The organism is Ruegeria aquimaris, from assembly GCF_025751555.1.
Classification (GTDB): Bacteria; Pseudomonadota; Alphaproteobacteria; order Rhodobacterales; family Rhodobacteraceae; genus Ruegeria_B; species Ruegeria_B aquimaris.
Genome location: NZ_JAOWLB010000005.1, coordinates 1 through 57434, shown reverse-complemented (window position 1 = coordinate 57434; position 57434 = coordinate 1). Strand labels below are relative to the sequence as shown.

At 62.9% G+C, this 57434-nt stretch carries 52 protein-coding genes (1 of these 52 running past the window's edge); 30 read left to right on the top strand and 22 right to left on the bottom strand.

Annotation, left to right across the window (positions count from 1 at the left end; all coding sequences use genetic code 11):
• From OE747_RS09170 to OE747_RS09155, 4 genes are all read right to left on the bottom strand, one after another.
• Positions 1-126, bottom strand: the start of a protein-coding gene (locus OE747_RS09170) for a hypothetical protein (RefSeq protein ID WP_263828308.1). It extends 330 nt beyond the left edge of the window; the window shows 126 of its 456 coding nt (coding positions 1-126); the start codon lies at positions 124-126; its stop codon lies beyond the left edge, outside the window.
• 169 nt (positions 127-295) lie between these two features.
• On the bottom strand, positions 296-2185 hold the full coding sequence (gene prpE / locus OE747_RS09165; RefSeq protein ID WP_263828307.1) for a propionate-CoA ligase PrpE: 1890 nt from the start codon (positions 2183-2185) through the stop codon (positions 296-298).
• Between the two features lie 224 nt (positions 2186-2409).
• On the bottom strand, positions 2410-2799 hold the full coding sequence (locus OE747_RS09160; protein WP_263828306.1) for a GFA family protein: 390 nt from the start codon (positions 2797-2799) through the stop codon (positions 2410-2412).
• 38 nt (positions 2800-2837) lie between these two features.
• Positions 2838-5111, bottom strand: a complete 2274-nt coding sequence (locus OE747_RS09155; RefSeq protein WP_263828305.1) for an NADP-dependent malic enzyme — start codon at positions 5109-5111, stop codon at positions 2838-2840.
• Positions 5112-5258: 147 nt separating this feature from the next.
• On the opposite strand from OE747_RS09155, the gene OE747_RS09150 reads away from it, so the two are divergent.
• The 7 genes from OE747_RS09150 to OE747_RS09120 all read left to right on the top strand — a co-directional run bounded on the left by OE747_RS09150 (position 5259) and on the right by OE747_RS09120 (position 12271).
• Entirely contained in the window at positions 5259-6344 is a 1086-nt protein-coding gene (locus OE747_RS09150; RefSeq protein ID WP_263828304.1) for a cupin domain-containing protein, read from the top strand.
• 140 nt (positions 6345-6484) lie between these two features.
• Positions 6485-6877, top strand: a complete 393-nt coding sequence (locus OE747_RS09145; RefSeq protein ID WP_404818307.1) for a cytidine deaminase — start codon at positions 6485-6487, stop codon at positions 6875-6877.
• A 3-nt stretch (positions 6878-6880) separates the two neighbouring features.
• Positions 6881-8191, top strand: coding sequence for a thymidine phosphorylase (locus tag OE747_RS09140; protein WP_263828302.1), 1311 nt, complete (start codon positions 6881-6883; stop codon positions 8189-8191).
• Positions 8188-9399 (top strand): phosphopentomutase, encoded by a 1212-nt coding sequence (locus OE747_RS09135; protein ID WP_263828301.1) that lies wholly within the window; start codon positions 8188-8190, stop codon positions 9397-9399. Before OE747_RS09140 ends, OE747_RS09135 begins: the two co-directional genes overlap by 4 nt.
• A complete protein-coding gene (locus OE747_RS09130) occupies positions 9396-10397 on the top strand; it encodes an adenosine deaminase (protein ID WP_263828300.1) in 1002 nt (333 codons plus the stop codon). Before OE747_RS09135 ends, OE747_RS09130 begins: the two co-directional genes overlap by 4 nt.
• A complete protein-coding gene (upp, locus tag OE747_RS09125; protein ID WP_263828299.1) occupies positions 10394-11026 on the top strand; it encodes a uracil phosphoribosyltransferase in 633 nt (210 codons plus the stop codon). The genes OE747_RS09130 and upp overlap by 4 nt, the downstream gene beginning before the upstream one ends.
• 78 nt (positions 11027-11104) lie before the next feature.
• Complete coding sequence (locus OE747_RS09120; RefSeq protein WP_263828298.1) at positions 11105-12271, top strand: SPOR domain-containing protein; 1167 nt, start codon at positions 11105-11107, stop codon at positions 12269-12271.
• 42 nt (positions 12272-12313) lie between these two features.
• Here OE747_RS09120 and OE747_RS09115 read toward each other — a convergent pair whose 3' ends face one another.
• Complete coding sequence (locus OE747_RS09115) at positions 12314-13327, bottom strand: hypothetical protein (protein WP_263828297.1); 1014 nt, start codon at positions 13325-13327, stop codon at positions 12314-12316.
• Between the two features lie 153 nt (positions 13328-13480).
• Here OE747_RS09115 and OE747_RS09110 point away from each other — a divergent pair, with 153 nt between their 5' ends.
• The 5 genes from OE747_RS09110 to OE747_RS09090 all read left to right on the top strand — a co-directional run bounded on the left by OE747_RS09110 (position 13481) and on the right by OE747_RS09090 (position 17218).
• Positions 13481-14389 (top strand): DMT family transporter, encoded by a 909-nt coding sequence (locus OE747_RS09110; protein ID WP_263828296.1) that lies wholly within the window; start codon positions 13481-13483, stop codon positions 14387-14389.
• Between the two features lie 31 nt (positions 14390-14420).
• A complete protein-coding gene (locus tag OE747_RS09105) occupies positions 14421-15068 on the top strand; it encodes a sulfotransferase family protein (protein WP_263828295.1) in 648 nt (215 codons plus the stop codon).
• Positions 15069-15303: 235 nt separating this feature from the next.
• Positions 15304-15984 (top strand): Hint domain-containing protein, encoded by a 681-nt coding sequence (locus OE747_RS09100; protein ID WP_263828294.1) that lies wholly within the window; start codon positions 15304-15306, stop codon positions 15982-15984.
• 108 nt (positions 15985-16092) lie between these two features.
• Entirely contained in the window at positions 16093-16752 is a 660-nt protein-coding gene (locus tag OE747_RS09095; RefSeq protein ID WP_263828293.1) for a HigA family addiction module antitoxin, read from the top strand.
• Between the two features lie 97 nt (positions 16753-16849).
• Positions 16850-17218 (top strand): hypothetical protein, encoded by a 369-nt coding sequence (locus OE747_RS09090; RefSeq protein WP_263828292.1) that lies wholly within the window; start codon positions 16850-16852, stop codon positions 17216-17218.
• Between the two features lie 75 nt (positions 17219-17293).
• On the opposite strand, the gene OE747_RS09085 is transcribed toward OE747_RS09090, so the two are convergent.
• The 9 genes from OE747_RS09085 to OE747_RS09045 form a co-directional block, all read right to left on the bottom strand.
• Positions 17294-19495, bottom strand: coding sequence for a 3-hydroxyacyl-CoA dehydrogenase NAD-binding domain-containing protein (locus tag OE747_RS09085; RefSeq protein WP_263828291.1), 2202 nt, complete (start codon positions 19493-19495; stop codon positions 17294-17296).
• Positions 19488-19976 (bottom strand): cupin domain-containing protein, encoded by a 489-nt coding sequence (locus OE747_RS09080; protein WP_263828290.1) that lies wholly within the window; start codon positions 19974-19976, stop codon positions 19488-19490. Before OE747_RS09080 ends, OE747_RS09085 begins: the two co-directional genes overlap by 8 nt.
• Positions 19976-21187, bottom strand: coding sequence for an acetyl-CoA C-acetyltransferase (locus OE747_RS09075; RefSeq protein WP_263828289.1), 1212 nt, complete (start codon positions 21185-21187; stop codon positions 19976-19978). The genes OE747_RS09080 and OE747_RS09075 overlap by 1 nt, the downstream gene beginning before the upstream one ends.
• A 10-nt stretch (positions 21188-21197) precedes the next feature.
• On the bottom strand, positions 21198-21836 hold the full coding sequence (locus tag OE747_RS09070) for a glutathione S-transferase family protein (RefSeq protein WP_263828288.1): 639 nt from the start codon (positions 21834-21836) through the stop codon (positions 21198-21200).
• Between the two features lie 269 nt (positions 21837-22105).
• Positions 22106-22318 carry a hypothetical protein gene (locus OE747_RS09065; RefSeq protein WP_263828287.1) on the bottom strand — a complete coding sequence of 71 codons (213 nt, stop codon included), beginning with the start codon at positions 22316-22318 and terminating at the stop codon, positions 22106-22108.
• Between the two features lie 53 nt (positions 22319-22371).
• Entirely contained in the window at positions 22372-24153 is a 1782-nt protein-coding gene (locus tag OE747_RS09060; RefSeq protein ID WP_263828286.1) for an acyl-CoA dehydrogenase C-terminal domain-containing protein, read from the bottom strand.
• Between the two features lie 54 nt (positions 24154-24207).
• Entirely contained in the window at positions 24208-24609 is a 402-nt protein-coding gene (locus tag OE747_RS09055) for a MerR family transcriptional regulator (RefSeq protein WP_164131985.1), read from the bottom strand.
• A gap of 198 nt (positions 24610-24807) precedes the next feature.
• Positions 24808-25002: a hypothetical protein gene (locus OE747_RS09050; RefSeq protein WP_263828285.1), complete on the bottom strand. Its 195-nt coding sequence runs from the start codon at positions 25000-25002 to the stop codon at positions 24808-24810.
• Between the two features lie 117 nt (positions 25003-25119).
• Entirely contained in the window at positions 25120-25488 is a 369-nt protein-coding gene (locus OE747_RS09045; RefSeq protein ID WP_263828284.1) for a MerR family transcriptional regulator, read from the bottom strand.
• A 117-nt stretch (positions 25489-25605) separates the two neighbouring features.
• On the opposite strand from OE747_RS09045, the gene OE747_RS09040 reads away from it, so the two are divergent.
• Genes OE747_RS09040 through OE747_RS09030 form a run of 3 tightly spaced genes read left to right on the top strand, consistent with a single transcriptional unit; the run spans position 25606 to position 27876 of the window.
• Positions 25606-26025: a PaaI family thioesterase gene (locus tag OE747_RS09040; protein ID WP_164131982.1), complete on the top strand. Its 420-nt coding sequence runs from the start codon at positions 25606-25608 to the stop codon at positions 26023-26025.
• The gene (locus OE747_RS09035; RefSeq protein ID WP_263828283.1) at positions 26025-26543 is read left to right on the top strand and encodes a PaaI family thioesterase; all 519 of its coding nucleotides are present in this window, start codon (positions 26025-26027) and stop codon (positions 26541-26543) included. The genes OE747_RS09040 and OE747_RS09035 overlap by 1 nt, the downstream gene beginning before the upstream one ends.
• Before the next feature lie 7 nt (positions 26544-26550).
• A complete protein-coding gene (locus OE747_RS09030; RefSeq protein WP_263828282.1) occupies positions 26551-27876 on the top strand; it encodes an MATE family efflux transporter in 1326 nt (441 codons plus the stop codon).
• Here OE747_RS09030 and arsC read toward each other — a convergent pair.
• Genes arsC through OE747_RS09010 form a run of 4 tightly spaced genes read right to left on the bottom strand, consistent with a single transcriptional unit; the run spans position 27860 to position 30022 of the window.
• Positions 27860-28204, bottom strand: a complete 345-nt coding sequence (gene arsC, locus OE747_RS09025; protein ID WP_263828281.1) for an arsenate reductase (glutaredoxin) — start codon at positions 28202-28204, stop codon at positions 27860-27862. The genes OE747_RS09030 and arsC overlap by 17 nt on opposite strands.
• Complete coding sequence (locus OE747_RS09020; protein ID WP_263828280.1) at positions 28201-29259, bottom strand: quinone-dependent dihydroorotate dehydrogenase; 1059 nt, start codon at positions 29257-29259, stop codon at positions 28201-28203. Before OE747_RS09020 ends, arsC begins: the two co-directional genes overlap by 4 nt.
• The gene (locus OE747_RS09015; RefSeq protein WP_263828279.1) at positions 29256-29687 is read right to left on the bottom strand and encodes a DUF1330 domain-containing protein; all 432 of its coding nucleotides are present in this window, start codon (positions 29685-29687) and stop codon (positions 29256-29258) included. Before OE747_RS09015 ends, OE747_RS09020 begins: the two co-directional genes overlap by 4 nt.
• Positions 29684-30022, bottom strand: coding sequence for a DUF952 domain-containing protein (locus OE747_RS09010; RefSeq protein WP_263828278.1), 339 nt, complete (start codon positions 30020-30022; stop codon positions 29684-29686). Before OE747_RS09010 ends, OE747_RS09015 begins: the two co-directional genes overlap by 4 nt.
• 116 nt (positions 30023-30138) lie before the next feature.
• Between OE747_RS09010 and OE747_RS09005 the strand changes: the two genes are divergently transcribed.
• Positions 30139-31713, top strand: a complete 1575-nt coding sequence (locus OE747_RS09005; RefSeq protein WP_263828277.1) for a bifunctional metallophosphatase/5'-nucleotidase — start codon at positions 30139-30141, stop codon at positions 31711-31713.
• A 15-nt stretch (positions 31714-31728) separates the two neighbouring features.
• Here the strand turns inward: OE747_RS09005 and OE747_RS09000 are convergent, their stop codons facing one another.
• Positions 31729-33465: a tetratricopeptide repeat-containing sulfotransferase family protein gene (locus OE747_RS09000; protein ID WP_263828276.1), complete on the bottom strand. Its 1737-nt coding sequence runs from the start codon at positions 33463-33465 to the stop codon at positions 31729-31731.
• 143 nt (positions 33466-33608) lie between these two features.
• On the opposite strand from OE747_RS09000, the gene OE747_RS08995 reads away from it, so the two are divergent.
• Complete coding sequence (locus OE747_RS08995; RefSeq protein WP_263828275.1) at positions 33609-34238, top strand: glutathione S-transferase family protein; 630 nt, start codon at positions 33609-33611, stop codon at positions 34236-34238.
• Between the two features lie 40 nt (positions 34239-34278).
• Here the strand turns inward: OE747_RS08995 and OE747_RS08990 are convergent, their stop codons facing one another.
• Positions 34279-36210 (bottom strand): FAD-binding monooxygenase, encoded by a 1932-nt coding sequence (locus OE747_RS08990; RefSeq protein ID WP_263828274.1) that lies wholly within the window; start codon positions 36208-36210, stop codon positions 34279-34281.
• 146 nt (positions 36211-36356) lie between these two features.
• On the opposite strand from OE747_RS08990, the gene OE747_RS08985 reads away from it, so the two are divergent.
• The gene (locus OE747_RS08985; protein ID WP_263828273.1) at positions 36357-36806 is read left to right on the top strand and encodes a MarR family winged helix-turn-helix transcriptional regulator; all 450 of its coding nucleotides are present in this window, start codon (positions 36357-36359) and stop codon (positions 36804-36806) included.
• Between the two features lie 24 nt (positions 36807-36830).
• Here OE747_RS08985 and OE747_RS08980 read toward each other — a convergent pair whose 3' ends face one another.
• The gene (locus tag OE747_RS08980) at positions 36831-38756 is read right to left on the bottom strand and encodes an acyl CoA:acetate/3-ketoacid CoA transferase (RefSeq protein WP_263828272.1); all 1926 of its coding nucleotides are present in this window, start codon (positions 38754-38756) and stop codon (positions 36831-36833) included.
• 95 nt (positions 38757-38851) lie between these two features.
• Positions 38852-39310: an Lrp/AsnC family transcriptional regulator gene (locus OE747_RS08975; protein WP_263828271.1), complete on the bottom strand. Its 459-nt coding sequence runs from the start codon at positions 39308-39310 to the stop codon at positions 38852-38854.
• A 116-nt stretch (positions 39311-39426) separates the two neighbouring features.
• Between OE747_RS08975 and doeA the strand changes: the two genes are divergently transcribed.
• The 12 genes from doeA to OE747_RS08915 form a co-directional block, all read left to right on the top strand.
• Positions 39427-40602 carry an ectoine hydrolase DoeA gene (doeA, locus tag OE747_RS08970; RefSeq protein ID WP_263828270.1) on the top strand — a complete coding sequence of 392 codons (1176 nt, stop codon included), beginning with the start codon at positions 39427-39429 and terminating at the stop codon, positions 40600-40602.
• A 3-nt stretch (positions 40603-40605) separates the two neighbouring features.
• Entirely contained in the window at positions 40606-41595 is a 990-nt protein-coding gene (doeB, locus tag OE747_RS08965) for a N(2)-acetyl-L-2,4-diaminobutanoate deacetylase DoeB (protein WP_263828269.1), read from the top strand.
• A gap of 15 nt (positions 41596-41610) precedes the next feature.
• The gene (locus OE747_RS08960) at positions 41611-42981 is read left to right on the top strand and encodes an aspartate aminotransferase family protein (protein WP_263828268.1); all 1371 of its coding nucleotides are present in this window, start codon (positions 41611-41613) and stop codon (positions 42979-42981) included.
• A 121-nt stretch (positions 42982-43102) separates the two neighbouring features.
• Positions 43103-43540 (top strand): diacylglycerol kinase, encoded by a 438-nt coding sequence (locus tag OE747_RS08955; RefSeq protein WP_318527299.1) that lies wholly within the window; start codon positions 43103-43105, stop codon positions 43538-43540.
• 10 nt (positions 43541-43550) lie between these two features.
• Entirely contained in the window at positions 43551-44243 is a 693-nt protein-coding gene (locus OE747_RS08950) for a phosphatidylserine decarboxylase (protein WP_263828510.1), read from the top strand.
• A 7-nt stretch (positions 44244-44250) separates the two neighbouring features.
• The gene (gene pssA / locus OE747_RS08945; protein ID WP_263828266.1) at positions 44251-44979 is read left to right on the top strand and encodes a CDP-diacylglycerol--serine O-phosphatidyltransferase; all 729 of its coding nucleotides are present in this window, start codon (positions 44251-44253) and stop codon (positions 44977-44979) included.
• 255 nt (positions 44980-45234) lie between these two features.
• Positions 45235-46080, top strand: a complete 846-nt coding sequence (locus OE747_RS08940; RefSeq protein ID WP_263828265.1) for an arsenate reductase/protein-tyrosine-phosphatase family protein — start codon at positions 45235-45237, stop codon at positions 46078-46080.
• On the top strand, positions 46077-47075 hold the full coding sequence (locus OE747_RS08935) for an ArsJ-associated glyceraldehyde-3-phosphate dehydrogenase (protein ID WP_263828264.1): 999 nt from the start codon (positions 46077-46079) through the stop codon (positions 47073-47075). The genes OE747_RS08940 and OE747_RS08935 overlap by 4 nt, the downstream gene beginning before the upstream one ends.
• Complete coding sequence (gene arsJ, locus OE747_RS08930; RefSeq protein WP_263828263.1) at positions 47072-48349, top strand: organoarsenical effux MFS transporter ArsJ; 1278 nt, start codon at positions 47072-47074, stop codon at positions 48347-48349. Before OE747_RS08935 ends, arsJ begins: the two co-directional genes overlap by 4 nt.
• A 92-nt stretch (positions 48350-48441) precedes the next feature.
• A complete protein-coding gene (locus OE747_RS08925; protein ID WP_263828262.1) occupies positions 48442-52053 on the top strand; it encodes a calcium-binding protein in 3612 nt (1203 codons plus the stop codon).
• 521 nt (positions 52054-52574) lie between these two features.
• The gene (locus tag OE747_RS08920) at positions 52575-54224 is read left to right on the top strand and encodes a ShlB/FhaC/HecB family hemolysin secretion/activation protein (RefSeq protein ID WP_263828261.1); all 1650 of its coding nucleotides are present in this window, start codon (positions 52575-52577) and stop codon (positions 54222-54224) included.
• A 13-nt stretch (positions 54225-54237) separates the two neighbouring features.
• Positions 54238-57434 (top strand): two-partner secretion domain-containing protein (locus tag OE747_RS08915; protein ID WP_263828260.1); only part of this gene is annotated, 3197 nt, incomplete at its 3' end.

The following is a 57434-nucleotide window of genomic DNA, read 5'->3' as shown; positions in this document are numbered from 1 at the left end:
CCCGGAATAGTAACACCAGGTATCGATCAATTCGCCAGTGACCTGGATGCGGTGCCCTTCGCTTGCCAAGGCAGGCAAGACGGGTAGGGCGGCGGAACAGGCCAGTGCGGTCAGGAATGCACGCATGGGTAACCTCGTCAGTTGCAGCGATTGCGGTCAGGGTAGAAGCCCACCCAGAGTCTGGCAATCGCCGGGGCGATGACGGGCGATCACAACCTGTTGGGTGGGTGCGATGCGGGCAACAAAAAGGCGCCACCCGCGGGGGCGGCGCCTGTTCTTGCTGTCGCGCTAGGGGCTACTTGGCGTAGCCCAGCGTTTGCAGCGCGACCTTGATCTCGTCCAGGATGGCCGGGTCGTCGATGGTGGCGGGCATCTTGTAGTCCTTGCCATCGGCGATCGAGACCATGGTGCCGCGCAGGATCTTGCCCGAGCGGGTCTTGGGCAGGCGGTCGACCACCACGGCCAGCTTGAAGGCCGCGACGGGGCCGATCTTGTCGCGCACCAGCTTGACCACCTCTTTCACCACATCCGCATGGTCACGGTTGCAACCGTTGTTAAGGCAGAGGAAGCCGAGCGGCATCTGACCCTTGAGATCGTCGCTGACGCCGATCACCGCGCATTCGGCCACATCCTCGTGGCTGGCCAGAACCTCTTCCATGCCGCCGGTGGACAGGCGGTGGCCTGCGACGTTGATCACGTCATCGGTGCGCGCCATGATATAGAGGTATCCGTCCTCGTCGATCATGCCGGCATCGCCGGTTTCGTAATAGCCGGGGAAATGCTCCAGATAGGATTTCCTGAACCGCGCCTCGGCATTCCACAGGCCGGGCAGGGTGCCCGGTGGCAGCGGCAGTTTCACCGCGATGGCGCCCAGTTCGCCGGGTTTCATCTGGTGGCCGCCTTCGTCCAGGATCTGCACGTCATAGCCCGGCATCGCCTTGGCGGGCGAGCCCAGCTTGATCGGCAACTCCTCGATCCCCAGCGGGTTCCCGGCAATGGCCCAGCCGGTTTCGGTCTGCCACCAATGGTCGATCACCGGCACGCCCAGCGCCTTTTGCGCCCAGACGATGGTGTCCGGATCGGCCCGTTCGCCTGCCAGATACAGCGCCTTGAGGCAGCTCAGGTCGTATTTCGCCAGCATCTCGCCCTTGGGATCCTCGCGTTTCACGGCGCGGATCGCGGTGGGGGCGGTGAAGAAGCTTTTGACCTTGTGCTCGGAAATCACCCGCCAGAAGGTGCCCGCATCGGGGGTGCCCACGGGCTTGCCCTCGAACACGATGGTGGTGTTGCCGTGGATCAGCGGGCCATAGCAGATATAGCTGTGGCCGACGACCCAGCCCACATCGGATGCCGCCCAGAACACATCGCCCGGATCGACGTTATAGATGTTCTTCATCGTCCAGTTCAGCGCCACCAGATGGCCCGCGGTCGGACGCAGCACACCCTTGGGCGCGCCGGTGGTGCCGGAGGTATAAAGGATATAGGCCGGATGGTTGCCCTCGACCGGCACGCATTCGGCCGGTTCGACACCATATTGGAACCCGTGCCAGTTGTAGTCGCGCCCCTCGACCAGTTGCGCCACTTCCTGCTCGCGCTGGAAGATTACACAGAATTCGGGCTTGTGTTTCGCCATTTCGATGGCGCCATCGAGGAGGGGCTTGTAATGCACGACTCGGCCCGGCTCCAACCCGCAGGACGCGGCGATGATCGCCTTGGGCTGGGCGTCGTCGATGCGTACGGCCAGTTCGTTGGCGGCAAAGCCGCCGAACACCACCGAATGCACGGCGCCCAGACGGGCGCAGGCCAGCATCGCCTCCAGCGCCTCGGGGATCATCGGCATATAGATGATGACGCGGTCGCCCTTTTCCACACCCTTGGCGCGCAGCGCACCGGCCAGCATGGCCACGCGGTTGCGCAGTTCGACATAGGAAATCTGCCGCTTGGTATGGGTGATCGGGCTGTCATAGATGATCGCGGTCTGCTCGCCCCGGCCCGCCTCGACATGGCGGTCGACCGCGTTCCAGCAGGTGTTGACCTTGGCATCGGTAAACCATTCGTAAAGTGGCGCGTTGCTGTCATCCAGCGCGCGGCTGGGCGCCTCGACCCAGTCGATGCTCTTGGCGGCTTCCATCCAGAAGGCTTCGGGATCGCTCTTCCAGCTCTCGTATACGTCCTGATATGCCATGGCGTCCTCCTCACGTTCGGCTGGATGGTGTGTTAGGCATAGCGGCGTCACCGGGCAAGCCAGACAAAGGACGTCGCGTCACATTATCGCAATAAATTTGCAGACATTCCCAAAGCACCCTTGCAAATTTTTGCAAAGCCGCCTTTTTGGCGGCGTTTTGACGGAAAATACGGCCATTTTGCAAAATTGCAAATTTCTGATCTGCAAAGATTGCGGAATCGGTTTCAGCCTGCGGTGCGGTCGAACCGGGGCAGGTCGTCCTGCAATTCCAGCCAGGGAAGTCGCGCGGAGTGAAACACGTGAAACCGGGGCGGCAGCGACGACGGATCCTCCAGGGTCGCCGTGTAGAGATGAATGTTCACCGGATCATCGGCGTTGCGATAAGCCATCTGGGTACCGCAGGTGCCGCAGAACAACCGCTCGACCCGGTCGGACGAGCGGTAGATGCGCGGGGCGTCGCCGCCCCACTGAACGCTGTCATGGGGCAGGCCGAAGAACGCGGTGACCGGGGCGGCGCAATTGCGGCGGCAGTCGGCACAGTGGCAATAGCAGCTCCATGCGACTTTGCCTTCGCTCTGCCAGTGAACCGCGCCGCAATGGCAATGTCCCTTCATCCCGGTCTCTCCCTGTTAGCGGCAAGGCGCCTTCGGGATCAACCGTAGTGGGCCACCGGGGTTCCGGCAATGGCGGCCATGTTCAACAATCCGCGCGCGGTGATCGAGGGCGTCACGATATGCGCCCGGTTGCCCATGCCCATCAGGATCGGCCCCACCTCGATACCGCCCGCCTTCATCTTGAGCACGTTGCGCACACCGCTTGCGGCATCCGCATGGGCAAAGATTAGCACATTCGCCGCCCCGGACAGCCGCGAGTTCGGAAAGATGCGCTGGCGCAGTTCGGGGTCCAGCGCGCTGTCCAGGTTCATTTCGCCCTCATAGGTGAAGTTTCGCGGTCGGCTATCCAGAATCTCGATCGCCTGGCGCAGCCGCAGGCCCGAGCCCTCGGCCTGGTTGCCAAACTGGGATTGCGAGCAAAAGGCGATCTGCGGTTCGATGCCAAAACGGCGCACATGACGCGCGGCACCCAGGGTGATCTCTGCCAGTTCCTCGGGGCTGGGACGGCTGCGCACATGGGTGTCGGCGATAAATAGCGGTCCGTCTTCCAGGATCATCAGTGACAGCGCGCCATGCGGACGCAGATCCTTGCCGCCCAGCACCTGTTCGACATAGTTCAGATGCCAACGGTATTCGCCGAAAGTGCCGCAGATCAGGCTGTCGGCCTCGCCCCGATGCACCATGATGGCACCGATCGCGGTGGTGTTGGTGCGCATGATCGCTTTTGCGATGTCCGGGGTCACCCCGCGCCGCTCCATCAACCGGTGGTATGAGGTCCAGTAGTCGTAATAGCGCGGGTCGTTTTCCGGGTTCACAATCTGGAAATCCTGACCCGGGCGCACCGACAGACCCATCTTTTCGCAGCGCGCCTCGATCACGTCGGGGCGGCCAATCAGGATCGGCGTCTCGGTGGTTTCTTCCAGAATGGCCTGTGCTGCGCGCAGCACCCGCTCGTCCTCGCCCTCGGCAAAGACCAGCCGCCGCGCCGCCTTGGCCGCCGCCTCGAAGACGGGGCGCATCAGAAGGGCGGATTTGAACACGCTCTGGTTCAGCTTCTGCCGATAGGCCTCCAGATCCGTGATCGGGCGGCGGGCGACGCCGCTCTCCATCGCGGCGCGCGCCACGGCAGAGGAGACGACACCGACAAGGCGCGGGTCAAAGGGTTTGGGGATCAGGTAATCGGCCCCGAATGTCAGCTGCTCGCCCTGATAGGCCGCCGCCGCCTCGGCACTTGTGGTGATGCGGGCCAGTTCGGCGATCCCCTCGACACAGGCGATCTGCATGGCGTCGTTGATCTCGGTCGCACCCACATCCAGCGCCCCGCGAAAGATGAAGGGAAAGCACAGAACGTTGTTGACCTGGTTCGGGAAATCGCTGCGCCCGGTCGCGATGATCGCGTCCGGAGCCACCGCACGGGCCGCGTCGGGCAGGATTTCGGGCGTGGGGTTGGCCAGTGCAAAGATGATCGGCCGTTTCGCCATGCGTGCCACCATCTCGGGCGTCAGCACATTGGGACCGCTCAGGCCCAGAAACAGATCTGCCCCCTCGATCACATCGTCCAGCGTCCGCAGATCGGTGGCCTGGGCAAAGGCCGCCTTTTGCGGATTCATATCCTCGGCGCGCCCCTCGTAGACCAGCCCGTGAATATCGCAGAGCCAGATATTCTCCCGCTTCACCCCAAGTTTCAGCAACATGTTCAGGCAGGCGATACCCGCGGCGCCACCACCGGTCGAGACGATCTTGATGTCGGCAAACGACTTACCCGCCACATGCAGCGCGTTGCGCGCGGCAGCCCCCACCACGATTGCGGTGCCATGCTGGTCGTCATGAAAGACCGGAATGTTCATCCGCTCGCGGCACAGTTTCTCGACGATGAAACAGTCGGGCGCCTTGATGTCTTCCAGGTTGATGGCGCCAAATGTCGGCTCCAACGCGCAGACGATATCGGCCAGCTTTTCCGGATCGCTCTCGTTCACCTCGATATCGAAACAGTCGATGCCCGCGAACTTCTTGAACAGGACCGCCTTGCCCTCCATCACTGGTTTCGATGCCAGCGCGCCGATATTGCCCAGCCCCAGAACCGCGGTGCCGTTCGACACCACCGCCACCAGGTTGCCGCGCGCGGTATAGGTCTCGGCGGTGCTTGCATCCGCCTTGATCTCCAAACAGGCCTCGGCCACGCCCGGCGAGTAGGCGCGCGCCAGATCGCGGCCATTGGCCATCGGCTTGGTGGCGCGGATTTCCAGTTTCCCGGGCTTGGGATAGGCGTGGTAGTCAAGCGCCGCCTGGCGCAGGCTGGGCTGGTCGGACATCTCGTCAAATTCCTCCTCGGGAAACTAGTTTAGCATTAAACTATATCTTTACGCAGGGGAACAGGGCATTTCAGGTTACAAGGTCGCAGGCGGCTTCTTGCAAATCGGCCCCCTCGCGGCCACTGTCCCGGGCAAGAGGAGACAGCCATGACCGACACGATCGCCGAAATGCGCCTGCCCACGGATGAGCTGCGCGACGATATCCCCTTTTATACCAAGGTTCTGGGCATGCGGATGGACATGATCTATCCGGCGGACGACCCACGTACCGCGGTGTTCTCGGGCCATGGCCTGCGTCTGCGCATCGAAAAAGGTGCGCCCGAGTCGCCCGGCACCCTGCGCATCCTCACCGAGGATCCGGACGGTTTCGCCAATGGCCAGCGCAGCCTGACCGCGCCCAACGGCACACGGATCGAGATCGAGGAGCGCCACCCGCCCCTGGTGATGCCGCAGACCGAACACAGCTTTGTGGTCCGCCGACTCAAGGATCAGGCGCCCTGGATCATCGGCCGAGCCGGCATGCATTACCGCGATCTGGTGCCTTCGCGGCTGGGTGGCTCGATCATCGCCAGCCATATTCGCATCCCTGATGGCGGGCCGGTGCCGGACATGGTGCATTTCCACCGGGTCGGCTTTCAGCTGATCTTCTGCATTCACGGCTGGGTCGATGTGGTCTACGAGGATCAGGGCGACAAGATGCGCCTGACTGCCGGGGATTGCTTCATCCAGCCGCCCGAAATCCGCCACCGGGTGCTGGAGGCCAGCGACAACGTACAGGTGATCGAGATCGGCGTGCCCGCCGAACATGTCACCGAGATCGACCACGAGATGACCCTGCCCACCCCGCACCTGCGCCCCGAGCGTGAATGGCAAGGCCAGCGCTTTGTCTATAACCGGGCCGAAGGGGCCGAATGGTCTCCCTTCCGCCTGCCGGGCTTTATCTGCCGGGATACCACCATCGCCGCGAATACCAAGGGCGTGGCCGGGGTGCAGGTGGTGCGCCGGGGGGAGGGCGTGCCGCAATGGGCCGCCCATGACACCGATATCCTCTTCACCTTCGTGATGAACGGCACGGTCACGCTGATGGGCGAGGGGCGCGATCCCTTCCCGCTGGAACAGGGCGATGCCTTCGTGATCCCGCCGGGCATGCGCACCCGCCTGTCCGACCCTTCCGACGATATCGAACTGCTTGAGGTCACCTTGCCCGGAACCTTCACCACCACACTGGGCTAAAACCCTTCATTTCGCCAAAAATACTCCGGGGGAGTCCGCAGGACGGGGGCAGCGCCCCCTTGCCCGGCGGTTCCTCTCGCGCGCGGGTACGGGATAGGCTATGCATTTCCGACCAGATGATCAAAAACCGGGGAATCGCCATGAGCCTCAAATCCGCCGCCCTTTCCGTTCGTGAAAACGCCCATGCGCCCTATTCCCGGTTCAAGGTGGGCGCGGCGATCCGGGCCGCCTCGGGCGCGGTCTATGTCGGTTGCAACGTCGAGAACATCGCCTATCCCGAAGGCACCTGCGCCGAAGCGGGCGCCATCGCTGCAATGGTCGCCGCGGGCGAAAGCCGCCTGACCGAGGTCTATGTGGTCGCCGATAGCCCGGCGCCGGTGCCCCCCTGCGGTGGCTGCCGCCAGAAGCTGGCCGAATTCGGCGACCCAAATGTTGTCGTGACCATGGCCAATCTCGACGGGGTCGAAACCGCGATGACCATCGGTCAACTCCTGCCCGGCGCCTTCGGCGCGGCCCATATGGACAAAAGCTGAGTCATGGACGCTCGCGCCATCATTGCCCGGCTCAGACGGCACGAGGTGCCCAGCGCGGCTGAACTGACATGGTTTGCCCAGGGCCTCGCCGATGGCACTGTCAGCGATGCCCAGGCGGGCGCCTTTGCCATGGGCGTCTGCATGGGGCGGCTTGGCCCCAAGGGGCGCGCGGCATTGACGCTGGCCATGCGCGATACCGGCGATGTGCTTCACTGGGATTTCGACGGGCCAGTGATCGACAAGCATTCCACCGGCGGGGTGGGCGATTGCATCAGCCTAGTGCTGGCGCCCGCGCTGGCCGAATGCGGCGCCTATGTGCCGATGATCTCGGGCCGGGGGCTGGGCCATACCGGCGGCACGCTCGACAAGATGGAGGCGATCCCCGGCGTCACCACCCAGCTTGGGCCCGACCGACTGGCGCAGGTGGTGCGCGACACCGGGGCCGCAATTGTCGGCGCCACCGCCCGCATCGCGCCCGCCGACAAGCGGCTTTATGCCATCCGCGATGTGACGGCCACGGTCGAAAGCCTCGATCTGATCACCGCCTCGATCCTGTCCAAGAAACTTGCCGCCAGCCCCGACGCGCTGGTGCTGGACGTGAAACTGGGCAGCGGCGCCTTCATGAAATCAGCGGACGAGGCCCGCGCCCTGGCCCGTGCCCTGACCGAGACCGCCAATGCCGCGGGATGCCGGACCTCGGCCCTGATTACTGATATGAACCAGCCGCTGGCGCCCAGCCTCGGCAACGCGCTCGAGGTGGGCGAGGTGATGCGGGTGCTGACCGGCGGTCATGCCGATGACCCGCTGGCACAGCTTTCGGCCGAACTGGGTGGCGTGCTGCTGGCCGATACCGGGCTGGCACCGGATGCGGTCAGCGGGGCCGCGCGCATTGCTGCCATCATCTCAGACGGTCGCGCGGCCGAACGCTTTGGTCGCATGATCGCGGCTGTCGGCGGGCCGGTGCAATTTGTCGAGAACTGGCAGCGGTTCCTGCCCGAGGCAACCGTCATCCGCGAGGTTCCCGCCCGCGATTCAGGCTATGTCACCGCCATCGACGGCGAGGCGCTGGGCCTTGCCGTTGTGGCGCTGGGCGGCGGGCGGCAGGTCGAAAGCGATACCGTCGATCCTTCGGTCGGCCTGTCTCGCGTGATTCGTCTGGGCGCATCGGTCCGCGCCGGAACCTCTCTCGCCACCATCCACGCTGCGAGGCAAGAGGCGGCAGAGGCCGCCGAGGCCACCCTGCGCGCGGCGATCACCATCGGGCCCGAGCCGGTGGCCGCGCCACCGTTGATCCATGAAAGGATTACGCCATGACCCGCGCCTTTCTGGTGGTGATGGATTCGGTCGGCATCGGTGGCGCGCCGGATGCCAGTACCTTCTTTAACGGCGACCGCCCCGATACTGGCGCCAACACACTGGCCCATATCGCCCAAGCCTGCGCGCGTGGCGCGGCGGAAGAGGGGCGCAGCGGCCCGCTGCATCTGCCCCATCTCGACCGGCTGGGCCTTGGCGCTGCCACCCGACTGGCCTCGGGCGCGGCCACGCCGGGGCTGACGGCGGACCCTTCTGGCCTCTGGGGCTGCGCGCGCGAACACAGCCGGGGCAAGGACACGCCCTCGGGTCATTGGGAGTTGGCGGGCCTGCCGGTGCCGTGGGAATGGCACTATTTCCCCGACACCACCCCCGCCTTCCCGAGTGATCTGGTACAGGCAGTGGCCCAAGCTGCTGGCAGCGACGGCATCCTTGGTAACTGCCATGCTTCGGGCACGGTGATCATCGACCGCCACGGGGACGCGCATATGCGGACGGGCAGACCCATCTGCTACACCTCCGCTGACAGCGTGTTCCAGATCGCCGCGCATGAGGAAACCTTTGGCCTCGACCGCCTGCTGGCGCTGTGCAAGGCCGTCGCGCCGCGCCTGCATGCGATGAAGGTGGGGCGGGTGATCGCGCGGCCCTTTGTCGGCACGCGTGAGACCGGCTTCACCCGCACCACCAACCGCAAGGATTTTGCCATCACTCCGCCTGCGCCGGTGCTGACCAACTGGGCGCAGGATGCGGGCCGCCGGGTGCACGGCGTTGGCAAGATCGGCGATATCTTCTCGATGCAAGGAATCGACGATGTGGTCAAAGGGTCGGATGCCGAGCTGATGACCCATCTCGCCCGGCTGGTCGCCACCGCCGAAGAAGGCAGCCTGACCTTCGCCAATTTTGTCGAATTCGACAGCCTCTATGGCCATCGTCGCGACATCAGCGGATATGCACGGACGCTGGAGTGGTTTGACCGTGAGATCGGGCAAATTCTGCAAAGCCTGCGACCCGGCGACCTGATGGTTCTGACCGCCGATCATGGCAACGATCCCAGTTGGAGCGGTACCGACCACACCCGCGAACAGGCGCCGGTTCTGGTCGCCGGGCGTGGCGCCGGGCAGATCGGACAGGTGAATTTCGCCGATGTCGCCGCCTCGATCGCGGCGCATCTGGGGATTCCCGCGCAGGGACCGGGGAGGAGTTTTCTGTGAGCGAAGAACATCCCCCGGTCGCCGACCTGCCCAAGGTCGAACTGCACCTGCATCACGAAGGCGCGGCACCGCCCGCCCTGATCCGGCAGTTGGCGCATGAGAAAAAGATCGACCTGCGCGGCATCTTCAAGCCGGGCGGGTCCTATGATTTTCGCGATTTCGCCCATTTCCTCAGCATCTACGAAGCCGCCTCCTCGGTGCTGACCGGACCCGAGGAATTCCGTCGCCTGACCTGGGCGATCCTGGAACAAAGCGCCGAGAACGGCGTGGTCTACTCTGAGACCTTCCTCAGCCCCGATTTCTGTGGCGGCGGCGATGTCGCTGCCTGGCGCGACTACCTGGCCGCTATCCGGGATGCATCGGACGCGGCCGAGGCGAAACTGGGTATTACCCTGCGTGGGGTCGTTACCTGTGTGCGCCATTTCGGCCCCGATCGGGCCAAGCGCGCCGCCCGCTGCGCGGCTGAGACCGCTGGCGACTGGATCGTCGGGTTTGGCATGGGCGGCAACGAGGGTGTGGGCAAACAGGGCGATTATTCCTGGTCCTTTGACTGCGCGCGCGAGGCGGGGCTGAGGCTCACAACCCACGCGGGCGAATTCGGTGGGCCGGACAGCGTGCGCGACGCGGTGCGCGTGCTGGGGGTCGAGCGCATCGGCCATGGCGTGCGCGCCATCGAGGACGCCGACCTAGTGCACGAACTGGCCGACCGGGGCGTCACGCTCGAGGTCTGCCCCGGCTCGAACGTGGTTCTGGGCCTTTACCCCTCGTTTGCGGCCCATCCCATCGCGCGGCTGCGCGATGCGGGCGTCCGCGTCACCATATCCACCGACGATCCGCCGTTTTTCCATACCACGATGCGGCGCGAATATGAGATGCTGGCCCGGGCCTTTGGCTGGGGGGCAGAGGATTTCGCCGACCTGAACGCCACCGCGCTTGGCGCGGCATTCTGCGATGAAGACACCCGAAGCCGGGTTGCTAAGAGACTGGAGACATCATGAGCCAACATCTGACCGTCGTCGACCACCCGCTGGTGCAGCACAAACTGACGCTCATGCGGGACAAGGGTACCTCGACCGCCTCTTTCCGCCAGCTTCTGCGCGAGATCACCCAGCTCTTGGCTTATGAGGTCACGCGCGAGATGCCGCTGACCACGCGCACCATCGAAACCCCGCTGGAAGAGATGGACGCCCCGATCCTGGCGGGCAAGAAGCTGGCGCTGGTGTCGATCCTGCGGGCGGGCAACGGCATGCTGGATGGGGTGCTGGAATTGATCCCATCGGCGCGGGTCGGCTTTGTCGGCCTCTATCGCGACGAGAAGACGCTGCAACCGGTGCAATACTATTTCAAGGTGCCCGAAGGTTTGCAGGACCGGCTGGTGATCGCGGTCGACCCGATGCTGGCCACCGGCAACAGCTCGGCCGCCGCCATCGACCTGCTTAAAAAAGCGGGCGCCACCGATATCCGCTTCCTGTGCCTGCTGGCCGCGCCCGAAGGCGTGGCGCGGATGAAAGAGGCGCACCCGGATGTGCCGATCGTCACCGCCTCGCTCGACCGGGCGCTGAATTCCAAGGGCTATATCATGCCTGGGCTGGGCGATGCCGGAGACCGCATGTTCGGCACGAAATAGGGCGAAACTGCGGCAAGTGCTGCTTTACTATCAATAGGTTTTGCGGCATCCTGCCTTCCATATCTTGTGGGGGCAGGCATGAGAATTACCAGAGTTATTGCGATTTCGGTCATAGGGTTGAGCATCGGATTCAGCTCTCTGAATGCTCAGACCCTGCGCCCTGCCACGTCGCCCGCCGAGTATCCGCCCGCGTCCTACAAGGGAAAACAATATGTTGACAGCCGTGGCTGTATCTTTATCCGGGCGGGTATTGACGGAAACGTGACCTGGGTGCCCCGCGTGTCGCGTGAACGCAAACAGATCTGCGGCTTTCAGCCGACCGCAGTGGCGGGCAGCACCAGCAGCGCCCCGCAGCAGCAGAACGGACCCGAGCTCATCACTTTGGACCAACCGGCAAACGCGCCTGTACCGAAACCAAAAGCAACAACGACGCAACCTCAGGTCCGGACCGTCACGGCTCCGGCTCCTCGGTCGGCGCCACCCAAGTTCAAGCCGGTTCCGGTCGCACCGATTGCGGTGCCAACGACGCGCACCACCACGGCCCGTCCGGTTCCGGTCGCACCGGTTGCAACCTCGGCGCCAAGCCAGGTCACGCCCCGTGCTGTTACTCCCAGTGCGCCGCCGACCTCTGCCGGCGGCTGCCCGAATGCTTCGACGCTAAGCCAGCGCTACATCAATCAGACCGGTGTCCGCTGCGGCCCGCAGCCCGAGTCGCCGATCACATATGGTCCCTTGCGCAAAAACTCGTCTCTGGACACCGGAAAGCCCGGTTCGGGCAAGACAGGCGTGCCGGTTTCGTTGGAAACCCGGATCGTGCCGAAACATGTCTATGACAAGCGCCAGAACACCACCAACGTTGTCGTTCCGGCCGGGTATCGCAGCGTGTGGACCGATGACCGCCTGAACCCGCATCGTGCCGAGCGCACCCTGCGGCCCGCCATCATCCAGAGCACCTATGTCACGCCGCAGGGGTTCCGCCCCGTCGATCGCAAGGATGGCCGGTTGAACCCGATGCGCGGTGTCCGCACCGCTGAAGGCGATGCGCAGATGAACACGCTCTGGTCGAACGAACTGCCGCGTACTTTGCTGCCGGTGGAAACCGCGCCGCAGACCATCACCGTGACCCATAGCGAACGGTCTTATCGGAACGTTGCCAAACCACCGGCCCATATCCGGCTATCGACCCGCAATGCGCCGGGCGCCGTCTATCAGCCGACGCAGACGCCGAAACGTCCCAGCCGCTGAAATCAAGCAGGGCGGGGGCCGCCTTTGGAGGCCGATCCTGCGTCAGCTGCCGCAGATGCCCTGCAACCGCACCCAGTCGCGGTCGGCCAGGACCGGTTCCAGCGTACGGCCGGTCATCGGGTCGGCCTCGATCAGCCCCAGAACAGACTCGCCGGTAATATCCCGGGCATAGGCATAGGGCGACGACGGGATCGCGGCCTGCGAAAAGATCGCCAGCAGATCCTCGTCAGGCACATCCGGACGCGGCTCCGACAAGACACGCTCGGCATAGCTGTCCAGGATTTCGGGCGTCAGCCCGCCCGTGGTCAGCAGCCGGAACGAGGCCAGAGGCCCGGCCCGGTAGAGGAGTTCGTCCATCGGATCCCGCGCCAGAGCGCGGGACCGCTCGGCCATGATGAACCCGGCAACAACGGAACTGTCCTCGAAATCCTCGATCAGGGTATGGTTCAGCACTACGATGCCGCCAGGCAAATAGAGGCTGGCCGCCAGCCCACCGGGAACCACCACAAGGCGACGTACGCCGGTGCGCTGTGCCAGCTTGGCCAGCACCTGATCGGTCTCCTCGGTGCCGCAGGTCCGGCCTGTCACCCGTTCAATCCGGCTCAGCACCGACCGACCGATATCCTGCCGCTTGATGTCGGGTACGACCGTGACGACGTGGCGGCGCATCGCGCCCGGCAACCACAGTGTTAGAACCGCCAGAACCACCGCCACGACCACCCCGACCGAGATCCAGCGGATCCGACCCGGATGTGGTCGGGCTGTCTCGATCGCGCGTTGCAGCCGGTCGATGGCGGCAATCATCGTGGTTTCCGTCTCGGCCAGTTCCAACGTCTCGCCCGGATCGCCGTCGGGGTTGTAGACCGCCGGGTATTCGCCGGGGTTGCGCCGCTCAAGTGCCGCCAGCGACCAGTGGGTCAGGGCGCGGTCGTTGAAATCCGAGATCGTCAGCGTCGCTTCGCCGATCGACACCACGACTTCGCGGCGTTGCTCGTCCGGCGACGGCCGCCACAGCCCGGTCGCTTCGATCCGCTCGTATTGTTTGAGAGCTGTCATGCAGGGGTCTGGGTTGCTCGTCTTTGTTTTTTTGCAGAGTACACGCAAGCGGCGGCGGCATCAAACGACTTGCGTCCACCCGCTGGTCGCAATTTCAAAGCGGATGTCGCTGGCGGGAAAGTCTCGGTGATGATCTCTGATTAATCCAACTTAATGCAGGCAGAAACCCCTTCCGCTCCGATTGCCGCGGCCTTTCTGATGGTTGCGTCCATGTCGATCATTGGTGTGATCGACAACTACGTGATCCGTCTGGCCGAGACCATCGGGCTGTGGCAGTTTCATTTCACCCGTGCCGCGATGATGTTGCCGCTGGTGGTCATTATGTCCATGCTGGGGCTTGGCACCATGCGCCCCCGCCGGATGAATTGGGTGATCCTGCGTAGCCTGCTCTTGACGGTGGCGATGCTGTTCTATTTCAGCGCGCTGTCGCTGATGTCCATCGCCCAGGCATTGGCGGGTCTCTTCACCTCGCCGATCTTCGTTCTTCTGATCACTGCCTTTGGATTGCGCCAGCGGATCGGTCCCTGGCGGATCATCGCCGTGGTGATCGGCTTTGTCGGCATTCTCTTTGTTCTGCAACCGGATCCGGCAACGTTCGACGCCACTATTCTGGTGCCCGTCGCGGGCGGCTTCTTCTATGCGCTGGGCGCGGTGGTGACCCGGGCCAAATGCGCACAGGAAAGCACCGCCGCGCTGCTGGGGGCTATGGTTACGGCGCTAGGCCTGACGGGGCTGGCGGGGCTTGGCTGGCTTGCATTGTTCCCTGCCACGGCGGCCGAGGGCGCGGCGGGTTTTGTCACGCGCGGCTGGATCTGGCCGATGACCGATGCGCTGCCCTGGGTGGTGATGCAGGCGGTCGGCTCGGCCACCGCCGTATTCATGCTGATCAAGGCCTACCAATTGGGCGAGCCGTCTTATGTGTCGGTTTTTGAGTTCTCGGTGATGATCTTCGGGCCGCTCTTTGCCTGGGTGGTCTTCGGCGTGGGGCTTGGCCCATGGCAGATCCTGGGGATCGGCCTGATCGTGGTGGCGGGCGTGATCATCGCGCTCAGATCGGGTTGAGCGCCGCCGTCCGCCCGGCTAGCGTGACGCCATGATCATTTCACCCGGCCGCGGCTATATCTTCGTGCATATCCCCAAGACGGGCGGCACTTCGCTGGCTATCGCGCTCGAAGCGCGCGCGATGAAGGATGACATCCTGATCGGCGATACGCCCAAGGCGATCCGGCGGCGTGGCCGCCTGAAAGGGGCGCAGACACGCGGGCGGCTCTGGAAACACTCGACCCTGGCCGATATCGATGGACTGCTCGCACCCGGGGTGCTGGAGGGGCTGTTCGCCTTTACCCTTGTGCGCAACCCCTGGGACCGGGCGGTCAGCTACTACCACTGGCTGCGAGGGCAGCGCTTCGACCATCCAGCGGTGCATCTGGCAAAACAGGTCCCGTTCGACCGCTTCGTAACGGACCCTGCCACACTCGCCGCCTTTGCCGCCAATCCCGCGGCCAGCTACATGCGCCGCGTCGACGGGGTCGAGCAATGCGCGGCTTATATACGCCTGGAACATCTCTCCGAGGATCTGGCACCGCTCACCGAGCATCTCCGCGTCACGCTCGATCTTCCGCACGAAAACCGGTCGGAGCGGGCCGCAGATTATCGCAGCTATTACTCGCAGAACAGTGCTGCTGCGTTGGGGCGGGCCTGCGCCGAGGATGTCTCCCGCTTTGGCTATGCCTTCGGTTGACCCGGTGCGCTGTCGCCTCCTCAGCATCAATGGAGCGAGGCCAACAGGTATTACCCGGAAAGCGTCGGACAATGCCCGAGTCTTGCCCTCTTCCCGGCCATTTTAGATCGCGAGAATCGGGTTTCCTGTTTTGACAACATGGTTAATCCGGCAAGCGAAGATCTTGCTGCTGCCACAACAAGGATGGGCGCGCGTGTTCGGATGGAAGACGAAAAGACCGGGTGAAAGCCCGGCAATGGTCGAGTCGATTGCGGCTCTGGATGGATTGCTCATAACCGGGCATTCGGGGTTGCTGGCGGGGACCTGTATCGCCTCGACGCTTGGATGGAAGCCGGTCGAGATGCTCAGGGTCGGCGACAAGGTGCTGACCTTCGACAATGCCATGCAACCGATCGCCGATATACAGCGCGAAAGCCTGAGGCTGCCGGATACAGGCCTGCCGCCGCGCTACCGGCCCCTTCGGGTACCCGAAGGGGCCCTGTATAACCGGCGCGACATCTGGCTCATGCCCGACCAGGGGATGTTGATCGAATGCGAGGCGGCTCTGGATACCTGCGGCGATCCCTATGCCGTTGTTCCGGCACGCTACCTGCGGGGCTTTCGCGGTATTGAAGCAGGCATTCCGACCGACACGTTCGAGGTGACAACGCTGGCCTTTCGTCAGGACGAAGTGATTTATGTCGAAGGCGGCCTGCTCGCCTATTGCCCGCAACCGCGCCAGTTGCTTGATGATATCGGTCCCGGTCGGGGGCAGGTCTACGACACGCTTGTCGGTCCGGCGGCGCAATTCCTGGTCAATTGCCTGATCGATGACGATGATGGCGATGCTCTGGGCGGCAATCCTGCGGATGTTCCGGGATTGCCCCGGGGGCCGATCCGGCCCGGTCGTCCGATGGCGCCCAATCCGTTTGACTGATCGTCGGGCCCATGCCCACACGGCAAATTGTTGACCGGCGCGGCAAGCGGTGGCATCCCATCCTGTAGCGCAGGCAATGCGCCTGGCCGATGCACAGGGAGCGCGAGAGTGTCCGAGACCGCCAAAGCCACCGTGACAGCCGCCGATGCAAGCCAGGTTAGCGCCTGGCTGGAAAACGACGAAATCCTGCTGGTCGATGTCCGCGAAACCTCGGAATATGAGGTCGAGCACATTTCGGGCGCGCTGTTGCTGCCGTTGTCCAGCTTCGATCCCGAGCTTTTTCCCTCGGTCCCCGAGAAAAAGGTCGTCCTGCATTGCGCGGTCGGCAAACGCTCCGAGGCCGCCGGCAAGATGCTGCTGAAAGAGGGGCATCGCGATGTTGTCCACATGGAAGGCGGTATCGAGGCATGGAAGGCCGCGGGCTTTCCTACCGAAGTGCAGATCTTGCCGCCAGATGCTGAAAAACCCAAACCCGTCTTCGTGTGCCCGCCGCCGGGGCGGGTTCTGCAAGAGGAATACCTCACCCCGCTGGGGATATCCGCGCGCGAACTGGCGCAGGCCACGGGCCTGCTCGAAGGCCGGGTGAACGATCTGCTTGCCGGAACCTCTCCGATCGGGGTCGAGGCCTCGTTGCGGCTGGCCCGCTATTTCAGCACGGCGGGCGATTTCTGGGTCCGCTTGCAGCTGGAACACGACATGGAACGCGCCCGCCATTCGGTGGGTGAACAGATCCGCCAGCAGATCACCCCGCGCACCGCCACCCTGTAACGGCCAATGGGGCGGGCGGCCGCGATCCGGCGGAACGGAAATCAGCCCCCTTGGATCAGCGCTTTGTGATATCGCATTTCGGGACTATCCTGCGGGCATGACCGGCAATCCCGAGATAAGACGAGCCCTCTTGGCCGAGTATTTGGCTGGCGTGCAGTCCATGGACCCGGCGCGTGCAATGCGTGCCGCCGCGCCCGGCTATCTCTGGTATGATGGCATGGTCTCCGAGCCGATAACCAGGGAACGCTTTGCGGATTACCTGCTAAGCTGGGAGGATCGCATGAAATCCATAGGCGGCACGGGCCGTTACGAAGTTTCCGACGAACTTGCCGCGGATCGTGACGGATACATTCTGCGCTGGGCCTGGTGGAAATTCGTCGGCACGGACGTCGGCGGATCTGCCCTTCTCAAGGTCGGCGACGAAGGCGTGATCTATGAAAAGATCGCCTACTTCAAGCCGGTTTGACCTGCCCTGACATACCTATAAAGCGAACCGGCGCCCCCTTGTGGGAGCGCCGGTCATGCATGTCACCCTGACAGATCAGGCCGCCGATTTGGCCTCGGGGTTGAACCGCCCGTAGAAGCTCTGCCCTTTGTCGGCCATCTCGCGCAGCAGCGGCGGGCAAGCGAAACGCTCGCCGTATTTTGCCGCCAGCTGGTCACAGCGTTCGGCCGCATAAGGCGTGCCGATGATGTCGAGCCAGCTGAGCGGGCCGCCCGACCAGGGGGCAAAGCCCCAGGCCAGGATGGCGCCCACGTCGCCTTCGCGGATGTCTTCCAGCACGCCTTCCTCCAGCGCGCGCACCGCTTCCAGCACCTGCGCGAACATCAGGCGTTCCTGCACTTCGATCAGGTCCGGCTGCTCTTCGGCCAGCGGATACTTGTCCTGCATGCCTTTCCAGTAACCCAGGCGCTTGCCCTTCTCGTCATAGTCGAAGAAGCCCGCGTTCGCCTTGCGGCCCATCCGGCCCAGACCTTCCATCCAGAAGATGAGGTCATCGGCCGGGCTTTCGGGATAGGCATTGCCCATCGCCGCCTTGGTCGCCCGCGCGATCTTGGCGCCGAGGTCGATCGAGGTCTCGTCGGTCAGCTGGATCGGCCCCACCGGGAAGCCCAGCTGCCGCGCCGCATTGTCGATCAGCACCGGCGACACGCCTTCGGTGATCATCCGCGCGCCCTCGTTGACATAAGGGATGATGCAGCGGTTGCAGTAGAAGAAGCGCGCATCATTGACCACGATCGGGGTTTTGCGGATCTGGCGCACGTAATCCAGCGCCTTGGCCACTGCCCGCGGGCCGGTTTCCTTGCCCTTGATGATCTCGACCAGCAGCATCTTTTCGACCGGCGAGAAGAAGTGGATGCCGATGAACTGCTCGGGCCGCACGCTGGCCTTGGCCAGGCCGGTGATCGGCAGGGTCGAGGTGTTGGAGGCAAAGATGCAGTCCTCGGGGATGATCGCCTCGACCTTCTGGGTCATCTCGGCCTTGACGCCTGGATCCTCGAACACCGCCTCGATGATCAGGTCACAGCCTTTCAGCGCGTCCAGATCCGGGGTGGCGGTGATCAGGCCCAGCATCGCCTCTTTCTTTTCGGCGGTAACCTTGCCGCGCTTCATCCCCTTTTCGAGGTAAGCTTCGGTATAGGCCTTGCCCTTGTCGGCGGCAGCCTGATCACGGTCGATCAACACGACCTCCATGCCCGCCTGCGCGCTTACAAGCGCGATGCCCGCGCCCATCATGCCTGCGCCCAGCACGCCCAGCTTCTTGACCCGCTGGTCGGGGATGTCCTTGGGACGCACAGCGCCTTTCTCCAGCGCCTGCTTGTTGATGAAGAGGCTGCGGATCATGGCAGAGGACGAGGGGTTCATCAGCACATGGGTGAACCAGCGTGCCTCGATGCGCAGTGCGGTGTCGAAATCGACCAGCGCGCCCTCGTAGATGGCGCTCAGCAGCGCCTTGGGCGCGGGGAAGGCACCTTGGGTCTTACCGTTGACCATGGCCGAGGCGCCGACAAAGGTCATGAAGCCCGCCGGGTGATAGGGGGCGCCGCCGGGCATCTTGTAGCCCTTGGCGTCCCAGGGTTTCACCAGATCGGCATCCTTGGCGTTCAGCACCCATTCCTTGGCCGCTGCGACCGGATCGTCCGACACCGCGTCGACCATCTGCGCGCCCTTTGCCTTGGCCGGGTCCATCATCTTGCCTTCCAAGAGGACCGGGGCCGCCGCCATGGCGCCCACCATGCGGGAATAGCGGATGGTGCCGCCGCCGCCGGGGAAGATGCCCAGCAGGATCTCGGGCAGGCCGATCTTGGCCTTGGGATTGCTGGTCATCACCCGGTGGTGACAGGCCAGCGCGATCTCGGTGCCGATCCCGGCGCAGGTGCCGTTGATGGCGCAGGCCACCGGCTTGCCGCCCTTCTTGGTCTTGGGGTCCATGCCCGCCAGTTCCAGCTTGCGCAGGATGCGGTGGCCGCCCATGACAAAATCGAACAGGCCCTGGGCCGGGTTGTCGCCCGCTTCCTCGCGGATCACCGCCAGCGTGTTCAGGTCCATGCCACCGGCAAAATCCGACTTGCCGCTGGTGATGACGATGCCCTTGACCTCGTCATCGGCCAGCGCCTGATCGACCAGGCTGTCGACCAGTTCAAAGGCCTCGCGGGTCATCACGTTCATCGACTTGCCTTGGGCGTCCCAGGTGATGAAGGCGACGCCGTCGGCGTCCTTGGTCAGCGTAAAATCAGTCATTGTCGTCTCCGATCTGGTCAGCCGTCAGCGGGCTGCCATCCTTGCGGGTGAAAGCGAAGCCCGAGGCATCCTGTTTCACCATCATGTCCATATCGCTGTAATAAGCGGTCTCGGTCGGGGTCCGCGTGCCCACCACAAGGAACGTGGCGGGCGCATCGGTGCGATTGACGAACTGGTGCCCGTTCGGGTCGCCAGCGGGAAAGGTGGCGCAGTCGCCCGGGACCATCGGATGCTCGCCCTGATCGTCGACCAGAACCAGCGCACCCTCGGTCACCATGACGAACTCGTCCTGCTCCATGTGGTAATGGCGCAGCGACGACATCGCCCCGGGTTCCAGCCGCACGAGGTTGACACCGATCTGGCTCAGCCCGCCGGCATCGCCCAGGCGCAGGCTGGATCGGCCATCCATGGCCGCGTTCAGCCGACCCGGATAGACCGAGCCGATACGCCGTTCGATACTGTCGAGGTCCAGTTTCGGCATCACACGCGCTCGATGATCGTGGCCGCGCCCATGCCGGATGCGATGCAGAGCGTTGCCAGACCGGTTTCCAGGTCGCGGCGCTCCAACTCATCCAGCAGGGTGCCGATGATGATCGCGCCGGTGGCGCCCAGCGGGTGACCCATGGCGATCGAGCCGCCGTTGACGTTGACCAGTGCGGGGTCGACATCAAAGGCCTGCTGGAACCGCAGGACGACCGATGCAAAGGCTTCGTTCACCTCGAATAGGTCCAGATCGCCGATCTTCATGCCGTTATCGGCCAGGATCTTCTCGGTCACCGGCACCGGGCCGGTCAGCATGATGGTCGGATCGGTGCCGATCTTGGCGGTGGCCTTGATGCGCGCGCGCGGCTTCAGCCCGTATTTCTCGCCAAATTCCTTGTTGCCGATCAGCACGCCGGCGGCGCCATCCACGATGCCCGAGGAGTTGCCTGCATGGTGGATATGGTTGATCCGCTCCAGATGCGGATATTTCAGCATCGCGATCTTGTCGAAGCCGGGCATCTGCTCGCCCATCATCTGGAAGGCGGGGTTGAGGCCACCCAGCGACTGCATGTCGGTGCCCGGACGCATGTATTCGTCATGATCCAGGATGGTCAGCCCGTTCTGGTCGCGCACCGGGATCACCGATTTGGTAAAGCGGCCCTCATCCCAGGCCTCCTTGGCGCGGCGCTGGCTTTCCATCGCCAGCGCGTCGGCCTGGTCGCGGGTAAAGCCGTATTCGGTGGCGATGATGTCCGCCGAGATGCCCTGCGGCACGAAATAGGTTTCCATCGCGATGCTGGGATCGACGGCGATGGCGGCGCCGTCGCTGCCCATGGCCACACGGCCCATCATCTCGACCCCGCCAGCGATATAGGCTTCGCCCGCGCCGCCCTTGACCTGGTTGGCGGCCAGGTTCACCGCCTCCATGCCGCTGGCACAGAACCGGTTGATGGCCAGGCCCGGGATCGACTGGTCGAGATCCGAGGCCAGCACGGCGGTCCGCGCCAGGCAGCCGCCCTGTTCCATCACCTGGGTCACGTTGCCCCAGATCACGTCCTCGACCGCGTGGCCTTCGAGATTGTTGCGCTCTTTCAGCGCGTTCAGCGTCAGCGCGCTGAGGCGCACCGAGGTCACCTCGTGCAGGCTGCCGTCCTTGCGGCCCTTGCCACGCGGGGTGCGCACGGCGTCATAGATGTAAGCTTCGGTCATAGTGGTCTCCTCAAGCGCGATCCGACGGATTGCCGGGCATCAGGTCATAGGGGTGTTTCCAGCCGGGCAGGGCGGCGATGCGGTCCAGCCAGGCGTCGATATGGGACCAGTCGGCGCGGTCAAAGCCGAAAGGTTCGGGATAATAGAGGTAGCCGCAGCAACTGAGATCGGCATTGGTGGGGCCATCGCCCACGATCCAGTCACGGCCCTCCAGATGGGCGTTCAGTGTGGCATAGGCGGCCTTGAGCCGACCCTGGTTGAAGGCGATCACCTCTTGCGGGCGTTTGTCCTCGGGCAGGAAGTTCATCAGGAACCGGGTCAGCCCGGCCACCGAGCTGAGCTTGTGGTTGTCCCACAGCACCCAGCGCAGGATGTCATAATTTTCCTCGCGGGTCTTGCCGCCGAACTTCCCGGATGTCTCTGTCACATAGGCCTGGATACAGCCCGACTGGCTGGTGCGGAAATCGCCATCCACCAGCACCGGCGCCTCGCCCAGTTCGTTGATACTGGCGCGGTACTCGGGCGTGCGGGTCTCGCCGCCGAAGAAGTCGACATAGACCGGTTCCCAGTCGAGGCCAGAGAGTTGCAGCGCCAGCGCCGCCTTGTAGGAATTGCCGCTTTCTCCGAAGCAGTAGAGTTTGATCGTCATCTAAGCCTCCCTTGGCCAATGTCGCGGCGGGGGTTTCACACCCCCGCACCCCCGTGGAGTATTTCCGGCGAAATGAAGCAGGGGCCTCTTTACCGGGTATTAAGGTTAATCTGGTCTGTTTTCGGTTGCGGTACAGGCTGGAGAGCCGATGACCGCGCGGAGTGAAGCCCCGCCGTCCCGCCTGCGTTCCGCCTGGCGGTCGGGCCGGAGGGCGGGGTGGACACGCGTGTTCTTCATTCCGCTGCAAATACTCTCGCCGAAGGCGCCTTCTACCGCTTGCGATCGTCGAGTTCGGCGTTGAACAGGCGCAGCCGGTGGATCAGGTTCTCCTCGTTTATCACGCTGTTGAAATTCTCGAACAGGAAGGACAGTGCCTCGCCTTCGTCGAGACCGGCGTCCTTGCTGAACGCCTTGAGGCGGCGAAAGCCATCTTCGGTCATGGCAACAGTGAAGCGGCGGGTCAGGCGGAAACGTTTGGGCATCCAGGTCCTCCCATCAAGGCGGGGTAGGGTGGGCATTCCTGCCCACCGCTGGCTCAGAAGTTGGCTGCGTCCAGTGCCATGACCGTGTCGGCGCCGGTCTGGATGCGGGCCAGGTGCAAGGCGGTGGCGGGCAGACGGCGTGCCATGTAGTAGCGGCCGGTCGCGATCTTGGTCTCGTAGAACGCTGTGTCCGAGGCCCCTGCGGCCAGCGCGGCTCGCGCGGCCTTGGCCATCTGAGCCCACATCAGGCCCAGGCAGACATGGCCGAACATGTGCATGAAGTCATAGGACCCCGACAGCGCATTGTTGGGGTTCTTCATGCCGTTCTGCATGAAGTACATGCCTGCGGCCTGAAGATCCTTGGACGCCCGTTTCAGCGGTTCGATGAACCCCTTGTCATAGGCTTCGTCCTGACCGGCATTGTCCTTGCAGAAGCTCTTGACCAGCTCGAAGAAGGCCATCACGTGCTTGCCGCCATCCGCGGCCAGCTTGCGTCCCACCAGATCCAGCGCCTGCACGCCGTTGGCGCCTTCGTAGATCATCGCGATGCGGGCGTCGCGGGTATATTGCGACATGCCCCATTCCTCGATGTAGCCATGGCCGCCATAGACCTGCTGGGCCTGCACGGTCATGTCATAGCCCTGATCGGTCAGGAAGCCCTTGATCACCGGGGTCAGCAGCGAGACCAGCCCGTCGGCATCCTTGTCACCGGCGCGGTGGGCGGCGTCGATCATCGTCGCGCCCCACAGGATAAAGGCGCGGGCGCCCTCGGTGAAGCTCTTCTGATCCATCAGGTTGCGGCGGATATCGGGATGCACGATCAGCGGATCGGCCGGGCCATCGGGGTTCTTGGCCCCAGTCACGTCGCGGCCCTGAAGCCGGTCCTTGGCATATTCCAGCGCGTTCTGATAGGCGGCATCGGCCTGGGCCAGGCCCTGCATGCCAACGCCCAGCCGGGCTTCGTTCATCATGGTGAACATGGCGCGCATGCCCTTGTGTTCCTCGCCCAGCAGATAGCCGGTGGCGCCGTCATAGTTCATCACACAGGTCGAATTGCCGTGAATGCCCATCTTCTCTTCGATCTTACCGACCGACACCGCGTTGCGCGCGCCCAGGCTGCCATCCTCGTTCACCATGAACTTCGGGACAATGAACAGTGACACGCCCTTGATGCCCTCGGGGCCGCCCACGATCTTGGCCAGCACAAGGTGCACGATGTTGTCGGCCATGTCGTGATCGCCCGACGAGATAAAGATCTTCTGCCCTGTGATCTTGTAGGAACCATCCGCCTGCGGCTCGGCCTTGGTGCGCATCAGGCCCAGGTCGGTACCGCAATGGGGCTCGGTCAGGTTCATTGTGCCGGTCCATTCGCAAGACACCATCTTGTGCAGATAGGTCTCCTTCTGCTCCTCGGTTCCATGCGCCAGAATCGCCGAGGCGGCGCCATGGGTCAGGCCCTGGTACATGGTAAAGGCCTGGTTCGAGGCCGAGAACATCTCGCCCACCGCGGTGCCGATCACATAGGGCATGTTCTGGCCGCCATACTGCTCGGGCATGTCGAGCCCGGTCCAGCCGCCTTCCTTGACTTGCTCAAAGGCATCCTTGAACCCGGTCGGGGTATAGACCACGCCGTTTTCCAGCCGGCACCCCTCGGTATCGCCGACCGTGTTCAGCGGGTGCAGCACGTTAGAGGCGATCTTGCCTGCTTCTTCCAGCACGGCGCCGGTGAAATCGGGGTCCAGTTCGGCATAGCCGGGAATGTCGGAGTCCGAGATCTTGAGCACTTCGTGCAGGATGAACTGCGAATCCTTGGTCGGCGCGGTATAGATGGGCATGTAACGGCTCCCTGAAGTCGTAAGTCGGATGTCTGTGGTCGGAGAAGTGGCGGGTTATTCCGCCGCTTTCTTGGCGTCTTTCATCGAGGCGATCACCTTCTCGCCCCAGCGCAGCTGCTCCCTGAGGTCTTCGATCGCCTCGGTCAACTCGTCGCGTTGCGCTTCCAGATCGGCCAGGCGCTCGCGGGCGATGTCATAGGTTCGGCTCAGCTGCATGTGCTGCTGGTCGCCAATGTGATAGAGGTCCAGCAACTGCCGGATCTGTTCCAGGCTGAAGCCGAAGCGCTTGCCGCGCAGGATCAGTTTCAGCCGCGCGCGGTCGCGTTTGGTGAACAGGCGTTTCTGGCCTTCCCGGATCGGGAACAGCAATTCCTTAGCTTCGTAAAACCGCAGCGTGCGCGGTGTCACGTCATAGGCATCGCACATCTCGCGGATGGACATGAGGTCTTCGGTCATCGGATCAAACTCTCGTCGCTGGCGTCATGGCGTCGATTTGGACAGCTTGCAGACCGTTTACAACATTCAGTTGACGTTTACGTAACTCAAACGCTACGTCACTTTAGGGCGTGACGTAGGATCAAATCGAATTGAGCGTGAAACCGGTCGAAAACCGTGCTCCGGCCGCTTGAAACGCGCATGCGGCCGACCGGGGTTTCATCGTCCGGTCGCCCCGCCACGTGGGCCCTGGTACCGGGCGCGCTTGGCCTGGCGTTCCGCTTTGACCTGACGATCCCAATCCGCCTGCGACACGCCGGGTGGGGCGGTGCCATAGCCGTTTGGTCCTACATCGCAGGCCGACAGGCCGGCAAGGGAAGAGACAAGAAACAAGAGACGGAAACAGGCGGTCATGCGGCTTCTCCGGTCAACGGAACCGGGCGTGCCGGTTCCCAGCCAGGTCAGCTTGCGCGCTCCGTTGGTCGTAATCAATGGGCAGACAGAGCAACTGACGTAAAGTTCATCGCGGGTTTACACCGCACTGCGCGCCGCCTGGTCCCGCAGTTGCTGCAACTCGGTCATGGCCTCTTCCAGCTGCATCTGTTGCTGGCGCAGCTCGTTCATCTGCCGGTCGGCCATCTCGACAAAGGCCGCCATCTGCGCCTGGTTGCCCTCATCCTCGTAGATCAGCAGCCACTGGCGGATTTCCTCCAGCGGAAAGCCGAATCTGCGGCCACGCATGATCAGTTTCATCCGTGCGCGTTCGCGGGCCCCGTAAAAGCGCGCGCGGCCCTCGCGGTCGGGCTGTAAAAGTTCAATGTATTCGTAATATCTCAAGGTGCGCGGCGTCACGTCGAACTCGGCGCACATCTCCTTGAATGACAAACGCGTATCGGTCATGGCCAATCTCCTCGCCCGCAACCTAGGGTCTTGCGAATAACAGCGCAACAGGCGGGCTTGCCCTTTATGTCGCGGCCTGATCATAAAGGGCCAGACCCAAGGCAGGATCCCCAAGCCATGACCGACAAGGCAAAACTCGCGCGGCAGTTCATTCAGGCGATACCGCACGCCAAGGCGCTGGGCCTCGATCTGACCCATATCGCCGAGGGAGAGGCTGTCATAACCATGCCCTATAATGCCGATCTGGTGGGCGATCCCCGGACTGGCGTCATCCACGGCGGCGCGGTTTCGGCGATGATGGACACCTGTTGCGGCGCAGCGGTGATGAGCCACCCGGCCGCCCCCGGTGGCACCGCGACAATCGACCTCAGGATCGACTACATGCGCGCGGCCACGCCCGGGCAGGCGATCACCACCCGGGCCACCTGTTATCACATCACCCGCAACGTCGCCTTTGTGCGCGCCGTGGCCACCGACGACGATACCGACCGGCCGGTGGCCACCGCCGCCGGGTCCTTTACCGTGGAGGGGCGCTGATGACCCGCAAACGTCCCGAACCGATGCAGGTGGTCAAGCAGCGCCGCGATGCGGCGCTGAACGCACTGGTCAGCGGCGTGCCCTATATCCGCTTTCTCAACATTACCTTCGACCGGCGCGGGGACGAGCTGACCGGGGTTCTGAATTTCGACGACAAGCTGATCGGCAACCCGTTCCTGCCCGCCATCCATGGCGGGGTGACAGCGGCGTTTCTCGAGGTGACGGCGGTCATCACCCTCAGTTGGGCGCATCTGTTCGAACGGATCGAGAGCGGTGACCTTGCACCCGAGGACATCCTGCGCGACGAAAGCATCCGCTTTCCCAAGACCATTGACTTTACCATCGACTATCTGCGCTCGGGCCTGCCGCGCGACGCTTATGCGCGCGCCTATATCAGCCGCGCCGGGCGGCGCTATGCCTCGGTCCGGGTCGAGGCATGGCAGGACCACCACGACAAGCTTTATGCGCAGGGGAGCGGGCATTTCCTGATGCCACAGGACCCCAGCCCCGAACGCTGAGCGACGCATGTCCGAGGCCGCCCCGATCACGCACCGACGGGTGTTGAAGATCGCCGTTCCGATCATGCTGGCCAATATGACCGTGCCGATCCTCGGCGCGGTAGATACCGCCGTGGTCGGCCAGATCCCCCAGGCCGCGCCCATTGCCGCCGTGGGTGTCGGCGCGATCATCCTGTCGGCGATCTACTGGATCTTCGGTTTTCTGCGCATGGGCACCGCCGGGCTGACCGCGCAGGCGCATGGGGCAGGGCAGGAGGGTGAGGTTGCGGCCCTGCTGACCCGCTCGCTGATGATCGGCGTGGCGGGCGGTGTTGCACTTATCCTGCTGCAAATGCCGATCTACTGGGGCGCGCTGGCCCTCAGTCCGGCCAGCGCCGAGGTCGAAACGCTGGCGCGCGGTTACATGTCCATCCGCATCTGGTCGGCCCCCGCCGCCATCGCGATCTATGGTATTACCGGCTGGCTCATCGCGCTGGAGCGCACACGGGCGGTGCTGGTGCTGCAACTGTGGATGAACGGGCTCAACATGGGGCTCGACCTGTGGTTCGTGCTTGGTCTCGGCTGGGGGGTGAACGGGGTTGCCTTTGCCACTTTCCTGGCCGAGTGGACCGGGCTGGCCTTTGGTCTCTGGCTCTGCCGCGATGCCTTCCTGAACCCGCGCTGGCGCGACTGGGCGCGGGTGTTCGAGGCCGCCCGCCTGCGCCGCATGGCGGTGGTCAATACCGATATCCTGATCCGCTCGATGCTGCTTCAGGCGATCTTTGTCAGCTTCCTGTTGCTCGGTGGGCGGTTCGGCGATGTGACGCTGGCCGCCAACCAGGTGCTGCTGCAATTCGTGCATATCACCGGCTATGCGCTGGACGGCTTTGCCTTTGCCGCCGAGTCGCTGGTGGGGCAGGCCTTTGGCGCCGGTGCGGTGGCCCGGCTCAGGCGCGCGGCCTGGATGACCAGCCTCTGGGGGCTGGTGCTGGCACTGTTGTTGTCGGTGGTGTTCTGGGCGCTCGGGCCTTGGCTGATCGACGTGATGACCAAGGATCCGGCGGTGCAACTGGCGGCGCGCGGCTATCTGGCCTGGATGGTGGCGGCGCCGCTCCTGATCCTGGCGCTGGTGATGTTCGATGGCATCTTCATCGGTGCCACCCGCTCGGCCGACATGCGCAACATGATGGCGCTCTCGGCGGCGATCTACTTTGCCGCCGTCTGGCTGCTGATCGAGCCATACGGCAATCACGGCCTGTGGATGGCGCTGACGATTTCCTTCGTCGCGAGGGGCATCACGCTGGGCTTGCGCTATCCGGCGCTGGAGCGCGCGGCGGTCAATCCAGCAGTCTGAGCATATCCTCGGGCGGGCGCCCGATCACCGCCCGGTCGCCCTTGATCGCCAGCGGCCGTTCGATCAGCACCGGGTTTTCGGCCATGGCGGCCAGCAGAACCTCATCGGGGTCGCTCTTGCTCAGACCCAGTTCCTTGAAGCGCGCCTCGCCCATGCGCATCATGTCGATGGCCGCAACCCCCAGCGCCGCTTGGGTGGCGCGCAGTTCCTCAAGGCTGGGCGCCTGCTCCAGATAACGCCGCAGCTCGATCTCGGCGCCGTGCTCTTCGAGCAGCGCCAGACCCTGCCGCGACTTGGAACAACGCGGATTGTGCCAGTATTCGATCACAGCCAGTCCTCTCTTTTGGTTCCCACCGCCTCGGCGACCGAGGCGAAGCCGTCGCGCGCCAAGAGCGCATCAAGTCCGCGCGCGATCTCAGCCGCCAGCGCCAGGCCGCCATAGACCATCGCGGTATAGAACTGCACCGCCGAGGCGCCGGCGCGGATCTTGGCATAGGCCTGTTCGGCACTACTGATGCCGCCCACGCCGATCAGCGGGATCTCGCCACCAGTCAGCGCCGACAGCCGCGCCAGAACGCGGGTCGATTTGTCAAACAGCGGCGCGCCTGACAGCCCGCCCGCCTCGCCCTTGTGGGCGCTCAGAAGACCTTCGCGCGACAGGGTGGTGTTGGTGGCGATCACCGCATCCACACCAGTATCGCGCGCCACAGCGGCGATATCCGCGATCTCGGCTTCGTTCAGATCTGGCGCGATCTTCAGGAACACCGGGATCGGCCGGGCCAGTGCATCGCGTGTTTCGATCACGCCCGAGAGCAGCGCCGTCAGCGCCGCGCGCCCTTGCAGGTCGCGCAGCTTCTCGGTGTTGGGCGAGCTGACGTTGACGGTCGCGAAATCCAGATGCGCGGCGCAATGCGCCAGCACGCGGGCGAAATCGCCGGGCCGGTCGCTGCTGTCCTTGTTGGCCCCCAGATTGAGACCGATCACCGCGTCGTGGGGGCGCTTGGCCAGCCGCGCGGCAATCGCTTCCATGCCCTGATTGTTGAAGCCGAACCGGTTGATCGCGGCGCGGTCCTCGGTCAGGCGAAAGAGACGCGGGCGCGGGTTGCCCGGCTGCGGGCGCGGCGTGGCCGCCCCCACCTCGATAAAACCGAAGCCTGCGCGCGCCAGCGGCGCTAGCGCCTCGGCATTCTTGTCGAACCCTGCCGCCAGTCCCACCGGGTTGGGCAGGTCCAGCCCCGCCACCCGCGTGCGCAGCCGGGGCGAGGTCACCGGGCCGGGCAGGGGCACCAGCCCCGCTTGCAGCGCCTTGATCGACAGGCCATGCGCGGTTTCCGGATCCAGCCGGTGCAGGGCTGCCAGCCCCAATTTCTCGATCATCTTCATCCGAAGCTGGTGCCCCCTGTTCCGGGTTTGGTGCGAATCAGGCGCGAGGTTTCGACAGCCGCCTGTCGGTGGACCACCGCCTGCCGATAGGCGGGATCGGTCACCATCTCCAGAAACGCATGTGCGCTGGGATAGCGCGCGATGAACATCTCGTCCCAGACCTCGTCGCCTGGGCCGATCAGCACGGTCTGGAACGTGCCGCGCCAGACGATCGAGGCGCCCAGCCGCGCGATGATCGGCGCGGTCTCGCGGCCATAATTGCGATAGGCCTCGGCTCCGCTCAGTCCGACACCGGCCAGCGCGTGGCCCTCTGGATAGGCGGCGTGGTCGCGGAACCTGACAAGGTTCAGCATCTCGATGGGATGGTCGCGATCCAGCGCCTTGAACGCCTCGAACTGGGCGCGGTCGGGGTCGATATAGCCTGTCATGTCATCTCCTGCGGGAATTGATGCACTCCATCCACCAGCGGCAGCGGCTGCGACCAGACCACATCCGACAGCCGCAATTCCCGGTAAAGATGCGGAAACAGCGCGCCGCCGCGTGACACTTCCCACTTCAGGGCGTCAGCCAGGACATCAGCCTCGCAGGCCAGCAGAACCAGCCCCTCGGCCCCGGCAAAATGCTTGGCTGCCGTTTCCGCCGCCTGCTGGGCGGTCGAGAAATGCACGAACCCATCGGCCAGGTCGACAGGAGCCCCGGCGCTCTGGCCGTCACGTGTCAGCGCCGCCCATTCGTCGGCCCGGAAAATCTTGTAGATCAGCATGGCCCGGTGATGCCTTGGGCAGGGGGAGGAATCAAGCGCGATTTCCCTCACGAGACCTTTGACTCCGCTCAATTCCGCGCGCACCATCGCGCGCAATAACAACAGGGAGCAATTCGATGATCACCCGTTTTCTGACTTCGCTCGCAGTGCTGGGCCTGACCGTCGGCATGGCCGCCGCCGAATACAAGCTGACCATTCTGCACACCAATGATTTCCACGCCCGGTTCGAGCCGATCAGCAAGTACGACAGTGGCTGCAAGCCCGAGGACAATACCGAGGGCAAATGCTTTGGCGGCACCGCCCGCCTGGTGACTGCGGTCGAGGCCGCCCGCGCTCGTGCTGGCAATTCCATCCTTGTCGACGGCGGCGACCAGTTCCAGGGCACGCTGTTCTACACCTATTACAAGGGCAAGGTCGCGGCCGAATTCATGAACAAGCTGGGCTATGACGCGATGACCGTGGGCAACCACGAATTCGACGACGGCCCCGAAGTGCTGCGCGGTTTCATGGATGCGGTGAATTTCCCGGTCCTGATGTCAAACGCCGATTACAGCGGTGAGGAGTTGCTCGCCACCAAGCTGTTGAAATCGACGGTGATCGAGGTCGGCGGCGAAAGGATCGGGCTGATCGGCCTGACACCCGAGGATACCCACGAACTGGCGAGCCCCGGCCCGAACGTCACCTTCTCCGACCCGGTGCCCGCCGTGCAGGGCGAGGTTGACCGACTCACTGCCGAAGGGGTGAACAAGATCATCGTGCTCAGCCACTCGGGCTATGGCACCGACCAGCGGGTCGCGGCGGAAACAACAGGTGTCGACGTGATCGTGGGCGGCCATTCCAACACTTATCTGTCGAACAGTTCCGACAAGGCCGCAGGCCCCTATCCGACCGTGGTCAATGGCGTGCAGATCGTGCAGGCCTATGCCTATGGCAAGTTCCTGGGCGAGCTGAACGTCACCTTTGACGACGCCGGAAACGTGACCGAGGCGGTGGGCGAGCCGCTGATCATGGACGCTGCCGTGGCCGAGGACACCGCCACCGTCGCCCGCATTCAGGAACTGGCGGTGCCGCTGGAGGAAATCCGCAACAAGGTCGTAGCCAGCGCCGCCGAAGCCATCGAAGGCAATCGTGATGTCTGCCGGGTGCAGGAATGCCAGATGGGTAACCTCGTGGCGGATGCCATGCTGGAGCGTGTCGCCGATCAGGGCGTCACCATCGCCATCGCCAATTCGGGCGGGCTGCGCGCCTCGATCGACGCGGGCGACGTAACCATGGGCGAGGTGCTGACCGTGCTGCCGTTCCAGAACACGCTGTCGACCTTCGAGGCCAGCGGTGCCCTGATCGTCGAGGCACTGGAAAACGGCGTCAGCCAGGTCGAAGAGGGCGCAGGGCGCTTCCCGCAGGTCTCGGGCCTGACCTATACTTGGGACAGCGCCCAGGCCCCCGGCAGCCGCATTGTCGAGGTCATGGTCGCCAGCGAGGACGGTTTCGTGCCGATCGACCCGGCGGGCAGCTATCTGGTGGTGACCAACAACTATGTCCGCAATGGCGGCGACGGCTATGCGATGTTCTCGGGCGACGACAAGAACGCCTATGACTTCGGTCCAGACCTCGCTGACGTGACGGCGGAATATCTCGCCGCCAACGCGCCCTACCAGCCCTATCTCGACGGGCGTATCGTCAAGAAGTGATGGGCAGGGCCCGGCTTAGCCCAGTTCGGGCCAGAGCCGGGGATCGAGCCCAGCGACCAAGGGCGCAAGCATGGCCTCATGCTTGCGCCATTTGCCGACCGAGCGCGCATGCACCGGCTGGCGCAACTGGTTGGCGCTCAGCGTCAGCACCTGGCCCGCCGCCTGATCCGGCCGCGCCATCTCGGGCACCCAGTCCAGCCCCAGATGCGCCGCCAGCCGGCGGCTGGCACCCTCCACATCGGCTACCAGATCCTCGTAAGCCAGATCCAGGATCCGGCCCGGGAACACCGCATGCCAATGGGCCATCATCCGGGCGTAAAGATTGAACCGATGCGCCATGGCCTTCAGGTCATAGGCATAGTTCAGCGCCGATCCCGCCAGATGCGCCTGCCACAGCGACAGCGCCACGTCGCGCGGGTCGCGCCGCAGGTGGATCACCCGCGCATCCGCTCTTGCTGCCAGCAGGAACCCGGCCAGCCGGTAATTCTCGGGCATCTTGTCGGTATAATACCGGGTGCCCTCGGGCAGGGCGGGCAGGTTATCGGCCTCGCCCTGCCGGAATGCCGCCCGTGCGCCTGCATCAAACGGCAGCCCGCCGTCGATCAGCGGCGCCAGCAACCGTCCCGGCGCGATCCGCTCGCCCAGGGGGCGTACCGCCGGATGCGCGCCCAGCACCGCTTCGGTCAGCGAGGTGCCCGAGCGCGGCAGGCCCAGCACATAGACCGGCGCCACACCGCCGGGGGCCGGGTCCGTTTCGGCCCCGGATGCAAACCGTGCCATCAGCGCCTCGCTCAGCCGGGTATCGGCCCCGGCGTCATAGGGCATCAGACGGGCCATAGCGGCATTTGCGCGGGTCAGGTGCCTGACAAACCCGTCTGCGTCTCCTGCCTGACCGGCGATCCGGGCCAGCGCGAAATGCACTTGCCCCTTGGCCGGTCCATTGTCATCGGCGGTCTTGAGCGCCGCCAGCGCCAGCGGGGTCAGCGCCGTGTTTTCAGCGGCAGAGTTGATCTGCGCCAGTTGCTCCAGCGCCTCGGCCTGTCCGGGTGCGATTTCCAGCACCGCCCGGTACTGTTCCTTTGCGGCCTCGGTCTCTCCCTGTTCCACCAGTCGCATCGCCAGCACCAGCCGGGCCGGAATATGCCCCGGGGCCAGTGACACGGCCCGTTCCGCCGCCGCGCGCGCCGCATCGGGCCGGTCGGCCCGCGCCAGCGGCAGCGACAGCGCGATCTGCGCCTCGACATTGCCCGGTTCCAGCTCTGCCGCCCGTTCCAGATCGGCCAGCGCCGCCGCCTCCTCGCCCACCTGTCCCAACAGCCGCGCCCTGAGCAAATACCCGCGTGCCTGCCCCGGATGCAGCGCGATGACCCGGTCTGCCGCTGCCCGTGCCGCCGCACCATCACCCCGCGCCATCTCGGCCTGTGCCAACAGGGTCCAGCCGCCATCGTCCTGCGGGTTTGTCTGGGTCATCCGGTGCAGATGCCCCACCGCCTCTTCAGCCCGCCCCAGCAGCAGCAGTGTCTGTGCCAGATTGCGCCGCGCCTCGTGAAAATCCGGCGCCAGTTTCAGCGCCAGCTGGAAATGCGGCAGCCCCGCCTTGGGTCGGCCCATGCCGCATTCGGCGATCCCGGCGATGTTCATCCAGCCTGGATGCGCCTTGTCAGCCTTCAACCCCTTGCGGGCCAGCCGCTGCGCGGTGCGGAAATCGCCGCCCTGAACGGCGCGCAGCGCCTGCGAGATGTCGTTTTGCATCGAAACCTGCCTCTGATGCGGGATGGGCACAGGTTTACGGTGCAAGACGCGGCGCCGCAATGGCCGCACGCCCCAAGGACAAGCGGGTTGACGCAGGCAGGGTGATAGGATAATTAACAAAAGAGTTAAATAAAAGGTACCCCATGAAACTGCATGTCTTTCCCCCGTCTCCGAACTCCCGCAAGGTGCTTGTGGTCAACGCCCATCTGGGTCTGGACCTGCCGCTTGAAATGGTCAACCTCGCCACCGGCGAGCAGCACGCTCCCGGCTTTGTCGCCCTCAACCCCAATGCCAAGGTGCCGGTGCTCGAATATGCCGACGGCGGCACGCTGTGGGAATCGAACGCCATCATGGCGCGGCTCTGTGCCGAGGCCGACACGTCGCTCTGGCCGAAATCCGACATCCGCTATGACATCCTGCGCTGGCAATATTGGGAGACGGCACACTGGACGCCCGCGCTCTCGCCCTTCATCAGCCGCCATATCTTTGGTCAGATGGATGCCGATCTCGACACTGCCGCCGCGCAGACCGCCAAATACGGGGCGGTGCTCGACACCCATCTGGCCGGGCGCGACTGGCTGGTGGGCGACGGGCTGACGCTGGCCGACATCTCGGTCGCCTCTATCCTCAGCCTGCGCGCGCAATGCCGCTATCCGCTGGACGGCTTTGCCAATATCCAGCGCTGGATCGCCGCTATCGAGGCGCTGCCCGCCTGGCAATCCGCCGAACGGATCGTGCAGGCGACGCTGGCCAAGGTGCAGGCCGCTTCGTGATCTGGCGTTATGCCCGCTGGCCGCACGCAGCAGATGCTGTTCACCTTCCCGTTCTCGGAATGAATATCGCATTGAAGAATGCGGACAGGGCATCCACCGCATGCAAAGGTAGAACATGCGCCACATATTGATCGGGCCGGACCACGATCATGCACCCGTCTGCCCGGTCGATCCCGCGCATCTCATAGATGTTGGCGCCCAGTTTGTGATCGACGCAGAAGATCTTCTCGAAGTCGCGCAGCCCGTAGCGCCCTTTTTCCGGCCTGAGCAGGGGAGGCATGGCTTCATAGTTCAAGGTCCTGAAATCCTGCTGAAATATGGCGCGCAGATCGATAAGCGCGTCAATGTCTTCATCCCGGCGCAAGAAGCGCAGGACGGGTGAGGCGGGGTCGCTTTCAAGCCAGGTACAGAGCCGGTGGACTGCGCCCGCTTTGGTTCCAGTGTCATGTTGTCCGGCAAAGACGTAGACGCGCCAGCGCCCATCCGCTTCGGCCACGTGACCCAGTTGCATCGGTTTGGCATCCGACAGTCGAAGGACCGGCGCCGAATGGAACCGCTTGCCGATGGTCTGGCCGGTGGCAAGGTGCTGATGCCTGGGTTCAGCGGTGATGTCTGACGGATCATAATGCACGGCCAGACCACCGGTGAATTCAAGATTCTCGATGAACTGCTTTTGAAAACGCGGCATGTCTGAGCCATCGAGTTCGGACTTGCCGGGAGGGGCGCTCATGATCCGCGCCCATTTGTGGTCGGTCTCGACCAGGCGCTTTGCCTCGGTGCGCCGCTCGGCCGAGTAGCTGTGCAGCAGGCGCGCATCAGACCGACCCGCCAGCACATGCGCCAGCTTCCAGCCGAGGTTGAAGGTATCGCCCATGGAGACGTTCATACCCTGGCCCGCTTTCGGGCTATGCGTATGGCAAGCGTCGCCTGCGGTAAACACCCGAGGATTGCGGATTGCCGTCTCATCCTCTGGGACGTCATCGAACTTGTCCGTCAGGCGATGCCCGATCTCGTAGATCGACCACCAGACGACTTCTTTCACGTCAATGGAGTAGGGGCGCATGATCCGGTTCGCGGCGGCGATGATATGATCCGAGGTCAGGTTGCGGTTTGAAACCCGTTCGTCCGGGTTCAACTTGTCGAGTTCCACGTACATGCGGAACATGTATCCCCCCTCGCGCGGGATGATCAGCACGTTACCCTCGCGCGCAGACTGGATCAGGCATTTCCGGCGCAGGTCCGGAAAGTCGGAATTGGCGAGGATATCCATCACGCCCCAGGCCTGATGTGCCGCGTCTCCATGCAGTTTTCCGCCAATCGCCGTGCGGACACTGCTGCGCGCGCCGTCGCAGCCGACCACATAGTTGGCACGGACGGTGAGTGTCTCGCGCGCGCTGCCATCGTCGGCCACGTGTTCCAGCGTAGCGGTCACCGGGTGGTCGTCGCTGCCGGTGTTGATCTGAAGGTCGACAACACGAAGCCCGTAATGCGGTTCAAGCCGTGTGGGAGAGTTCTTCATGACATCAAGAAAGAGTTGGTGGATGCGCGCCTGATTGACGATGGTGTGCGGCATCTCGGACTGATCGTCGGCCACGTCCTGGGTGATTCCGACGCGGGTTATGTGATCGGTGTTGTTCGGATCGGGTTTCCAAAAGGTGGCTTGGTTGACCCAATAGGCTTCGCGTTTGACGGTCTCGGCAAAGCCGAATGCCTGAAACATCTCCATCGAGCGCACGTTCACGCCATCGGCCTGCCCCTTCTCCATTGGCCCAGGCTTTGGGTCGACGATCATCGTGGTGATTTCGGGAAAACCCGCCAATTGTGCGGCAAGACACAGTCCGGCTGGCCCGCAACCAGCTATCAGGACATCGACCGTTTCCGGGATCGCGTGGGTGCGAGGTTCGTGGCGACCTGGGGCGGGGGCCTTGATATCCGGGTTCCCCGGTCTGAAACCATTGATGTGATACTGCATGGTCTTCCTCCGCGCTGGCGCATTCCGTGCAATTAATAGTATCTATACTTACTATAACCAAGGGGAAAGATATGTATACTTACGTTTTTGGTTTTGCCAAAGTCGGGACAGGCTCTTTTCAGAGCTGGAATCGAGGACGTTGACAAATGAAGGTTTCCGGCATGGCGGGTCATCTGATCCGCAGGCTGAATCAGACATCGACACAGGTCTTTTCGCTGCGGATGCAAATGGCCGGGTACGACCTGACGCCTGTACAGTTCGCGGCGCTCGATACCGTGTGTTCCAGCCCGGGCCTGGATCAGGCAGCCATCGCCGCTCAAATTGCATATGATCGCGCAACGATCGGTGGTGTCATCGACCGGCTGGAGCAAAAGGGCCTTGTTACGCGAAAGGTAAATGAACGGGACCGAAGGGCTCGCGCGGTGACGGCGACCGAAACTGGCCAACGGGTTTACCAAGACGTATTCGAGATCGTAGAGGGGTTTCAGCCTGAAATCCTGAGCGGATTGAGCGCCGAAGAACAAAAGCAGTTTCTTCGCCTGGCGGCAAAGGCGCTGGCTTTCAATGCGGACACAAGCCCGGACGCCGAAGCCTAGGCTTGGCCGCAGCGCGTCTGCACTTCAACCCGACCGGTCAAGAAATGCCTGCGCTGCCTCACGGGACTCGAAGATATGCGGGGCGGCGCCAGCGAACGTCTCGCCCAGCTTCAACCGGATAAAGGCAGACCCGGAGTATCGCGTGACGGTTCGATAGAACCGCGCTTCAAGACCTGCGACCATGTTCGCATAGTCCTTGGCAACTTCGTCATCGAGTTGGAAGCCGTCGTAGTTTACGATGACGTCGACCTTGTCGGGTAGCGGGCCACAGACCGTCTCCACTTGTCTATGCACCTGCGCCACCTCTTCGGTTGAACGAATGCGGAGCTTTTCGAAGTTGATGAAAAGGCGCCCGGTCACGGCGTCCAGTGCGATGCGCTCGGGCAGGTCAAGGTGGAGCAGTTCCCGCTTCAGATCCATTGGTTCGGCCCGGAATATCCGCGCGTCCATCTCGCGAACTTCGTTGACGATGGGCCGGAACCCCATCTGGCCCAGGATGTCGCGTTCAACCTCGATGCCGGGAGCGGTTTCTATCAGTTGCAGCCCTTCAGGGCATAAACGAAACACGCAGCGTTCGGTGACATAGAGCACGGATTGCCCCAGTCTGGCCGCGCGTCTCCCCGAAAAGGTGACCTGTTCGACCTCGTTCAGGAATTTGCGGGATGCCCCTTCGGCCCCGATCCTCAGCCGCCCGTCCTCGATTGCGATATCCAGCCCTTGAGCCGTGAAGGTTCCCGCGAACACCAGTGATTTCGCGTTCTGACTGATGTTGATGAACCCGCCGGCCCCCGCCAGTCGCGTGCCAAAACGCGAGACGTTCACGCTCCCGGTCCTGTCCGCCTGGGCAAGTCCGAGACAGGCCATGTCCAATCCGCCGCCATCATAGAAATCGAACTGCGCATTCTGCGGGATCACGGCGTCAACATCGACGGCCGCTCCAAAATCCAGCCCCGACGCTGGCTGGCCGCCAATCACACCGGGTTCTGCCGTCAGGGTCACGTGATCCAGCAGACCTTCTTCGGCCGCGACGGCGGCCACACCTTCGGGCATGCCGATACCAAGATTGATCACACCATTCACCGGGAGTTCAAAGGCGCATCGCCGTGCTATGATCTTGCGCGCGTCCAAAGGCATCTCGGGGATCTCTCCCGCTGGTGGCCGGATGCGATTGGTGAAGGCGTGCGAAAACCTTGTTCGGTAGGTCTGCATATGCAACTCAGGCGGGGCGACGACCACGGCATCGACCAGAATGCCAGGGATCTGCACCTCGCGCGCCGAAAGGCTTCGCCCCCGCGCCAGACGCTCGACTTGCACCATGACAACGCCGCCCGCGTTCTTCACCGCCATGGCTTGGGCAAGATTGTCAATGACGAGCGCTTCACGCTCCATCGTGATGTTTCCAAACTCGTCCGCGGTGGTGCCACGCAACAATGCGACGGTGAGTTTGGGGGCCGGATAGAAAAGAAACTCCTCGCCGCCGCGCGTCATCAATTCGACCTGCGGTTCAACAGAGATCTGGTTGATGGCGCCGCCACCATTGCGGGGATCGACGAAAGTCTCCAGTCCGACCTTGGTCATCATACCGGGCTTCCCCGCCGCGCTGTCGCGAAAGAGCTGGCTGATACATCCCTGGGGGAGGTTCCAGCCTTCGATTTTTCCAGCGACAGCAAGGGCCGCCACCCTTGGAATCAAGCCCCAATGCCCCCCGATGACGCGTTTGAGCAACCCCTCGTGGCCGAGACGGTTGAGGCCGCGTTCCCCGCCATCTCCCTGTCCGGCGGCGAAGATCAGGGACAAGTCTCGTGGGTGCCCGGTTTCGAGAAACCGTTGCTCTACCGCTGCCAGAAGCGCATCTGGCACCCCGATGCCAACAAAGCCCGAGGTGGTCAGGATGTCGCCGTCCTTGATCAAGGCGGCAGCATCCTTGCCCGAAACGACCTTTTTCCGCATTGACCTGTCCTCCTTCAGGACATGGTTCCCGCCGGTGGGAAACTTGTCCAGTGTCAAAAGGCGCAGAAATGACAGGGGCTGCGACGACTTGTGCGTCATTCCAATAGGGGAAGGTGGAAGCTCGCCTTGATGCGATCCATGACGACAGAGGTCTTGAACCCCTTGATGTCGGGATTGTCGTAAAAGAACTCTCGCGTGAACGCTTCGTAGTCGGCCATGTTCGTCGCGCTGACGACCAGTACGAAATCGGTTTCCCCGGTGACGTAGTAGGCGCTCATGACTTCGGCACAGTTTTTGACCGACCGCTTGAAGCGGTCGATGATGTCGGCGCGTTCGCGTGCAAGTTCGACCGATACCAGCATCAAAAGCGGCCGACCGGCTGCTTCGGGGTCAACGACCGAGATGTCGGCGGTGATGACACGGTCGGTGCGAAGTCTGGTCAGGCGGCGTTGAACAGAGGTCGCTGACAACCCGACCAGGTCCGACAATTCGGCATGGGTGAGCTGATTGTTCTGCTGCACGTGGTGCAGGATTTTCCGATCTATCTGGTCCATGATGGGGAAATTATCCGATTTTCAGTATGTTTCGCACAAAAAATGCACACTTTTTGAAAACATGCAGAAAACGTCCACTTCATCTTCGTAAGATGATCGCGAACGCCGGAGGATTCATGCCAGATTTGCCATTCTCACCCGCCGAATATATCGACCGTCTGACAAAGACGCGCGCTGAAATGGCCGCGCGCGGGCTGGACGCGGTCTTTGTCACTGACCCGTCCAATATGGCCTGGCTTACGGGGTATGACGGCTGGTCCTTTTACGTGCATCAAGGAGTGCTTCTTGCGCTTGATGGCGAGCCGGTCTGGTGGGGGCGCGCGATGGATGCGGTGGGCGCCGGGCTGACCACCTGGCTCGCCAAGGACAACATACGCGGTTACGACGACACCTATGTACAAAACCCGGCCAAGCACCCGATGGAGGACCTCTCGGCGCTGATCGCGGAGCGAGGCCTGAGTGCAGCGCGCATCGGTCTGGAGATGGACAACTATTACTTCACGGCATCCGCGTTTCTGAGCTTGCAGAAAAACCTGCCCTCGGCCCGGTTCCAGGATTCCACGGGTCTGGTCAACTGGCAGCGCGCCGTGAAATCCGCGACCGAGATCGAGTATATGCGCCGCGGCGCCCGGATCGTCGAGCGGATGCATCAGGTGGTGTTGGAGAAGGCCGAGCCAGGGCTGAAGAAGAACGAGTTGATCGCCGATATCTACCATGCCTCGGTCTCTGGCGCAGATGGGCATTGGGGGGACTACCCGGCCATTGTTCCAATGGCCCCTTCGGGTTTGGATGCGACCGCGCCGCACCTGACATGGGATGATGCACCTCTGAAAGCCGGCGAAAGCACGTTTTTCGAGATTGCCGGGGCCTATCGGCGCTATCAGTGCCCGCAGTCGCGCACCTTGTTCCTGGGCAAGCCGCCTCAGAAATACCTGGATGCGGAAAAGGCGGTTCTGGAGGCTGTCGAGGCGGGGCTGGAACAGGCCCGGCCCGGCAATCTCTGTGAAGACATTGCCAATGCTTTCAATGCGACACTCAACCGGCTGGGGTTTCAGAAGGACAGCCGCTGCGGCTATGCCATCGGGATATCCTATCCGCCGGATTGGGGCGAGCGCACCATGTCCTTTCGCAGGGGCGACAAGAGCGTGCTGAAACCCGGCATGACCTTCCACTTCATGCCCGCCCTGTGGCTTGACGATGGCGGGTTGGAGATCACGGAACCGATTGTCATCACCGAAACCGGGGTGGAATGCCTCTGCCGCACTCCGCGCGAACTCTTCGTGAAAGGGTAAGCGATGCGCGCCAATCCGATCACCCCGACCGTGGATTTCGAAAAAGACGGCAAACAGCACGGGCATCTGCGCTTGCCCTACAGCCGGAACGACAGCGCTTGGGGCTCTGTGTTGATTCCCGTTTCGGTCATCCGGCGAGGCACCGGGCCGGTGGCGCTTTTGACCGGGGCGAACCACGGGGATGAGTATGAAGGGCCGCTTGCGCTCTTTGATCTGGCGCACAGCCTGACGCCGGATCAGGTCACGGGAACCGTGATCATTGTGCCGGCGATGAACTTTCCGGCGTTTCTGGCTGGCACCCGGGTGTCGCCGCTGGACCAGGCGAACATGAACCGCGCCTTTCCCGGCGCCCCGGACGGCACGCCGACGCAGAAGATCGCCGATTACTTTCAGCGCACCTTGCTGCCCATGGCCGATCTGGTTCTGGATTTCCATTCCGGCGGCAAAACGCTCGATTTTCTGCCCTTTGCCGCCTCGCATATCCTTGATGACAAGGCGCAGGAGGCCCGCTGTCGCACCGCCCGGGATGCGTTCAACGCGCCGTTCAGCGTCGAAATGCGCGAGATCGACGCCTTGGGCATGTATGACGATGCCGCCGAAGCAATGGGCAAGACCTTTGTCACAACCGAATTGGGCGGGCAGGGGTCGGCCACCCCATACACGACAGGTATCGCGCGCAAAGGGGTGCGAAACCTGTTGATTCACTCAGGTATCTTGTCGGGGGAACCGGAACGCGCACCCACACGGTATCTGAGCCAGCCTGACGATGCCTGTTTTCATTTCACGGCCCAAGGGGGACTGGTCGAGTTCCTTGTCTCGCTGGGAGATACCGTAGAACCCGGCGACCCCATTGCCCGAATTTGGCAGACCGGTCAGACCGGCAACGCCCCAAGTTCAGTGACCGCACAACGCGACGGTATCCTGATGGCGCGACACCACCCCGGCCTGTGTCAGGCGGGCGATTGCCTCGCCGTTCTGGCCGTCGAAGACTGAAAAGAAGGAAAGATCATGTTGCAGAATGACCAGATCGCACTCTGGGATCGGGAGAGTTTTTTCCATCCATCGACGCATCTTGCCATGCACGCACGCGGAGAGACCCCTTCGCGGGTGATCCGCACCGGTTCGGGCGTGCACATCGAGGATCGCGATGGCAAACGAATGCTCGACGCTTTTGCTGGTCTCTACTGTGTGAACGTCGGCTACGGGCGGCCCGAGATCGCCGAGGCGATTGCCGATCAGGCGCGCGAACTGGCCTATTACCATGCCTATGTCGGTCATGGCACCGAAGCCTCGATCACGCTGGCCAAGATGGTCATGGATCGTGCGCCCGCTGGCATGTCCAAGGTCTATTTCGGATTGTCCGGCTCGGACGCCAACGAGACCAACATCAAGCTTGTCTGGTACTACAACAATATCCTGGGGCGGCCCGAAAAGAAGAAGATCATCAGCCGCTGGCGGGGGTATCATGGCTCTGGCCTGATGACGGGATCGCTGACCGGGCTTGAGCTGTTTCACCGGAAGTTCGACTTGCCGCTCTCACAGGTGATCCACACCGACGCACCTTACTATTACCGGCGCGAGGAGGCGGAGCTTTCCGAAGCGGCTTTCAGCGCGCAATGCGCGGCCCGTCTCGAAGAACTGATCCTTGCCGAAGGACCGCACACGATTGCGGCCTTCATCGGAGAGCCCGTTCTGGGCACCGGAGGCATCGTGCCGCCGCCCGCCGGTTACTGGCCCGCGATACAAGCGGTGCTGCGGAAGTATGACATCCTGCTGATCGCTGACGAGGTGGTGACCGGGTTCGGGCGTCTTGGGTCCATGTTCGGGTCAGACCACTATGGGATCTCGCCGGATTTCATCACGATCGCCAAGGGTCTTACGTCGGCCTATGCGCCGTTGTCCGGTTCGATCGTGTCGGATCGTGTTTGGCAGGTGCTGGAGCAGGGCACCGATGAAAACGGCCCCATCGGTCACGGCTGGACCTATTCGGCGCATCCGGTCGGCGCCGCCGCCGGTGTGGCGAACCTGAAACTGATCGACGATCTGGGGCTGGTCGAAAATGCAGGCCGAATGGGAGCGGCCCTGAAACAGGGCCTCACGGAGGCTTTGGCCGAACATCCCAACGTGGGCGATGTGCGCGGCGAGGGGCTGATGTGCGCGATTGAGCTCGTCGAAGATCGCCCGGTGCGGCGCATGTTCGATCCTCAGCGAAAGATCGGCCCGGCCATTGCGGCGAAAATGTCCGAACTCGGCGTCATAGCCCGGGCCATGCCGCAAGGCGATATCATCGGTTATGCCCCTCCGTTCTGCATCACGCAGCAGGAAGTAGACACCGTAGTGGCGGCCAGCGCGGATGCGGTGAAGGCGATCCTGGGGTAGACGCCATCGGGCCAAGGGCAACCGGAAACAAGCCGGCGCTGCATCACGGTCGCGGAGGACGCTCGAAGCATATGCTGACTGTCCCGGCACATGGCCACAGGGTAGCGGACGCCCGGCGCTTTTGCCCTTTCAGCTGGGGACATGGTGTATTTGGCCACGTGCCTTGTCACGGCGTTGGAACGCGCGGGCAGCATATCCCCTCATCGAAAGGCTCGATCCACGGTCGGCGTTTGGTTACGCAGCCACAGGGGAAAGGCACCTTTGGCAAGAGACTGCGTTTCGACATATCGCCGCAGCGTGTCTGATGTACCTGCTGCTGTTAACCCATTTCGGCGTCAACGGGATGGACGTCGTGTTGTTGATTGTTCTGTTCTTCTGCCTCGTCGCGGTAGAGGCTTTGAACAGGGCGATTAAATCTATCGTTGACCATCTTGCGCATGACTGGCAGGTATCCGCGCGCGACGCCTGGGACCTGGGTTTGCTTGCGGCAATGTGTTTGCTCTGCGCAAACGCGGCGTTCATCGCAGCAGACTTGGCCGGATCGCTTGCCGAAAAATGAAAGACAACAGATGAATATGTTCAAGATCGTTGCTGTGCCGATGCACAGGGAAGGCCGCAAGTTCGTGGCTACCTTCGCCGTCGTGACTGCGCTGTTAACGGCCCTCTGGGCGCCTCTGTTCTGGCCGGGGCTGGCTGTGACGATCTGGTGCTATTACTTCTTTCGTGACCCCGTCCGAATCGTTCCGAAACAGCCTTCGTTGGTTCTGTCTCCGGCAGACGGGATCGTGTCGCTGATCGAGGAAGTTGTACCCCCAAGCGAATTGGGGCTGGGCGACTTGCCCCTGATCCGGGTTTCGGTCTTCATGAATGTCTTCAATTGCCATGTGAACCGCGCGCCGATCACCGGCGTCGTTCGGCACATCGCCTATCATCATGGCAAATTCCTGAACGCGTCGCTGGACAAGGCCAGTATTCACAATGAACGCAACGGCTTGACGATCGAAGCGGCGGACGGAACTCGCATCGGCGTTGTTCAGATCGCAGGTCTGGTCGCGCGTCGGATCGTATGTTTCGTGCGCGAAGGCGACCGCTGCGGGGTGGGCGAGCGCTTTGGTCTGATCCGTTTTGGCAGTCGTTTGGACGTCTTTCTGCCACAGGGCGTCAAGCCTCGGGTGTCTGTAGGGCAAATAGCAATTGCAGGAGAGACAATTTTGGCCGATCTTTCAAATCCATCCCAGATGATGCCCGGGACACCGATTTGATAGGCACATGAAACCGAACCTACCCCTTGCGCTGCGCCGCGTCATCCCCAGCATGGTGACAATGGGCGCTTTGGGCGCTGGCATGAACGCTCTCCGACTGGACATCGCGGGCGAACTGGAGCGCGCGCTCTCGTTCCTCTTGCTTGCCATGGTGCTGGACGCGTTGGATGGGAAACTGGCCAGGCTTCTGAATGCGGTGAGTGATTTTGGGGCGGAACTCGATACCCTGTCTGATTTCTTCAACTTCGGTGTTGTTCCCGGCATACTCATTTATCACAACCTCTATGCCGATACGGATTATGCCAGCATTGGCTGGATCGCGTCTCTCATTGTCGTGGTCTGCTGCGCGCTGCGGCTTGCCCGGTTCAATGTGGCAAGAAAAACCGGCGAGAGCGACGATTTCTTTGTCGGGATTCCGGCCCCTGCGCTGGCCTGTCTGGCGCTGATGCCAATCTTCATGCAGTTGAGTGCTTTGGGCACCCCGACACATCCGTTTGTGCGGACGGTCTATATTGTCGGGGTTGGCCTGCTGGCGATCAGCACGATCCCCACGATCTCGATCAAATATGTCAACCTCAGGTCATCGCTGCTGATCCCCTTGACCGTGGTTGGGATTGTCGGCATCTACGGCCTGATCACCAATCCATGGCCCACACTGGTGGTCGCCAACTGCCTGTATCTGGCCACTTTGCCCTTTTTCTACCTGAAGCAGTCGAGGCAGTCGAAACCCGCCTAAGACAATAGGGCGGTTGCGATTGACCACGGCGAGACCGTTGCGGCCATAGCCCTTGGGCGCACGTGTTTCCACGTGTGTCATGCAAGGTGAGGAGCATCTATTTCCCATCTTTGACTGTCTGCTGGTCCTCTCATCGCAGTTGGCATGGCTGACGACCCGGTGCGGTCTTCGAAAGCCGCAATCCGCCTTCGTGAAACTTCCATGACAGTGTATCTCAAAGCTTGATTGGGATTATATTTCTGATATTCGTGAAATATGGAAAAAGAGATTCCCCTTCGCCTTACCACGCTGGGCCATCCAATGCGCCTTGCCATTTTTCGGCTTCTGATGCGGCGGTACCCTGACCGGGTGCCGGCGGGGGAGTTGGCCGAGGCCCTTGGCGTCAAAGGCTCGACCTTGTCGGCCTATCTTTCCGCCTTGTTGCAAGCGCGGCTGGTCACACAGGAGCGACAGGGTACTTCGCTGCTCTATTCGGTCGATATGCACGAAGTGCGACAGACGTTTGACTATCTGTTTCTCGATTGCTGCCGGGGGCGTCCCGAGTTGTGCGGGTGGTCGGCGCTACCCGTCGACGAACTGCCGAAGCCCGCGACGCGAGCCAGACTCAAGGTCTTGTTCCTTTGCACCGGGAACTCCGCGCGCTCGATCTTTGCCGAAGCGATCCTGCGGAAAGAGGCGGGTGATCGGTTTGATGCTTACTCTGCCGGCACAAGGCCCCGGTCGGAACTGAACCCGTTTGCGCTCGACGTCCTGCAACAGAATGGGCACGACATCTCGCTCTTGCGCGCCAAGAACGTTAGCGAGTTTCAGGGGCACGATGCACCGTCTTTCGATTTTGTCTTTACCGTCTGCGATCAGGCGGCGAACGAAGACTGCCCGGCCTGGGTGGGACAGCCGATCAGTGCCCATTGGGGGCTGCCGGACCCGGCCAAAGCCGGAGGCAACGCCGCGGAAAAGAACCTCGCCTTTCATCAGACCTATGGGGCGCTGCGCAACAGGATCGTGGCTTTTGCCGCGCTGCCGATTGCCTCGCTCGACAAGATATCACTGCAACGTGCTTTGGATGACCTTGCGCGGAAAAATATTGGAGAAAACATATGACTGTCTTTGCGCTCAATGGCCTCGGTCGCATGGGCAAACTCGCCCTGAAACCACTTCTGGAGCGCGGCGCCGAGATTGCCTGGATCAACGATGCCGTTGGCGATACCGCAATGCAGGCGCATCTGCTGGAGTTCGACACAGTGCATGGTCGCTGGGACGCACGCTTTGCCTTTGACCAAAGCAGCGTCACGATCGACGGCACGAGAATACCCTTTGTCGGAACAAAGGACCTGTCGAAGCTTCCGCTGGACGGGGTGGATGTGGTGATCGACTGCACCGGCGTATTCAAGACCGAGGCCAAGCTGCAACCGTATTTTGATGCCGGGGTCAAAAAGGTTGTCGTTTCTGCGCCGGTTAAGGATGGGCCGACCGCGAACATCGTCTATGGCGTCAACCAGGACGCCTATGAACCCGCCGAGCACCGCATCGTTACGGCGGCGTCCTGTACGACCAACTGTCTGGCGCCGGTGGTCAAGGTGATCCACGAAGCGATCGGCATACGCCACGGCTCGATCACCACCATCCATGATGTCACCAATACCCAGACCATCGTGGACCGGCCCGCCAAAGATCTTCGCCGCGCGCGGTCGGCGTTGAACTCTCTCATCCCGACCACCACGGGGTCGGCCACCGCGATTACCCTGATCTATCCCGAGCTCAAGGGGCGTCTGAATGGCCATGCGGTGCGGGTTCCGCTGCTGAATGCCTCGCTGACCGATTGCGTCTTTGAGCTGGAGCGCGCCACGACGGTGGAGGAGGTCAATGGCTACTTCGCCGCCGCCGCCGAGGGGCCGCTGAAGGGCATTCTGGGTTTCGAGACCAGACCGCTCGTCTCTGCCGATTACACAAATGATACTCGGTCGACGATCATAGATGGGCCATCGACGATGGTCATCAACGGCACGCAACTGAAAGTGTTCGCCTGGTATGACAACGAAATGGGCTATGCGCATCGGCTGGTCGATGTGGCACTTATGGTAGGAGCTTCTCTTTGATACCGGAAGAGCAGCGCCCGAGCGGCCTCGCCGCCTATGGCGCCGTCACGGCGGCCTATTGGGCCTTCATGTTGTCCGATGGCGCGTTGCGCATGCTGGTGCTGCTGCATTTCCACACGCTCGGTTTCTCGCCCGTGCAACTGGCCTATCTCTTCGTGATCTACGAGATCGCGGGAATGGCCACGAACCTCGCTGCGGGCTGGATCGCGGCCCGTTTCGGGCTGACATCGACCCTTTATGCCGGACTTGGGTTGCAGGTGGTCGCCCTCGTGGCGCTGGCCGGATTGGACCCGGATTGGGCGCTGGGCGTGTCGGTGGCATATGTGATGCTTGTGCAGGGGGCGTCAGGAGTTGCCAAGGACCTGGCCAAGATGTCCTCGAAATCAGCTGTGAAACTCCTCGCCCCCGACAGGAATGGCGCGTTGTTCCAGTGGGTGGCGGTGCTGACCGGGTCTAAGAACGCGGTGAAGGGATTCGGGTTTCTCCTGGGGGCCGCGCTTCTTGGAAGCTTGGGCTTTGTCTGGTCGCTGTTTGCCATGGCAATCGGGTTGGCGATTGTCCTGCTGGCCCTGCTTCTTGCGATGCCATCGGGGTTGCCGAAAGGGTGCAAAGGGACGAAATTTTCAGAGATTTTCTCGAAATCCGCCAATATCAACCGGCTCAGCCTGGCCCGGCTGTTCCTGTTCGGAGCCAGGGACGTGTGGTTCGTGGTCGGCATCCCCATCTATTTCTACGCGGTTTTGTCAGACGGGTCGGAAGAGGGAAATCGTACAGCGTTTTATCTGATTGGTACGTTCATGGCGCTGTGGATTGTCCTTTATGGAGGGGTCCAGGCCGCTGCTCCGAGACTTTTGTACGCCTCCAGACGTCCCGAGGCCGAGCTGATCGCGGCGGCACGCCGCTGGGCCTGGGGGCTTTCGCTGGTCCCGGCGACACTGACGGCGGCGGCCCTGTTCGCCTCAGGTCCCCAGCCCTGGCTGACGGTCATGCTGATAGCGGGGCTGCTGGTCTTTGGCGCGGTGTTCGCGGTGAACTCGTCGCTTCATTCCTACCTGATACTGGCGTTCACCCGGGCCGAGCGGGTGACCATGGATGTGGGCTTCTACTACATGGCCAATGCGGGCGGGCGCCTGCTGGGAACGGTTCTGTCCGGGCTGACCTATCAGGCCGGGGGGCTTGGCTTGATGCTGGGAACGGCTACGGTGATGATCGTGCTTTCGGCATTGGCGGCAAGCCGCCTCTGTCCCGACGTCCCGGAGAAAGCGCGGGCATAACCGCTACAAAGGTGAGGTTTTTGTCAACTGGACGCGAAGGTGTGCAGCAATCATACTGAGGCGGAGTTTTAATTTGTTTTGGCGGATGATTGATGACCCAGTCGATTTTTCTAGAAGAGCGTTTTGCGGCGAAGAATTTGAACCTAACGCCTGACGATGGATCCAGTTCAACCTGGCAGGTTCTGTCGGGCGGCGGCGTCGCGGTGGCGACGCTTCGCGACAATGGAGCGTCCCGTGTCCTGACATACACCGTCTTCGGGTCCGATGGCGAAGCGGTTGGCACGCCGCAGACGCTTGCGACCGTTCCCCGGGAAGATGGGCTATTGGATGTCGGATTTGTCGAGGCGGCAGACGGATCCTCCCTGCTGCATTTCACCCTTGTGGATGGTACGTCTTATGGCGGGTGGGGTGCCTATGCGATGGGGTCTGGCGACCATGTGCAAAGCACCCTTCGTATTGTGCGGCTGGAGAGCGATGGATCGCTGGACGGGACGCAGGACCTGGCTACGTTCGACACCTACATTCCTCGGGTTCGTCCGTTCGGAACCTCGGACGGAGGCATCGGGCTGCTCCGGTCCGGCACGCCCAAACCTTGGGAGTCGGTGGGCGGTGGAGGATATACAGTCGCGAGCATCCCCGACCCGGACACCTTGCTGCAACGGTTCGGGGCCGATGGAACCCCGATTGGGGATCCGCTGGTCTGGGCCAACCCGGGGGCCGGTTATTTGGATCGGGATATTGGATACGTCAACAGCAGGATCCCCGAAGCGATCGACCATGTGCAGGTGTTCGAAGGGGCAGATGGCACTCTGCTGGCCGTCTATCCACGGCCCTGGGACGACCGGGGCGGGTTCACCGAGGAACTGTCGTCGCTCACCGTTAGGACCATCGGCGCGGACGGGTCGCAAGGGATGGAACATGTCGTGTTTCAAAGCCCTTATTCCGAGTCCAACACGATGGGCACTGCCCGGAATGGCGACCTGGGCGGCTGGATGGTCGTGGCCGATCCGGCGGGTGGATTTGTCGTTCTCTATGGCGAGGCGGTCTATGACGCCCCACCGGAAGGGCCGACCGTTTACGACGTGTCGATCCGGATGCAGCGGCTCGACGCTACGGGCGCGGTTGTGGGAGCGGATGTCGAGGTGGCGCGGTATACGAACAGCTATATCAGCTGGCTCGGCTTCCATGATGCCGAGATGCGTGCCGACGGAACATTGCTGTTCCTGACCTCTGTCCTGGGCAACGTCACGCTACACAGCGTTGCACGCGGGGATACAGGCGGTGAAAGCGTAATGCTGCGTAGCCGTGAGGCGGACGATGCCGAAGGCGCGATCATTTCAGCCGAAATCCGCGAGGACGGAGGCGTTTCGATCCTTCACCAAGGTGTGGGGCCGATCGTGACGGAATACGGTGACCGCGAGGATGTCTTGTGGCTGTCCACCTATGACGCACAGGGACAGTTGGAAAGCCCGACCGTCAGGCTCGCCGACCACCGCAACATCTGGGCGAAATTCGTGTCCGGTCCCGATGGTTTGCTGACGGTCGCGTGGCAACATGCGGGCGAGGCGGGTGAAACCTATGTCGGGCAGCATCTGGATGGTCAGGGGTTCCGCCACCTGACACCAACCGCGCTGACGGATGCGGCGGATGACGAGGCCCTTTCCGAACCGGCATTTGTGGATGGCAAGGCCGGGAATGACACGCTGACCGGCAGCGCGGGCGATGACCGGTTTCTGGGCGGTGCGGGTGACGATCTGCTGCGGGGCGAGGCGGGCGACGACATGTTCCGCGCCGACGCGGGCAATGACACCCTGATCGGCGGCGAGGGGACCGATACGGCCTTCTGGCTGGGGTCGCCGACGGACTATACCGGTGAGTTGCTGGACGAGGCCGATATCCCCGAGCACCTGCGCGGCATGGGGCCGGTCTATGCCGTCACCGGGCGCAACGATCGTGCGGGCGACGGGCGCAACCTGCTGTTGGGGGTCGAGCGGATTGTATTTGCCGACCGGGTGATGACGCCGGACGAGCTGGTGATCCAGACCGGGCGGGAAACCGGCGCTTTTGATGAACTGCTCGAAGGTGCCGAGGATGTGAACGACACGCTGTCCGGCGGCTTTGGCGCGGACACGCTGCGTGGTCTGGGCGGCAACGACTCTCTGTCCGGCGACGAGGAGAACGACCTGCTCGAAGGAGGCGCCGGGGATGACACGCTCATCGGCGGTCAGGGTGTCGATGTGCTGGAAGGCGGCGAAGGCGACGATGTCGCGGTATTCTCTGGCGAATGGGGGGACTACGAGTTCTATCTGACGGATGACCCGCGCTTTGCAGGCTCCATCCCCGACCTGCCGGAGGGTATCACCCTTTCCGGCCCGGCAGTGGTGGTAAAGGCCCGCGACACGGCGCTGGGCGATGACCAATGGGATTTCCTGGTCGATATCGAACAGATGCAGTTTTCCAACCGGAGCGGCAGCGTGTTCGACATCCTGCTGGATGCCGGTGCGTACAATCGTACCATCCGGGGCACCGTTGCGGACGATACGATTGCCGGGGGTGTCGGGCATGACGATATCAACGGCGATTCCGGGAGCGATATCATCTTCGGCGGCCCCGGAAACGACACGCTGGACGGTGATTTCGGAAATGACGCGCTGAACGGCGGGCTTGGCAACGACGACCTAGACGGCGGTTTCGGGGATGACACGCTGGATGGCGGTCCTGGCGATGATGCTTTGTTTTCTGGTGGCAGCGAAGGTGCAGGCGACCTGTTGCGTGGCGGCGATGGCAACGACGTTTTGAGCAGTTGGTGGGGCTCTTCGACCCTGGAAGGCGGGACCGGCGACGACACCATTCAGGGCGGCAGCGACGCCAACCTTGGATTTGGGGAGGATGGCGACGATCAGCTCAGTGGTCATGAGGGCAACGACACCTTGGATGGCGGCGAGGGTGCCGACGAGGTCAATGGCGACGATGGGAACGACAGCCTTCTGGGCCAGGGCGGTGACGACACGTTGAACGGTGGCCGGGGCGAAGATAGCTTGTTCGGAGGAGCCGGTAACGACGCCCTGTTTGGCGGCACCGGTCGGGACGAGCTGCATGGCGGTGACGGGAACGACCTTATTCGAGGGGCCTGGCGTGAGGGAGATCCCGAAGACGATCTTGCCGACACGGTCTATGCCGGTGCCGGTAACGACACGATAGACGGTGGCCATGGCAACGACCTGATCTATGGCATGGACGGTGATGATGTCATAGCTGGTGGCTTTGGCGCGGACCAGTTGATCGGACAGGGCGGCAATGACGTGATCACCGGCTCGGCCTTTTCTGACCTCATCTTTGGCAATGCGGGCGACGATTTCCTCAACGGTGGTTTTGGTCACGACCGGATCAATGGCGGCACGGGGGCGGACAAGTTCTTTCACCTTGGCGTCGCGGGCCATGGTTCGGACTGGGTGCAGGATTACAATTCGGCCGAAGGCGACGTGCTGGTGTTCGGCAACGCGTCGGCCACCCGCGGTGACTTCCAGGTGAACCTGGCGCATACCGCAAATGCGGAAGGTGAGCGCGCTGGAGATGATGCGGTGCAGGAGGCATTTGTGATCTACCGGCCCACCGGCCAGATCATGTGGGCGCTGGTCGATGGTGGGGGGCAATCCTCGATCAACCTTCAGATCGGAGCGGATGTGTTCGACCTGCTGACGTGACACCTACAGGCGGTGTCCAAAGGTGGCCTTGGGATTGCTGTGGTCGAAAACCGTCTAGCACTGCGTTTGACCCGGTTGTCTGGCGCCTTCCGGTAGTTACGGCAAATCAGACCGAAGGCGGCGCGCGCCCCGGCGCGCTCCAACACGGCGCGGGACGATGTGCAGCCGGGTGCCCGGACCGCCCCCTCCAACTCTTTGTTGTTTCAAGTCTGTCGATTGCACGAGCAGGAGGGTAGCCGACCGCCGCCTGCGGTCTGGTGATTGGACACAGGCTGCCGTGTCATATGCGCTACTTCGGAGCTTTCCACTCAGGACCTGACGCTTATGAGGTCTGCACCTACGATACGTACGGATAGGTTTACGTAGCGACAGTTGACAGATGCAACGGAGTCTCTCCAATATGATTGCAATGAGATAAACCTTTTTATTAGCCGAGTACGCATGTGCTTCAGAAGACATTTATAGGCCTTGTGGATGTTCTGAAACCCGTCCGATTGCCGGTGACGGCGATTGCTCTCGGCATGACCGCGCTATCGGCGCAGGCACAAACCGCAAGCGAGATTACGCCGCAAAGCTTCACACCCTCGTTGCAAAGACTCGATGGCTCGCTGGCCTTGTCGGGGCAGGCGGGAGGTCCGGCGCCTGCCGGGCTGGAAAACATCGGCATCACTCTGTCCGGGGTCGATCTGACAGACCCGCTGCCGCAGATGACCGAGGCCAACGACGCGTTTGTTCGGCGGCTTACCCGTGGCAGGATACCGGCATCGGAACTGTTCGAGGCGACATCGGACCTCGAAGCCGCCTATGCCGAGGCCGGCTATGTGCTGACGCGCGTGGTGCTGCCACAACAGACGCTGCGCGACGGCGGCAAGCTGCGCGTGGCGATCGTGAACGGATATGTCGAGGCGGTCGATACCCAACGCCTGCCGCCGGAAATCCGAGACCGGGTGAAGCGGTTGACCGATGGGCTGGTCAACAGGCCGGGACTGACGCGGACCGAACTTGAACGTCAACTGCTGCTGTCCGGAGATGTGCCGGGAACGGCGCTCAGATCGGGACTGACCGCTGGCGCCGCGCCGGGGTCCACGATCATCGGGCTTGAAGCCGATTACCAGCGGGTGACGGGCTTTGCGAGTTTTGGCAATCCGACCGGTCCGGAACTGGGTCGGCTCAACCTGGAACTGGGGGGTGAACTCAACAGCGCGCTGGGGCAGGGCGAAACCTTTTATGGCCGTATCTCGGGAAACTACCAGGGGTTCTTTTCCGGCGATCCGCGCAGCCGGATCCTGGCGGGCGGTATGGTATACCCCATTGGCCGCTACGGCACCTATCTGAACATCGAGGCGACGACCAGCGACACGACACCCGACGAGACACCGGCGACCCGGTCGAATTTCGACCGGCTGTCGCTCCGCCTGATCCACCCGCTGACCCGCGGACGTCAACTGAACCTTACCGGGCAACTGGCCCTGGACATGCAAAAGGACGACCAGTCGCTGTTGGGCGGGGCGCAGATCTACGAAGATCAACTGACCATCCTGCGTGCGGGTCTCAGCCTTACCTATCTGCATCTTGATCAGGCGTTTTCGACCGCAAGCCTGTTTCTGTCACGCGGGATCGACGCGCTTGGCGCCCGGACCCTGGCCGATGTCGGCGCGGGAACGCCATTGTCGCGGGCGGGCGCGGATGCGATTTTCACCAAGATTTCGGGGTCGTTTTCGCACCGGCGCGCCTTGTCGGAAAGGATCGGCCTGTCCGTATCGGGGCGGTTCCAGTCGTCTTTTGGCGACCCTCTGCTGACGTCGGAACAGTTCTCTCTGATCGGCAGCCAGGAGGTGTCGACGATGGACTCCGGCACCCTGCGTGGTGACAGCGGTTGGGTGCTGCGCTCGGAACTGTCGACCGGTTACCCGGTCACCATTGCCGGAAGGAATTTTCAGATCAGCCCCTACCTATTTGCCGGGGCCGGCCAGGCGATCCTCGAAAACCCTACGATTCTGGAGCAGGCCCGTACCAAGGCGGTCTTCTACGGGATCGGGGTGGATCTCTTGTCGAATACGAACTCACTTTTCCGATCAAGCAGTTTGCGGATCGAATATGGCCGAGGAGAACGTGACGATGGTATCCCTGACGAAAACCGCTTTAGCATTTCGGGGAACATTCGTTTCTAAGCCACGGGGATCGGTGCGCCGGATCCTGATGTGCGGTGTTGCCGCCTTTGTCTGGCAAGCGCCCGCCTGGTCGCAAGCCACACTGCCCACGGGGGCTACGGTTGTTGGCGGTTCGGTCAACATCGCACAGCCCGCGCCGCAGAACATGGTGATCAACCAGTCCAGCAATTCGGCGGTGGTGAACTGGAACAGCTTCTCGATCGGATCGGATAGCCACGTCGACATTCGCCAGCCGAATGCCCAGTCCAGCATTCTGAACCGGGTCACCGGAAACACGCGCAGCGATATTCACGGGCGGTTGACGGCCAACGGGCAGGTGCATCTTGTCAATCCGAACGGCATTTTCATCGGCCCAACCGGGACAGTCAACGCCGGGTCTTTTGTGGCTTCGACGCTGGATATCTCGAACGAGGATTTTCAGGCCGGCAGGTACAGGTTCCAGGGCAACGGCTCTTCGGCCACCGTGTCGAATGCCGGGCGCGTGACCATTGGCCCCGACGGCTATGCCGCCTTGTTGGGGGGGCGGGTGCGCAACTCGGGCATCGTCACCGTGCCGATGGGCCGGATCGGGTTTGCCAGCGGTGAGCGGGTGATGCTGGACCTCTCTGGCGATCAGTTCCTGCAAGTGGCGATCCCGACCGCAGGCGAGGAAGACGGTGAAGCGCTCATTTCGAACGCGGGCGTCGCCAGCGCCGATGGCGGGTTGATCGAAATGCGGGCCGCGACGGCCCGCGAAGCGGTGCGGCAGGCCATCAACCTGTCCGGCGTGGCCGAGGCGCGGTCTGTCTCGGTGCGCAATGGAGCCATCGTGCTGGGCGGTGGAAGCGGTGGGACCGTACGCGTAAGCGGCCGCGTTTCCACGCGGCAGGCAGAGTCGCCACTGGCCGTAACCAGCTCGCGCAGGCCGCCGCGGGGGCCCGAGATATCCGTGACCGGACGTGACATCACCCTGGCGGGTGCCGAAATCGACGCCAGCGCTGACACGGGCGGCGGCCTGATCCGGATAGGTGGTGATTTCTCGGGGGCTGGCGACCTGCTGCGGGCGTTGACCGTGGACGTGGATAGCGCATCCAGCTTGCGCGCTGATGCGCTGAGAACGGGAGATGGCGGGCGCATCGCGGTCTGGTCCGACAACGAGACGCGGTTCGACGGGAGTTTGTCGGCGCGCGGCGGTGAGAGTGGCGGCGATGGCGGGTTCATCGAGGTTTCGAGCAGCCGGGTCCTGTCTTATGGCGGGCTTGCCGATACGCGTGCCGGGTATGGCAGCTGGGGAACCTTGCTGCTGGATCCGCAGGACATCACGATCAACCCCGGCGCCGGTGGCGAGACGACGCTTGAGGCGAATCTTGAACTCGGGAACGTGACGCTCGATACGTTCAATGCGGTTGTGACCGATCCGGGTGACATCTTTATCAATGCGGATCTGAACTGGCTGGCGGCGACGATCCTGTCGCTGCGCGCAGAGAATGACATCGTGCTCAACGGTGCCATCAGCGCACCGAGCGGCGGTATCATTCTGGATGCGGTGAATGACGTCGTGACCAACGCGGCCAGCACTGTCGATGTGGCGTCTTTTGCGCTTTCTTCGGGGCTTTGGAGTCAGGTCGGTACGCTACCATCCTTCTCGGCGACGAATTTTCAGGTAGTGTGCTGCGGAACCTTCGTGCGGGCCTTGGGCGGCGATGGCAGCGTCGCCACCCCGTATCGGATAACGGATGTCTACGGTCTTCAGGGGTTGGCCACCTCCGGTTTGTCCGGTTCAAATGCAGTTCTGGCAAATGACATTGACGCCAGCGGCACCTCGGCCTGGACGAATACCTTTACCGGGAACGGTTTCGAACCGATCCCCCTGCTCAGTGGGACGCTGGATGGGGCCGGATTCGCGGTGTCCGGTCTGTTCAGTTCGCAGTTTAGCTTTGACGGTGAGGTGTTCCGGCTTCGCCCTGCCGCCCTTATCGAAACGATTGACAGCAGTGGAGTCGTCACGGACCTGACGCTGGAGAACGCCGATATCGCCGGAAGCTCGGCGGCGGTCCTGGCCGTTACCAACAATGGAACGGTGCGTAACAGCAGAAGTAGCGGTGCGGTCCGCGCGACTTTCGACGCGGCTGGCGGACTGATCGCCCAGAACGCCGGATCGGTGCAAGATAGCCTGTCGTCGGCGAACGTCTCGCTTGACGTGCGCTCTGTCTCCGCACCACACGCGGCCGGTGGGTTCGTGGGACGAAACCAAGGCGGCACGATCGCCCGGTCGCATGCGACAGGCAACGTCGTGGTGACCAATTCCGTCAATCTGGATACGCCGTCCGGCATCATGGCGGGCGGTTTTGCGGGCGAGAACGATTCAGCGGGCCAGATCGCGGATTCCTATGCGCGTGGCAATGTGACGGTCACGGATACATCCCCCAGCAGTATCGCCGGCGCCTTTGCGGGCGGTTTCGCGGGGGACAATGCAGGTAGCCTTGCCCGGTCCTATTCGACGGGAATGGTGACCACATCAGGCGCGATGAGCTTTGCCACCGGCGGTTTCCTGGGGCGTGATACGTCAAGCGGCGGCACGTCGGGCAATTTCTGGGATGTCGACATCTCAGGGAGAACCGTCAGCCCCGGAGCCACCGGGCTGAACACCGGTCAGTTCCAGGATACGCCAACCTTCATCGCTCTGGGTTCGCCATTGGGGTGGGATTTCAGCAATGTCTGGGCCCCCGGCGACACCGGGTTCCACCCGGTGAACTACAGCACCTCTCCGGTTGTCTTTGCCCAACCGGATCCGCTGACCGTGCAGTATGGCCAGACCGGCAGCGCGGTCGCGACAGGAACGGTCGCCGGCGGTCCGGGCAGCTATGTGTTTGACGGGTGTTGCGATACGCTGGATACGTCGCCGATTTTCCAGACGCTCGCATTTTCCAGCATCAACGTAGGTTCGACCTCCTTCACCGTGGATAGCACATCGCTGACCAGCGCCGATGGCATACCCTATCGCGTCGTCGATCTGGCAGGCAGCGCGACGGTGACGCCCGCACCGCTGGTGGTGACGGCGGATGATGCGACGAGCGCTTACGGCGTGGCCACCGTGCTGAGCGGCTTCTCGACCACGGGGCTGCTGTTCAGCGACAGCGTGGATTCGGTGACGCTGACGAGCGCGGGCGCGGCGGCGGATGCCGGGGTGAATGGCGGCGTGCCTTATGCCATCGTGGCCTCGGACGCGCT

Coding starts and splice junctions, on each gene's coding strand:
- prpE (WP_263828307.1), bottom strand. CDS start 2,185: ATGGCATATCAGGACGTATACGAGAGCTGGAAGAGCGATCCCGAAGCC.
- OE747_RS09160 (WP_263828306.1), bottom strand. CDS start 2,799: ATGAAGGGACATTGCCATTGCGGCGCGGTTCACTGGCAGAGCGAAGGC.
- OE747_RS09155 (WP_263828305.1), bottom strand. CDS start 5,111: ATGTCCGACCAGCCCAGCCTGCGCCAGGCGGCGCTTGACTACCACGCC.
- OE747_RS09150 (WP_263828304.1), top strand. CDS start 5,259: ATGACCGACACGATCGCCGAAATGCGCCTGCCCACGGATGAGCTGCGC.
- OE747_RS09145 (WP_404818307.1), top strand. CDS start 6,485: ATGAGCCTCAAATCCGCCGCCCTTTCCGTTCGTGAAAACGCCCATGCG.
- OE747_RS09140 (WP_263828302.1), top strand. CDS start 6,881: ATGGACGCTCGCGCCATCATTGCCCGGCTCAGACGGCACGAGGTGCCC.
- OE747_RS09135 (WP_263828301.1), top strand. CDS start 8,188: ATGACCCGCGCCTTTCTGGTGGTGATGGATTCGGTCGGCATCGGTGGC.
- upp (WP_263828299.1), top strand. CDS start 10,394: ATGAGCCAACATCTGACCGTCGTCGACCACCCGCTGGTGCAGCACAAA.
- OE747_RS09120 (WP_263828298.1), top strand. CDS start 11,105: ATGAGAATTACCAGAGTTATTGCGATTTCGGTCATAGGGTTGAGCATC.
- OE747_RS09115 (WP_263828297.1), bottom strand. CDS start 13,327: ATGACAGCTCTCAAACAATACGAGCGGATCGAAGCGACCGGGCTGTGG.
- OE747_RS09110 (WP_263828296.1), top strand. CDS start 13,481: ATGCAGGCAGAAACCCCTTCCGCTCCGATTGCCGCGGCCTTTCTGATG.
- OE747_RS09105 (WP_263828295.1), top strand. CDS start 14,421: ATGATCATTTCACCCGGCCGCGGCTATATCTTCGTGCATATCCCCAAG.
- OE747_RS09100 (WP_263828294.1), top strand. CDS start 15,304: ATGGTCGAGTCGATTGCGGCTCTGGATGGATTGCTCATAACCGGGCAT.
- OE747_RS09090 (WP_263828292.1), top strand. CDS start 16,850: ATGACCGGCAATCCCGAGATAAGACGAGCCCTCTTGGCCGAGTATTTG.
- OE747_RS09085 (WP_263828291.1), bottom strand. CDS start 19,495: ATGACTGATTTTACGCTGACCAAGGACGCCGACGGCGTCGCCTTCATC.
- OE747_RS09080 (WP_263828290.1), bottom strand. CDS start 19,976: ATGCCGAAACTGGACCTCGACAGTATCGAACGGCGTATCGGCTCGGTC.
- OE747_RS09075 (WP_263828289.1), bottom strand. CDS start 21,187: ATGACCGAAGCTTACATCTATGACGCCGTGCGCACCCCGCGTGGCAAG.
- OE747_RS09070 (WP_263828288.1), bottom strand. CDS start 21,836: ATGACGATCAAACTCTACTGCTTCGGAGAAAGCGGCAATTCCTACAAG.
- OE747_RS09065 (WP_263828287.1), bottom strand. CDS start 22,318: ATGCCCAAACGTTTCCGCCTGACCCGCCGCTTCACTGTTGCCATGACC.
- OE747_RS09060 (WP_263828286.1), bottom strand. CDS start 24,153: ATGCCCATCTATACCGCGCCGACCAAGGATTCGCAGTTCATCCTGCAC.
- OE747_RS09055 (WP_164131985.1), bottom strand. CDS start 24,609: ATGACCGAAGACCTCATGTCCATCCGCGAGATGTGCGATGCCTATGAC.
- OE747_RS09050 (WP_263828285.1), bottom strand. CDS start 25,002: ATGACCGCCTGTTTCCGTCTCTTGTTTCTTGTCTCTTCCCTTGCCGGC.
- OE747_RS09045 (WP_263828284.1), bottom strand. CDS start 25,488: ATGACCGATACGCGTTTGTCATTCAAGGAGATGTGCGCCGAGTTCGAC.
- OE747_RS09040 (WP_164131982.1), top strand. CDS start 25,606: ATGACCGACAAGGCAAAACTCGCGCGGCAGTTCATTCAGGCGATACCG.
- OE747_RS09035 (WP_263828283.1), top strand. CDS start 26,025: ATGACCCGCAAACGTCCCGAACCGATGCAGGTGGTCAAGCAGCGCCGC.
- OE747_RS09030 (WP_263828282.1), top strand. CDS start 26,551: ATGTCCGAGGCCGCCCCGATCACGCACCGACGGGTGTTGAAGATCGCC.
- OE747_RS09020 (WP_263828280.1), bottom strand. CDS start 29,259: ATGAAGATGATCGAGAAATTGGGGCTGGCAGCCCTGCACCGGCTGGAT.
- OE747_RS09015 (WP_263828279.1), bottom strand. CDS start 29,687: ATGACAGGCTATATCGACCCCGACCGCGCCCAGTTCGAGGCGTTCAAG.
- OE747_RS09010 (WP_263828278.1), bottom strand. CDS start 30,022: ATGCTGATCTACAAGATTTTCCGGGCCGACGAATGGGCGGCGCTGACA.
- OE747_RS09005 (WP_263828277.1), top strand. CDS start 30,139: ATGATCACCCGTTTTCTGACTTCGCTCGCAGTGCTGGGCCTGACCGTC.
- OE747_RS09000 (WP_263828276.1), bottom strand. CDS start 33,465: ATGCAAAACGACATCTCGCAGGCGCTGCGCGCCGTTCAGGGCGGCGAT.
- OE747_RS08995 (WP_263828275.1), top strand. CDS start 33,609: ATGAAACTGCATGTCTTTCCCCCGTCTCCGAACTCCCGCAAGGTGCTT.
- OE747_RS08990 (WP_263828274.1), bottom strand. CDS start 36,210: ATGCAGTATCACATCAATGGTTTCAGACCGGGGAACCCGGATATCAAG.
- OE747_RS08985 (WP_263828273.1), top strand. CDS start 36,357: ATGAAGGTTTCCGGCATGGCGGGTCATCTGATCCGCAGGCTGAATCAG.
- OE747_RS08980 (WP_263828272.1), bottom strand. CDS start 38,756: ATGCGGAAAAAGGTCGTTTCGGGCAAGGATGCTGCCGCCTTGATCAAG.
- OE747_RS08975 (WP_263828271.1), bottom strand. CDS start 39,310: ATGGACCAGATAGATCGGAAAATCCTGCACCACGTGCAGCAGAACAAT.
- doeA (WP_263828270.1), top strand. CDS start 39,427: ATGCCAGATTTGCCATTCTCACCCGCCGAATATATCGACCGTCTGACA.
- doeB (WP_263828269.1), top strand. CDS start 40,606: ATGCGCGCCAATCCGATCACCCCGACCGTGGATTTCGAAAAAGACGGC.
- OE747_RS08960 (WP_263828268.1), top strand. CDS start 41,611: ATGTTGCAGAATGACCAGATCGCACTCTGGGATCGGGAGAGTTTTTTC.
- OE747_RS08950 (WP_263828510.1), top strand. CDS start 43,551: ATGAATATGTTCAAGATCGTTGCTGTGCCGATGCACAGGGAAGGCCGC.
- pssA (WP_263828266.1), top strand. CDS start 44,251: ATGAAACCGAACCTACCCCTTGCGCTGCGCCGCGTCATCCCCAGCATG.
- OE747_RS08940 (WP_263828265.1), top strand. CDS start 45,235: ATGGAAAAAGAGATTCCCCTTCGCCTTACCACGCTGGGCCATCCAATG.
- OE747_RS08935 (WP_263828264.1), top strand. CDS start 46,077: ATGACTGTCTTTGCGCTCAATGGCCTCGGTCGCATGGGCAAACTCGCC.
- OE747_RS08925 (WP_263828262.1), top strand. CDS start 48,442: ATGACCCAGTCGATTTTTCTAGAAGAGCGTTTTGCGGCGAAGAATTTG.
- OE747_RS08920 (WP_263828261.1), top strand. CDS start 52,575: ATGACCGCGCTATCGGCGCAGGCACAAACCGCAAGCGAGATTACGCCG.